Source organism: Olsenella massiliensis (assembly GCF_001457795.1).
Classification (GTDB): Bacteria; Actinomycetota; Coriobacteriia; order Coriobacteriales; family Atopobiaceae; genus Olsenella_F; species Olsenella_F massiliensis.
The window spans coordinates 57,672-113,802 of sequence record NZ_LN898208.1; the positions used below are offsets into that span (position 1 = coordinate 57,672).

A 56,131-nucleotide genomic window follows, 5' to 3' on the forward strand; every position below is an offset into this window, starting at 1 on the left:
CCCCGTCGGTCGGGACGGGTCGCCCGCCTGTGTCACCTCGCGCTCGCTCATCTCGTCGTCCATGCATCGCCCCCTTGGAAGGCGGCCGCCCGAGGCCGCGTCCACGCTCGTGGCTAGAGATTCTACGTCAATCGCCCGAAGGGGATTGTCCGTCACCCCCGCGACGCGCTAGGCTAGGGACGTCCCAACGACAGCACGTGACGACCGAGCACGAAGACAGCACGCGAAGGAACACGCCATGCCCTCCAGGGTCGCACTCATCGCCATCATCGTCGAGAACCCCGCGTCCGTCCCGACGCTCAACGAGCTTCTGCACGAGCATGCCGACTACGTCATCGGACGCATGGGACTTCCCTACCACGCGCGCGGCGTCAATGTCATCAGCGTCGCCGTGGACGCGCCCCAGGACGTTATCGCGGGGCTCGCAGGCGCCATCGGCGCCCTCGACGGCGTCAGCGCCAAGACCGCCTACTCCAACGTCTATGGAGCATAGTCGTGCCGTTTTCGAGGTCGTCGGCGGCGGGCGGGGCATGCGTCCGAAAAGCGGGCGGAACATCTGTCCGAAAACGTCGCGCGTGGGGCACAAGCCTTATGGGGCCCTTGGCGCCGCTGGCCCAGGGCGCCCGCAGGCAGACGCCGCCATACGAAGGAGAGATGCGTGAAGGTCACTCGCAAGCGTAAGCACGGCAGGCTCAACCTGCACGTCGAGGGGCGCCGCGCCCACAGGAAGACCAACAACAGGTATCCCTTCCTCGACCTTGACTTCGTGGACGAGGAGCCGCTCGACGTAAAGACTCGCGTCCTCTATGGCGTCGGGGCCGTCGGCTGCGTCATCCTCGCCGTCATCGGGGCGATCTTCCCCGTCCTTCCCGCCATTCCCTTCTGGGTCCTCGCCGTCATCTGCCTCTCCCACGCCTTTCCCGGCTTTGGGCGGCTCGTGCGCGAATCGAGGCTGTACCGATGGCTCATCGCCAAGCTCAACGAGCCCGAGAAGAAGACCCGCCGCCCCATCATGCGCCGCCAGGACAAGAACAGGATCATGTGGCGCGTGAGTCTGGGGGTGCTCGCCCTCGTCGCCTTCGTGGTCCTCACCTGGAGGGTCGTGCGCTATCCTGGCGTCGTCGCCGCCGTCGTGAGCGTGGTGACCTCTCTCATCTGGGTCATCAGCTGGTTCTACCTCTTCATCTACGTGCGCGAGCCGGAGGCGACCATCAAGCCGGACGCGCGCAAGACGCCCCGGGACGCCGTGACGACGACCCCGTCCGGCCGCCGCCTGCCGCCCGACGCCCACGCACGCTCCGAGGCCAGCTAGCACCGCGGGTGGACGGCCCGTCAGGACTGGACGAGACCTGTCAAAGCGTGCCGGCAAAGCCGGGCAGCCTGCGACAGAGGCGCGTGACGGCGATCGATCCGCCGACGCCCGCGGCGACGATGACCAGCTGAAGCAGGATGACGCCCCCGACGCCCGCCGTGGCCACAAGTTCCACGACGGCGCGCGAGAGCAGCAGGAGATGCGAGAAGAGCGGATGGATCACATAGATGCCAAAGCTGTGATCCGCGACGATGCGCACCCAGGATGGGACGCTCGTCGGCGCTCCCACGACGCGACGCGCGCCGACGAAGACGAGCGCGCCGAAGGGCAGGATGGCAAGATGCTCGGGAAGGCAGAGCGCTCCCAGCCCGAGCGTGGCAGCGAGCCACTCGACGAGGACGAGGGCGCCCAGGCCCAGGCAGAGCAGGGCCGCCCACGCCCCGCCCGCAGGGGCGCCGCGCGCCTCGTCCCCGAAGGCGCCCTCGTCGCCCAGACGATGGAGGACGTGTCCCGCCAGGTAGTACGGAAGCGGAAACGCCCAGCCCACGAGCCGTGCGAGCGAGGCTGCCACGGGGACGTCGACGCCCATGAGCCCCAGGGTCGCGGGCCCGCAGCACGCAAGCCACAGCACGCCCGTCAGCAGGGACAGCCCCACGGTCGTCTGGTGACGAGCGATTGCGCGCAGGGCCGGCGTGACGAGGTAGAGCCCCAGCGTCGCGTACAGGTACCACAGGTGGTCCCAGGAACGGCCGCTCAGCAGGTTGACGAGGGCCGCGCGAACGACGTCCGCGTCAAGGCCGCCCGCCTCCCACGTTGCCTCCATCAGGCAGAAGAGCAGGCCAAACGTCATGAGCACGAAGACGACGCGCCAGACGTGCGACAAAAGCTTGCCAGGTGGCATGGGCCGGTCCGCGTCGAGCATGAGCGCCCCGCTCATCATGAGGAAGCAGGGGACGGCCCAGCGCGTCAGGGGTATGCTCGCCAGCTCCTCGCAGCGCAGCAGCGAGGGGGCCAGTCCCGACAGCGTCGGCTCGAGGCTCAGCGCGACGTAGGCATGGAGCAGCACGATGGCGAGCGCGCCCAAGGCGCGCAGCCACTGGAGGTACCAGATGGTCCCCGACGCGCGCGCGGCCCGCTCCCGCCGTCCGCCGAAAGGCGGGTCGCCTGTTCTTTGTGTCGCGAGCACCAGAGCGGCTACGCCTTCGCCTCGTGCGCCTTGACGAAGTCCTGCACCTCATACCAGCTGGGGATGGAGGACTGCGCCCCCAGGCGCGTGATGGCGATGGCCGCCGCCGCGCTCGCCAGCTTCATGCTCGAGACGATCGTCCCGCCGTCCGCGATGTGGGCGGCGATCTCGCCCACGTAGCTGTCACCTGCGCACGACGCGTCCACGATCTGGACGTCATACCCCTCGACCTTGAAGAACTTGCCGTCGGCAAGGGTCACGGAGCCGCGGTCCTTGAGCGTGATGATGCAGTTGCGCACGCCCTTGCCGTAGAAGAACTGCAAGGCCTTCTCGGCGGCCTCATCGTCCACGGGCCAGATCCCTGACAGGGCGCGGCAGTCCGTGCGGTTGACCACCAGCAGGTCAAGGTCCTTGTAGGCCTCGTCAGGCAGCGTCTCGCCGGCGCTCACCGAGGCGCGCAGAATGGTGTAGAGACCGTTGCGCTTGGCGCAGGCGAGCGACTCGAGCGCCACGGGCAGGCCGGGTCCCAGCGACATGAGAAAGACGTTGCGATGCTGGCCCAGGCCGTGGATGGCGGCACGCACCTCGCTGTAGGAGATCTTCTCGTTGGCGCCGGGGTCGGTGACCACCGCGCGGTCCTTGCCGCTGCGCAGCACGAGCGAGACGCCCGTGGCGGCACGCGCCGTCACGCTCACGTTGCTCACGGACACGCCATGGATGGTGAGGTCGCTCGTGAGCTTGCGGCCGTTATGGTCGTTGCCCACCTTGCCCACCATGTAGGTCTCGGCACCCATGCGCGCCGCGGCGACGGCCTCGTTGCCGCCCTTGCCTCCCGAGGTCGAGAGGAACCCCGTCCCGCGCAGCGAGTCTCCCAGCGTGGGGATGCCCTCGCACTCCATGGACAGGTCCATGTTCAGACTACCGAATACGATGACCTTCAGCATGAGACGATCTCTCCCTTCGATTCGTGCCGACCGCCCTACCGCACGGGGACGGCGCCCGCCATCATTCTGTCATACATGACCTTGTTCGCGGCAAGCTCCTCGCCATCGTCGAGGGGCTCGAGACTCCCCTGACCATACTTGCGCTCGAGCGCGCGCGACAGCAGATAATCGGCGACGCCCGGGTTCTTAGGCAGGAGCGGGCCGTGAACATAGGTGCCCAGCACGTTGTTGGACAGGCAGCCCTCCTGGCCCGAGCTGCCGTCGTTGCCAAAGCCGTAGGCCACCGTGCCGAGGGGCTCCACGCCGGGCCCCAGGTGCGTGCGGCCCCCATGGTTCTCGTAGCCCACGATGGGCTGGGGACTGACGCGGCTGCGCACGGCGACGTTGCCGATGAGGCGCGGCTCGGCGCGGTCGGTGTACAAGTCCACCAGGCCCAGGCCCCGGACCTTCTCGCCGCCGAGCTGGTAGTAATGGCCCAGCAGCTGATAGCCTCCGCAGACGGCGACAAGCACGCCGCCGTCGGCCACGTACGAGGCGATCTCGTCGCGCCAGCTCAGGAGCCTCTCGCAGACGATTCGCTGCTCGCGGTCGGTCCCTCCCCCCATGAACACGATGTCCACGTCGGAAAAGCCCAGGGACTCCCCCAGGGACACCTCGACGACCTCGCAGCCGAGCCCGCGCCAGGCGAGGCGCCTCTTGAGCACGAGCATGTTGCCCGAGTCGCCGTAGAGGTTGAGCAGCTCGGGAAAGAGATGCGCTATCCTGAGCCCGCGACGGGCTCCCGCCGTGATGCCCGCGCTCATCGATCGCCTCCCAGCCTGGTCAGCTCCGCCTTCGCGCCGGCGAGCGCCGAATAGTTGGTGAGGACGTAGAGGGGCACCGAGACGGGAAGGTCTCCCAGGCGCCCCACCACCTCGGTGACGCCGCGCGCGACCTCGGCCTTGATGCCAGCGTACTTGAGGCGCACCTGCACGTCGTTGGCTCGTGTCCCGCCAACGTGGACGCGAGAAACCCGCTGGTCGAGCAGGCGCTCAAAGTCCACGTCCCAGACCCACGAGACGTCCGTCCCGTCGTTGGGGTTGTCGTTGACGACCACGAAGACCGCCTTCTCGCGGTCGTCGGCGGCAAGCAGGCTCAGGTTCTGGTTGAGGCCGGTGGGATTCTTGGCCAGGTTGAGGATGACCTCGCGACCCCCCACGTCAAAGTGCTGAAGGCGGCCGTTCTGCGGGCGGTAGCGCTCCAGGGCCCGCTGCACGTCGTCCACGCCTCCTCCGACGAGCGTCACCGCCGCGCAGACGGCCAGCAGGTTGTAGACCATGTAGGTCCCGCCAAAGCCGGCGTGAAGGCGCCGGGTCGGTCGCGAGGGCATGACGAGGTCAAACGCGACGCCCTCCCGACCCACCGTCACCGCCCGGGCGGCGACGTCAAGCGCGGGGCGACGAAAGTCGCAGCGAGGGCAACGATAGCTCCCCAGCTGGGCGTAGCTCCTGAAGGCATACTCCAGCTCGGCGCCGCACGCGGGGCAGAAGCGCGCTTCGGGAACGCGGTCGGCGCTCAGGTGGAGGTCCTCGTCGATGCCAAAGGCCAGGACGCGGGTGCCGGCCTCGGCGGCGCGACGGGCCACGGCCGCGCAGAGGGGGTCGTCGCCGTTGATGACGAGCGCTGTCTGGGGCGAGAGGGACAGGGCCCGCACGATCACGTCCTGGACGTGGTCAATCTCGCCGGCGCGGTCGAGCTGGTCGCGGAAGAGGTTGAGCAGCACGAGATAGCGCGGCCTCAGGCTGGGAAGGATCCGCACGGTTGACAGCTCGTCCGCCTCGATGACGGCCACGTCGGCCGAGCGCGCGGTGAGCAGCGCCGACACGACGCCCGGTGCCATGTTGGCCCCGACGCGGTTGCACAGCACCGACCTGCCGCCCGCCTCGAGGGCGTCGGCGATGAGGTTGTTCGTGGTGGTCTTGCCGTTTGTGCCGCAGACGACCACGGAGCCCCAGGTTGCCCGCTCGGCGAGACGGCCCATGAGCGTGGGGTCGAGGGCGAGCGCGACGCGGCCGGGAAGCTGCGAGGCGTTGCGGCGCAGGACCTTTGAGAGCCCCCAGCGCGTGAGGCGCCCTGCCGTTATCGCGAGGCTGGACCTCAGGCCCATAGGCTATGCCTCCGTCTTGCCCGTCAGCCGGGGCGCCGTCGCGCCGCCGATCGCCTCGGGCTCGGCGGGCTCGAGCGCCGCCTGCTCGCTCGTGCCATGCTCGTACTCCTCCGGCGTGAGCACGTCCTCGATGCGCAGGTTGACGCCCGCCACGGACAGGCCGGTCATGCCGGAGACCTCGCGCACGACGGCCTTCTTGACGTCCTCGAAGACCTGGGGGGCGTAGGCGCCGTACTTGATGAGGACGCTGATGTTGACGCGGACCGAGGCGTCGGGGGTGACCTCCACCGACACGCCCTTGCGCGCGTCCGAGGCGCCCAGGACGTCCTGGACGCGGTTGAGCCAGCTGCCCTTCATGCCGATGACGCCCGGCACGTCATGCATGGCGATGGCGACGATCTTCTCGATGACGCCGTTGGAGAAGGTCAGGGAGTCCTCCGAATCGAGGTCCTCGTCATCGACGGACACCTCGTCCGACGAGGCGGGCTCCGCGACGCCTGACGGGACGTCGGCGGGCTCGGCCTGCTCGGCAAGCTCGGCAGAATCCGCCGAAGGCTCCCTCGTGTGCCCCTCTGCGGGGATGGTCTCGTCCCTTTGGGGGTCGTTCGTCGCAAGGCGCGAGGTTGAGCTGCTCAGAGACACGGTGCGCTCCTTTCGGGAGTGGATGGGTTAGGCAGGGGCGCCGCCTCAGCGGTTGTCCGAGAAGAGCTTGCGAATGGCCCTGACCACACGCGCGTCGCCGTCAAGGAACTGCCCCACGACGACGCCGACGCCGACGCAGAGCGCCACGAAGAGCGCGCGCCAGAACCCGATGGCAAAGATCAGAAGGGCGACGGCGAGGCCGACGGCGCCGCCCAGGGCAGCGTTCTCGTGGCCGACGACGACGTCGTGCGTCCAGGCGGCGACCCGTCTGCACAGGCGGGCGGGCGGCTCCTGCTCCTCGACCTCGGGCGCCTTGGTGACGGGGCTCGGCTCTTTCCGTCCGCTCGGGGCGTCCTGGGGAGGCTCGCTGACGTCAGGAGCCTTCTCCACGGTCAGACGGGGCTTCTGGTCCGTCATCGTCACTCCTCTCCGGCATAGGGCAGGTCGGCACGGGCGGACCTGCTCATGGGAACGGTTATCTCGACGGGCTCCTCGGGCAGCTGCGGCGCGGCCTCCGTCGCGTCAGGCCCCGCGGCGTCGGCGGCGCCCACCATGACGACCTTCCGGGCGTCGGCGCTGCGAGACGGGGCCTCCCCTGGCGTCGCGTCCGTCGCGGCGTCCAGCGGGCGCCCGTCCGAACGCGCCGCCGCGACGGGGTCAAACTCCCCCGCGTCGATGAACTCGACCGTGACCTTGTCCACGTTGTCGCCGCACACGCTCCTGAGGCCGCTGACGATGCGGTCATGCAGGGCCTCGCCCTCGGACACCACGTCGACCGCCCGGTAGGGCTGCACCCGGCAGCTCACGCGCACGTGCCCGTGCTTTCTGGCCCGTACGCGCACCCGATGCGCGCGAAAGCCGCCCCCGGCCTCGATGACGTTGACGGCCTGGCTGGCTATGGCGTCACGCGTGATGGTGATGGCGTCGTCGCCCACCTTGGACACAATCACGACCTTGCGGTTGCGCGTCAGAAGCGCGCGGGCGAGGCACACGAGCAGCCCCAGCGCGGTGATGCCCATGAGGACCTCAAGGGCCAGGCAGTACCAGACGTTGCCCAGAAGGTCCGTGGCGGCCCTGGTCCACGACCCCCACCACGGCAGCGCGAGGGCGGCAAGGGACAGAAGGCCGGACAGACCAAACAGCAGCAGGCAAACGCGCTTGAATGCACCCATGACACACGCCCCTTCGCATGGCTATCCACGGTGGCTCACGGTCCAGTCAAGGATAGCGCAGTCGGCAGACAACTGCCACGAGGCACGCAAAAGGCCTTCGGAGGCGGCGTGCGCCCAACCCCTCGGACGCGCCGCCTAGCGAGTCTCGGGACGCCCCGAGACCGCGCTCCCCCACTGGCCGCAGCGCTTGAGCAGGGCCATCCGAAGCGTCACGTAGCGACGCTCGATGAGCGCGGCGAGCCAGCGCGAGAGCCCCATGACGACGCCCGACCCAAAGAAGCCGATGAGCAGGTCGACCGTCACGAGCGCGCCCGGGACGAGATAGGCGAGCTGCGCCTGGCCCTCGATCGTCGGCATGCCCCGCACGAGCAGCCAGACGGCGAGCGGTAGCTCGAGCAGAGGGTAGACCTGGCCTTCCACCAGGCTCGAGGCGTCGGAGCGATAGGCGCCCCCGCCGTGCACCTCCACGTGCTCGCGCGTCACCAGCGAGACGAGCCCGTTGGCGGCTTCGCGCAGGGTCCCGGAGACGTGTCCCGTCACGAGCTCGTACAGGACGAAGTAGCTGGGATACACCACGGCCGCCAGGGCGTCGGCCAGCTCGGTCAGGGGCGCCTGGGCGCTCAGGTCATAGCGGGCGGCGTTGGAGCCGACGAAGGGAAAGAGGCGCCACCAGACGACGGCGAGGGCGAGCACGACCAGCGCACGGAGCAGGACGGGACCCAGCAGCAGGCGACGCAGGGCATGGCCCGGGGCGTCGGCGGCGGCGTTGGCGGCGTTGGTTGCCTGGGCGCTGCGAGGGTTGCCCTGCTCGTCCCAGAAGAGCGCGTCGTCCACCTGGGTCGTCACGCGCGTCGTGCCCGTGGGCGCATAATGGACGCCCACGCCTCGTCGCCCCGACGCGGCGCCCACAAGGTAGCGATGGAGCAGCGTGACGTCCGTCTCGGCAAACAGGGACCTCAAGTGGGCGTAGGCCTTGTTGACCTCCGTCATCCGCCGCTGGGCGAACTTCTTGGAGATGCCGTTTCTCTCGGCGTTGTCGGGATGGTACTCAAGGGCAAGGCGCTTGAAGGCGGCGCGAACGTCGGCCATGCCGTAGCGCTCGGGAAGGTCGAGGACCTCCTCGGCCCTGGAGCGGGTCATGTCCTGTCTCATCGGCGACGTCCCCTCATGGCTGCGGCGACCACGAGGGCCGCCGCACGTGCAGGTCATGTATGGACCGGCCCGTGGGCCTAGTCCTCGTTGGCGAGCGCCTCGGCGACCTCGTCGGAGACGCTCATGGTGCTATAGACGCTCTGGACGTCGTCGAGCTCCTCAAGACGGTCGACGAGGCGCTGGACCTTCCTGGCGTCCGCGAGGTCGAGCTCGGTCGGGGTCGTGGGCACCATCGTGAGCTCGGATCCCTTGACCTCGATGCCCTGGTCCTCAAGGGACTTCTGGACGTCCTGCATCCGGTCGTAGGCGGTGTAGACGATCCACTCCTCGCCCGCGTCCTCGTAGTCGTCGCCCTCGGCCTCGGCAACGGCCATCATGAACTCGTCCTCGTCCACGGCGTTGTCACGGTCGGCGACCTTCTTGTCGTCGCTGTGGATGACCTTCTCGACGGCGATGGAGCCCTTGCGTTCGAACTGGAAGGCCACGGATCCCGTGGTGCCCAGGTTGCCGCCGGCATGACTGAAGGCGGAGCGCACGTCAGCGGCCGTGCGGTTGATGTTGTCGGTCAGGCACTCCACGTACAGGGCCGCACCCGCGGGACCATAGCCCTCGTAGGTGACCTCCTTGTACACGACGGCCTCGGCGCCAGTGCCGAAGGCCTTGTCGATGGCCGCCTGGATCTTGGCGTTGGGCATGGAGACCATGCGGGCGCGGGCGACGGCCGCGGCGAGGGAGGCGTTGTTCTCGGGGTTGGGATCACCGCCGTTGCGGGCGGCAACGGTGATGTTGCGCGAGTGCTTCGAGAAGAGCGCGGAGCGCTTGGCGTCGATCGCGGCCTTCTTATGCTTGGTGGTGGCCCACTTAGAGTGTCCGGACATGCACGTCTCCTTCTGACAATGACAAAACACTTGGATGATACACAACTGCATGCCGGCAGCACAAGGCAGAGCGCAGGTCTCCAGATGAGCGTCACCCGCCAGGCCCGCGCCGGGCGGCGAGGGGCGACGGGCGCTAGGCGCCCAGGGCGGCGCAGAACCACCTGGTGATGCTCGTCGGGTGCGTGATGCCCGTGCCGGCGACGACCGCCCAGGCGCCCGCCGTTAGGGCCGCGGCGGCGTCGGCCGGGGTGTGGACGTGTCCCTCGCAGATGACGGGCACGTCGGGAAACTCGGCGGTGGCCTGGCGGAGCAGGGCGAGGTCGGGACCGTCGCCCATGGTGGTGTCGATGGCGGCCTTGTTGTGGCTCAGGGTGGTCGAGACGAGGTCGACGCCCGCGCGGACGGCGCCTCGGATGTCCTCGATGGTCATGCAGTCCGCCATGACCAGCGTGTCGCACCGGGCACGCAGCTCCCGGACCGTCTGCTCGAAGGTGCGCCCGTCCGGGCGCGGGCGGCTCGTGGCGTCAAGGGCGACCACGTCGGACCCGGCGTTGACGCAGGCTATGGCATGACGGAGCGTGGGCGTTATGTAGACGCCCTCGTGCCCCTCCTTCCACAGGCCTATGACCGGCACCTCCACGCGTCCCTTGATGGCGGCGATGTCGGCGAGGCCCTGGCAGCGGATGGCGACGGCGCCTCCCTGCTCGCACGCCTCGGCCATGAGCGCCATGGTCTCGGGGTGGCGCAGAGGCTCCCCGGGATAGGCCTGCACCGAGACGATGAGGCCCCCCTTGATCGACCGCACCAGCGGTGAAAGCTCGGACATGCTCATTCCTTTCCGCTCTCTGTCATGCGAGCTGCGCGTAGCCTGACGTGATGACGTTCTCTGCGGCGCCGATGAGGGGCGCGTCATCGCCCAGCTGCCCCGAGACCACCGGCGTGCCCGCGACCGGGGGCATGACCGCCTCGGCCCAGCCGGCGTCAAGCGCGTCCCGCCAGGCGGGGCCGCACTTGGCGACGGAGCCCGAGAGGATCACGCAATCCGGGTCGAACATGTTGACCATGCTGCCCAGGACCTCGCCCAGGGCGTGACCGGCACGCGCCTCGGCCTTGATCGCGGCCTCGTCGCCGGCGGCGGCGCGCCGGTCGATGACGGCCCCGTCGAGCGCGGAGCCGTCCTCGCAGGAGGGCTTGCCGCCCAGCTCGAGGTAGCGCGAAAGGATGCCCGGACCGGCGCCGATGGGCTCGAGATGTCCCACCGCCCCGCAGGGACAGGCGATCCCCGCCGCGTCGGTGCAGCTCACATGGCCTATGTGACCAGCCTCGTTATGGGCCCCGAGCAGGATGGAGCCCTGGTTCACGAAGGCTCCGCCGATGCCCGTCCCCACGGCCACGACCAGACAGCTGCCCTTGCCCAGGCCCCCGCCCCACCGGGCCTCGCCCAGGGCGTGGGCATGGACGTCGTTGAGGACGCGCGTGGGCAGCCCAAAGGCGTCAGCGAGGCGCGCGCCCAGGGGGGTGCCCCCCCACCCGGGCATAAGCTCGTTGGCATAGGTCACCTCGCCCGTCGCGGGGTCGATGACGCCGGCGCTCGACACGCCGATGCCAGCGAGCGCGGTCGCGCCCGACTCGTCGATGACCCTCCTCACAGACGCGATGACGTTCTCGAGGACGCGAGACCCGCCCAGGGCGGCCTCGGTGGGCACCTTGCCCGCATGAGAGATGCGAGGGCGTCGACCGTCGCCGAGGCTCACCAGGGCGGAGGCGATCTTGGTGCCGCCGACGTCAACGGCGACCACCTGCCGCGTCGTGTCAGACATGGCTCACTCCTTCCCGCGCGTGACGGCTATGCCGTCAGGACGCCCGTGTCAAGCAGGACCTTGCGGATGGCCTCGACGTTGTACCCCGAGAGGGGCTTGACCGGTCGGGGCATCTGACTCGAGGAGAACACGCCCATAAGGTGGAGGGCGCACTTGAAGGCGCCCACGCCGCCGGCGTAGCCCTGGACGCCCGACGTGACGTCAAAGATGTGACTGACCTCGTTGATGCGGTCCTGAAGCTCCTTGACCCGCTGCCATGCGCCGGCCTGGGCCGCCCTCCACTGCTCCACGTAGAGCCCGGGAATGACGTTGGCGAGCCCGGGGACGGCACCGTCGGCGCCGGCGAGGTAGGCGCCGTCCACGACGATCTCGTGGCCGGTGAGGATGGACAGGGGATGAGCGAGCGCATCGTTCTCCTGGATGAGGTAGCGAAACGACACGTCGTCGCCGGAGGAGTCCTTGACGCCGGCGAGCACGCCCTCGGCGCCCAGCCTCGCAAGGAGCTTCCAGGGCAGCTTGGTGTGGACGCAGACGGGGATGTCATAGGCGAAGAGGGGCGCGGCGAGCTCGCGGTGCAAGATCCGAAAGTGCTCCTCGACCTCGGCCATGCCGCCGAGGGCGTAGAAGGGGGCCGTCGCGACGAGCGCGTCGGCGCCCAGCGCCAGGGCGCTGCGGCCGTGCTCGATGACGCGGTCGGTCTCGGTCTCGATGATGCCCACGAGGACGGGCACGCGATGGTCCACGATGCGCACCGCCTCGCGGACGATCTCGCGACGCCGCTCGTCGGTCGAGAAGACGACCTCCCCGGACGAGCCGAGGAAGAACAGGCCGTTCACGCCCGCGGCCAGCATGCGCTCGATGAGCCGCTCGAACGAAGGGACGTCCAACCGGTGGTCGTCGGTGTCGGGAACGACCACGGGCGGCACGACGCCGCCGATCTTGAAGTCTGCCATGCGTCTTCTCCTTTGTGACGGGGGCTCGACGTCCCGTGCGGCCGGCGGCGGGCCGGCGGCGCACTATCGTAGCTCAAAACGGACGCGCCCTGCCTGACGGGCGCGTCGTGACGCGCCGCGCCTAGCCTCCCAACGTGGGATGGAGCAGCGAGGGGGCGGCGCCCAGCAGGCTCTTGGTGTAGGCGTCCGTCGGGCGCTCAAAGACGTCCTTCGCACTGCCCTCCTCAACGACCTGGCCGTGGTTCATGACGATGATGCGGTCCGAGATGTAGCGCACCGTCTGAATGTCGTGGCTGATGAAGATCATGGACAGGCCGAGGTCGCGCTTGAGGTCGGTGAGCAGGTTGAGAATCTGGGCGCGCACCGAGACGTCCAGGGCGGAGGTGGGCTCGTCGGCGATGATGGCCGCCGGCTCAAGCGCCATCGCCCGCGCGATGGCCACGCGCTGGCGCTGGCCGCCCGAGAGCTGTCCCGGCAGGGCGCGCAGGGCGCTCTTGGGAAGTCCCACGAGGTCGACGAGCTGCGCGATGCGCATCTCCTGCTCCTGCGAGGTGCCGATCTGGTGGACGAGCATGGGGTCGAGCAGCTGGTCGTGCACGACCATGCGCGGGTTGAGCGCGGTTGCGGGGTCCTGGAACACGACCGAGACCACGCGCCCCATCTTCCTGCGCAGGTCCGCCGTGCGCCTGGTGACGTCGGTGCCCTCGAAGTAGACCCTGCCCGACGTGGGCGCCTGCAGGCCGCACATGACGTTGGCCGTCGTGGACTTGCCGCAGCCCGACTCCCCCACGATGCCGATCGTCTCTCCAGGCATCAGCTTGATGGTCACCCCCCGGACCGCATGGACCAGATTGGGGTGGAAGAGCGACCCCGTGCGGGTCCTGAAGGTGACGGAGATGTCATCGAGGAGGATGATGGGCATGTCGGGGTTGACGTTGCGTGCCGGCGCCGCCATCTACCTCACCTCCTTGAGGGTTTCAAGGTGCGGCGTGAGGCCATGCGCCCTGAGATAGTCGTCGGGAAGCTCCGCGAAGCTGTGATGGGCGTCACCGGGCAGCCGCTTGAGCACGGGATGGACGTCCAGGCCGATGGTGGGATGGCTCGAGCGCGGGGCGAAGCGATCGCCTGCGGGAAAGTCCTCGGGCGAGGGCACCGAGCCAGGCACCTGATGGAGCCTCGTGCCGTCCTTGGCGCCCTCCTCGATGGAGAGCACCGAACCCAAGAGGCCGCGGGTGTACTCGTGGATGGGGTTGGTGAGCAGCTCCGTGGTGGGGGCCTGCTCGATGACCTGACCGGCGTACATGACCGTGATCTCGCTGGCGACCTCGGCGACGAGCGCCAGGTCGTGGCTCACGAAGATCATGGCGAAGCCCAGCTTTGCCTGCAGGTCGTTGAGGAGCCTGATGACCTGCTTCTGGACGGTCACGTCAAGGGCCGTGGTGGGCTCGTCGCAGATGACCAGGGAGGGGTCGCGCGTCAGGGCCATGGCTATGAGCACGCGCTGGCGCTGACCGCCCGAGAGCTCGTGCGGATAGGACTCGAGCGTGCGCCTTGGGTCGAGGCCGACGAGCTCCAGCAGCTCCTGCGCGCAGCGCGTTCCCCCGCGGTCCGTGAGCTGCTTCATCTGTGCCGCTATGAGCATGGAGGGGTTCAGGGACGAGAGAGCGTCCTGATACACCATCGCCAGCTCGCGACCCAGGAGCCTGCGATGCTCCTCGGGCGTCAGCTTGAGCAGGTCCTGCCCCTTAAAGATCAGCTGCCCGCCGACGGTCTGCTTGGGGTCGATCAGGTTCATGATCGTCTTGGTGGTGACGGACTTGCCGCAGCCGGACTCGCCCACCAGCGCCATGCACTGACCGGGCCGCACGTCAAACGAGACGCCGTCGACGACCTTGACGTCACCGTGGCTCTCGAAGCTGATGGTCAGGTCCCTCACCTGCAAGAGGGGCGGGACCGAGAGGTCGGGCGCGTGGCGGTCGGTGCGGGCGAGCTCCACCTTGCGCAGGGCGGCGAGCCTGCGGTCCAGGGACGCGGCCTGCTCCGCGTAGGCGCGGACCGGGTCGGCGGCGAGGATGTCGTCGGCGCGGCGGCTCTCGGAGGCGTCGGCGTCGACCGGGGCCGCGGGGGCGGCGGCCATGGTGTCGGTGAGCCCCTCGGAGAGGATGTTGAGGGCGAGACAGGTGACCATGATGGCGATGCCCGGGAAGAGCGCCTGCCACCAGCGGCCCGCCAGAACGCCGGCGCGCGCGTCGGCGAGGATGTTGCCCCAGGTGGGAGTGGGCTCGGTGATGCCCGCCCCAATGAAGGTGAGCGACGCCTCGAAGATGATGGCGTCCGCCACGAGCGTCACGGTGAAGACCATGATGGGCGCGATGCAGTTGCGCAGGACGTGCCGCCAGAGGATCCAGGGGGCGCGGGCGCCGGAGACCATGACGGCGCGGACGTAGTCCTCGCCGTACTCGCTCACGACGTTGGCCCTCACGATGCGCGCGATCTGCGGCGTGTACATGAAGCCGATGGAGAAGATGATGGCGGGGATGGAGTTGCCCAGGATGGAGACGAACACGGCGGCGAGCGCGATGCCGGGGAAGGACATGATGATGTCCAGGATGCGCATGATGACCTCTGAGACGGACTTGCGCGCGACGGCGGCGACGGCGCCGATGACGGACCCGCACACCAGGGCCATGAGCGTGGCCCCGAAGCCGATGATCAGCGAGTAGCGACCGCCGTAGAGCATGCGCGAGAGGATGTCGCGGCCCTTGTCGTCCGTGCCGAAGAAGAAGCCGCCTCCCGGCGCCTGGCGGGCCAGGTAGGTATCGATGGGGTTGTAGGGCGCGACCACGGACGCGAGGATGGCCGAAATCGCCACGAGCACCAGGATGACCAGGGCGACCTTGGAGCCCCGGGGCATCTTCTTCCAGCCTCCCAGCCGAGAGGGCGCCGCGGCGGCCCGCTCGAGGTCCCGCGACTGCTCAGTGCGTCTGCTCAGCATGCTACACCGTCCTTATCCTGGGGTTGATGAGGAGATAGAGCATGTCAACGATGATGTTGATCACGATGAACGCGAGGGCGACGACGATGACGACGCCCTGCACCAGGTTGGTCTCGTTGCCCTGGATGCCCTCGAGGATGGCCATGCCCATGCCGGGGAGGTTGAAGATCGTCTCGATGACGACGGCGCCGCCCATGAGGTAGCCGATCTTGAGCCCGAGCGTGGTGACCGGGGTGATGAGGGCGTTGCGCAGGACGTTGCGACCCACCACCACGGCCTTGGGGAGGCCGGCGCCCTTGGCGGTCTTGACGTAGTCCTTGTCGAGCTCCTCCACCATGGCGGTGCGGACGATGCGCGTCATCTGCCCCGTGAGGGGCAGCGCCAGGGCAATGGAGGGCATGAGCATGCGGGCCATGTAGCCGCCGGGATTTTGGGCGATGTCGGGGAGCGCGCCCGAGGACGGCAGCGCCTTCAGGTAGAACGAGAAGACGAGAATCATCAGGACCGCGATCCAGAAGGAGGGCGTGGCGAGGCTGGCGATGGAGAGGACGCGTATGAGCTGGTCGGGCCAGCCGTCACGATAGAGCGCCGCCAGGACGCCCAGCAAGAACGAGACGACGGCGGCGATGGCCAGCCCGATGAAGGTGAGCTGCATGGTCACGGGCAGGGCCTTGGCGATGCGCTCGCCCACGGAATAGTTCGCGGCGCCGTAGGAGCCGAGGTCGCCCCGGAGCAGACCTCCCATGTAGCGGACGTAGCGAACCGGCAGCGGGTCGTCCAGGCCGTGGTCCTGATGGTACTGGGCGACGGCCTCGGGCGTGGCAGACTCCCCCAGGGCGTTGTACGCGGGATCGACCTTTGAGAACGACATGAGGAAGAACACGAGGACCGTGACGCCGAGCGCCATGACGGGCAGGGCGATCAGGCGACGGCCGATGAGCCTCAGCAAGTTGTTCACGAACTCTCCCCTCCTTTTGACGGGGCGGACCGATGCCGCCTGCGGGCTGCGGACGCGCAGCAGAGCCCGCCTCGTGCTCGGCGACAAGGAAGGAGGCCCGAGCGCCTGGGACGAGTACTCGGACCTCCTTGCGTACGGTTGCGGGCGGCGCCGGCGTGGGGACGCTACTTGATCGTGGTGACGCCGATCAGCTCGATGCCCGTGGTGCCGATGCCCTTGAAGTCCGAGGAGATCTTGACACCGTCGCCGTTGGCGTTCTCGCGCCAGGAGGAGGTGGAGGTCTTCACCTGCAGGACCGGGTACAGGGGCACGTTCTCGGAGAGGAGGTCGAAGCACTTGTTCCAGTGCTGCTGCTGCTCGTCGCCGCTGGCCTTGAGCGCCTCGGTCATCTCGGAGCTGAGCGTCTTCCACTCCTCGGAGCCGACCCACTGGCAGCGCTTCTGCATCCAGGTGTTGTTGCCATACCACCAGTTGAGGAGCAGGTCGGGGTCAGCGCCGAAGCAGGAGGGGTCGCCGGGGGCCAGCAGCAGGTCATAGGCCTCGCCGCCGTCGATGGCCGCGTAGGTCGCCGCGGAGGTGTCGGTCTGGATGGTGACCTTGAAGCCGAGGGCGTCGAGGTTGTTCTTCACCTCGGTGGACATCGCGATCACCTGGTCGTTGTCCGTGGTGCGCAGCGTGATGGCGCCCGGGGTGATGCCCGCCTCGTCGATGAGGGCCGTGGCCTTCTCGAAGTCATAGGTGTAGACCATGGAGGCCTTGTGGTAGTTGGGGAACGCCGGATCGTCGGGCAGGTAGCAGGTGGGTGCGGTGGCCTGGCCGGACAGGGCGTTCTGAATCATCTTCTCGTAGTCGAGGGCGTACATGACGGCCTGCCGGACCTTGACGTTGTCCCAGGGGGCCTTGGTGACGTTGAACATCATGAAGCGAGTGCCAAAGCCCTGGACGGTGTCAACGCTCAGGCCGGCACCCTTGAGCTGCTCGATGGAGTCGGCGGGCGTGGACTCGGAGATGAGCGTGGTCCCCTGCTGGGCGGCGGTCACGCGGGCGGTGGCGTCCTTGAGGACGTCATAGCGAATCTTCTTGTCCTTGGCAGGCTTGTCGCCGTTGTAGCTCTCGTTGGGGACGAGCGTGACGGAGGCGTCGGTGATCTCGTCGTACATCCAGGGGCCGGTGCCCACGGGCATCTTGGTGAGGTCGTCGTCAGAGGCCGACTCGGGCACGACCTTGACGATGGCGAGGCGCTCCTTGAGCAGGGAGAACTTGGGGATGGACGTCTTGATGGTGACGGTCTTGTCATCCTTGGCCTCGATGGAGGCGATGGGCGTCAGCATGGGGACGTAGATGTTGCCCTCCTTGGAGGAGCGGGCAAACGAGCTGGCGACGTCGGAGGCCTTGACGTCGGTGCCGTCGGAGAACTTTGCGCCGTCGCGCAGCTTGACCTCGTAGGTGGTGTCGTCGACCATCGTGGGGTCGCCGGCGGCCAGGGCGGGACGGGTGCTGTAGTCGCGGAAGTCGATCTCGTACAGGCCCTCGACCACGTTGAGGTTGCACCCGAGGGCGAGCGCCGAGGAGGTGGTGGAGGGGTGATAGTTCTGCGTGGAGTATGCGGTGCCGACGCTGATCTCGCCGCCGCCGGCGGCTCCGGCGTCAGAGCTCGCGCTGGAGGAGCCGCTCCCGCTGCCCCCGCAGCCGGCAAGCCCGAGCCCAGCGAGCGCCGCCGCGCCTCCCGTCAGGCCGACGAACGAACGACGAGTGAAGTTCTGCCTCATGGTTCCTCCCTAGTGGTGGGAAACGTTGATAGGGCGTGCGCCGCGGCGCACCATCTCGCCTATAGGCTATGTCATCGGCCGAGGGGCGGCCTGCGCGCACCTGACAAAAGGCCGGCGATCGCAGGCGAACGGCCTGTCCGGCGAGACAAGCGGAAGCTGCCTTTGAACTGGTCTTTTTCTGGCCTGAGCGTCAGAAATTCCTTATTGGGCGGGCTCTTTTATCCATGTGGGAGCATTATCGTGCCATGGCATGACACGACGGCGGGCGGTCGCGGGCGATCCATGGCGGCAGGGCCGCGGCCCTAGTCGTCGGCGTCCGGCGCTTCCGCCGACGTCGCGACCGCAGCGGAGAGGGGCTCCCTCTCGCGCTCCCAGGCGCGCAGCGTCTCATAGACCGCTCGGGCCACCGTGGCGGGCACGCCCCTCACGGAGGCGATGTCCTCCTCGCTTGCCGCGCGCAGGCGTCGCATCGACCCAAAGTGGCTCAGGAGGGCGCGCTTGCGCCGCGCGCCCACGCCGGGGACCTCGTCCAGGATCGAGACGCCCTGAGCCTTGGTCCGAAGCTCGCGATGAAAGCTGATCGCAAAGCGATGCGACTCGTCACGCACCTGCTTGATCAGATAGAGGGAGGCCGAGCCCGAGGGAAGGACGACCGGCGTCTCGTCCCAGGGCACGAAGACCTCCTCGTCGGACTTGGCCAGGCCGCACACCGGTATGTCAAGGCCCAGCGCCTCGAGCTGCCTGATGGCGGCCGTGAGCTGTGGCTTGCCGCCGTCGACCACCAAAAGGTCCGGCGGCGCGGCGGCGAAGCGCCCGTCGGCCATGTTCCGGGGGGCGTAGCGCCGTCCCAGCACCTCGCCCATCGACACGAAGTCGTTTGCCTCGTCGAGCGCGGCCTTGATTCTGAAGCGTCGGTACTGCCCCTTGTCGGGGCGGCCGTTGGAGAAGACCACCATGGACGCCACCGTGAACGTGCCGTGCAGCGTGGAGATGTCAAAGCACTCTATGCGCAGGGGCGGGCGGTCAAGCGCCAGCGCGCTCTCAAGCTGCAGCAGGGCCTCGTTCGTGCGCTTGTCCGCGTAGCCCGTCCGCACCAGGTAGCGGTTGAGGGCATGGTGGGCGTTGCGGGAGGCCATGTCAAGGAGGTGGGCCTTCTCGCCGCGCCGGGGCCTGCGGACGTGACAGGCGCGACCCCGCCTTCTCGTGAGCCACTGGCCCAGAAGCTGGGCGTCAGGCAGCTCGATGGCGACGTCCACCTCGGCGGGGATGTCGGACGTCTCGTCGTAGTAGCGCTTGATGAAGCCCTCCGTGAGCTCCACCTCGTCCACGTCGGCGCCCTTGTTGAGGATGAACTCGCTCGATCGGACCGTGCGCCCCTCCCTCACCACGAAGACGCAGGCGCAGCTGATGGTCTCCTCGCGGAAGATGCCAATGAGGTCAAGGTTGACCTCGGCGGAGAAGGTCACCTCCTGCCGGTCGTCGAGCCCCTCGATGACCTCGAGGCGCCGCTTGATGCGCCCCGCCCTCTCGAACTCGAGGGCGCGGGCCGCCTCGTCCATCTGGAGGCGCAGCTCGTCCATGATCTTCGAGCGCCTCCCGGCGAGGAACTCCCCCACCTGCCGGACGTTCTCGGCGTAGTCGGCGGGCGTGATGGCTCCCACGCAGGCGCCGGGGCCGCGCCCCACGTGGTAGTCAAAGCAGGGTCTCCCCCGCCTTGCGAGGGCAAGGCCGGCCACGGCGGCGTCATCGGGATGCGACTTGAGGTAGCGGCGGCAGCGCTTCCACTCCGCGCAGGTGAATATGCAGACCGGCACCACCTTGCGCAGGGTGTCTATGGTCTCGCGGGCCGCCTGGGCGTCGGTATAGGGCCCAAAGTAGCGCGTCCCCTTTCGATGACGCTCGCGCGTGTACTTGATGGCGGGAAACACGTCGTCCATGGTGAGGGCGATGTACGGATAGCTCTTGTCGTCCTTGAAGTCCACGTTGAAGTACGGGTGAAACTGGGCGATGAGGTTGCGCTCCAGGACGAGCGCCTCGTGCTCGGAGCCCACCACGATGTAGTCGAAGCTGCGAACGACCTGCATCATGAGGGGAATCTTGGCGCGATCGTCCGTGAGGTTCACGTACTGGAGCATGCGCGCCCTGAGGTTCTTGGCCTTCCCCACGTAGATGACCTGGTCGCAGGCGTCCTTCCACAGGTAGCAGCCGGGGTCGGTGGGCACGAGCGCCACCTGATCGGCGATGGACGGCAGGCCCGCGGCCTCGGGCCGAGGGGCCGAGAGGTCAAAGTTGGGCACGTGGGTTGCGGGATTCTTGACGCTCATGGACGTGACTGCGGCAACGCGGGCTAGCCGCGCCTCAGGAGCTTCTTCGCCGCGACGAGCGAGCCGTACAGAACCGGGCGCACCGGAAGGTCGCGGGCGGGGGCCACGTCGGTGACGCCCTCGGCGAACTTCGTCTTGAACGTGTTGAGTCCCTTCAGCGTCGGCGAGAAGTCGTTGCCGATGCCCATCTGGTCGTACCTCGTGCAGCCCCTTCTCGCCAGCTCGCAGCATTCGAAGTAGATGAGCCCGTCCGTCGCGAGCGTGCGCGCCAGGCCCGTGCGCGAGGCGCCGTAGTAGCGCACGGCATGAGTGCCCTGGATGGTGGCTATGGTCCAGGTGACCACCTGACCGTCAAGCCTCCCGGCAAAGACGCGGCAGTGGTCCTCGCCCAGGATGCGGATGAAGTTCTCGTAGTCCTCGAGCGGCGCGGGCGTGAAGCCGTCGCGCGCCCCGGTCTCGACCATGACGTCGTAGTGCTCGGCGAACGACGAGCGGGCGAGCGCCGTCTCGTCGGCGAAGGCCACCTTGCACTCGCGGAGGGACTTACGGACGTCACGGCGGCCCCGCTTCTTAAAGCGCTGGAGGATCTCCTCAGGCGTGCCCGTCGTGTCGATGACGACGGTCTGGTTGTACGGGCGCGTCGAGAGGACCGGCCTCGTGACGTCAAGCTCATGGGCAACCGCCAGGCGCACGAAGGCCACGCGGCCGTCCTCCCCGCGGACGTAGTCGCGCAGCGCCTCGAGCGCCGTGCGCTCGAGCTCCTCGCCCGGCTCCGACCCCCAGACGGGGCCATGCCAAGAGCGCAGATAATGATACCCATGAGTCTCGAAGTCGGTAAGGGACAGGACGGCGACGGCGCGCCCGTCCCGGACGAGCTCGAGGCAGCGCCAGGGCGTCCTGTCCTCGATGGTCGTCTGATAGCGCGCCCAGGCCTGGGTCTGCTCGATGGGAAGGTCCACCTCCCACTCCCGGGAGAGCTCCTCCATCCTGGCGAAGTCGATCTGACGAATGTCCATGGGAATCCTCCCTCTGTCGTTCGCCGGCGCGGCCAGGGCGAACGGGCCGCCTCCTAGAACGAGGTGTCGGTTGGCTCGGGATAGTGACGGGCGAACTTGCGCCACTGGTTGAGCTCGGTGAGCTCGACGTCGAGCATGCGACGCACGCCGCGGTCGGCGGCGTAGCGCTGGGGGTCAAAGACCTTGCCGGCCCCCACGAGCTCCTCCATCTCCGCCTTGAGCGCCGGGTCGCGCACGTAACGGCGAAGCAGGGGCACGGGGACGAGGGTGTAGAGGATCCTCCGGCCGGCCACCTGGGGCTCGGGCGCCTCGTGGCCCACGAGGTCGCGGACGAGCGCCTCCATGGGGTTTGCCCCCGCCGCGAGGTTGTAGTACGAGTTGCGCCCTATGCGCGGGTTCACCTCAAGGAAGACCGCCCTGCCCGGGCGCTTGGGGTCGCGCTTCACGTCAAAGTTCGCAAAGCCTCGGTATCCCACCGAGGTGAGCATGCGCACGCAGCGCTCCCACAGCCCCGGCATCTGCCGCGTGATCATGGCGACGGGGTTGCCCAGCATGGAGGGGGCATGGTCCTCCAGAAGGACGCCGGCGGCCCCAAAGTGCGTGCATCTTCCGCCCTGGTCGATGTAGAGCGTGATCGAGTCCATGTACGTGTCGTCCCCGCCGATGAGCTCCTGGACGAGCATGTCGCCCGCAAAGCCCGCCTCCGTGAGAGAGGAGAGGATCGACTCGAGCCGCTCCTGGCTCTCGACGAAGTAGACCTTCTTGAAGCCGCGAGCGAGGAAGGGCGCGTACTCGGGCGAGCGCGCCGGCTTGAGCACCAGGGGAAAGTCGCCGTCCCACTCAGGCGCGGCATGTCCGGCGGCGCAGGGGGCCGTCATGGAGCGCGGGGTCTCAAGTCCATGGTCGGCGCAGAGCCGCGCGAACTCCACCTTGTCGGACACGAGGTCAACCACGTCGGCGGGCGGCATCGCCATGACGACGTTCGCGGGAAGCGACGAGGCCATGCGGCCCAGGGTGGCGATGAGGTGGTCGACGTTGGACACGACCACCACCGTGCGGGGGGCATGGTCGCGGGCGAGGGTAGTGAGGGCACGGGCGACCTCGTCGCGTCCCAGCCGGCTCACCTGATGACAGTCGAAGATGGCAGAGTGCGCGATGGCGCCAATCGGCTCGGGCGCCACGCAGACGCTCGTGACGCCAAACGCCTCGTGCATCTCGCGGCCGAGGGCGTAGGCGCCGATGTCCCCGCCGATGACGACGGGAACGATCTCTGCGTAGCTCGTGGTCATAGTGTCCAAGTCTGCTTCCTTTGCGCGTTGGGGGGCGGACGCCCCGTACGTCTTCCCTACCTTAGCGCACGGCCCGACCGTCCGCGTCGCCGGGGCGAACCGCCACGCATTTGACAGGGACGGGGCTCCCTAGCGACGAAGGCGGCTCAGCATCATGCGCACGGCCCTGCCCTCCGGGACGTTCAGCGACAGCGCGAGACCATACGTCACGAGCACGGCGGGGAGGCCGGCGAGCACGCAGTAGAGCACGCTTCTGACGATGGAGGCGCCCCAGGGCCCCATGAGGCGACCGAGCAGGGCAAAGATGCCTGCGGCGGCGGCGAGTCCCAGAGCTCCCAAGAGCAGCGAGCGGGCGAACGACAGGACGAGGGACCTGATGCCGAGCGGCCCGACCTGACGGCGCACGTGCAGGAGCGTGACGACGTCAACCGCGCCGAAGAACAGCGTGGACGAGAACGCGACTCCCGCCAGCCCCAGGGCGTCCGTGAAAAGCAGGCAGAACCCAACCTGCACGGCGGCGGCGACGACCGTGGCGACGGCAAAGAAGCCCATGTGCCTGAGCGAGGAGCATATCTTCTGAAGATAGGTGCTCATGCCGTAGAACGGCAGGGCGACGGCAAGCCAGCGCAGGTAGAGCGTCGTGTCGGCAAGCCCCTGAGCGTCAAACTTGCCCGCAGCGAGGATCGTGACGAGGCAGGGCGCGAAGAAGGCGAGGTACAGGGCGAAGGGGACGAGCATGAAGATGATGCGCTCGCTGCCAAAGCGCACCCCCCTCGTAAAGGAGGCCATGTCATCCGAAGCCACGCAGTCCGAGAGCTCGGTGAACATGGCGACCGTCGTGGGGATGGCAAAGACCGAGTACGGCAGCATGTACCATAGCCGGGCATAGTACGCCACCGAGGCGCCCGCCGCCGTGACCTGGAGGGCCGAGGAGGTCTGGACCGCCACGGTGGGAAATGACGCCACGGTCACCACGAGCGTCGGGATGCCGATGGAAAGCGTCTCCCTGAGGGCGGGGTCATGCCAGTCAATGAACGGCGTGATGGCTATCCCGTGGCGCCTGAGGCTTGGGAGCTGCACCACCACCTGGACGAGCACGCCGAGCGGGTTTCCCACGGCGAGCGACAGAAGGGCGAGGGAGGGATTGCTGTGCGCGAGGGCCGCGTAGACGAAGAACGACGCCGTGCAGACGACGTTGTTGAAGATGGGGGCGGCGTTGCTCCACAGATAGTCCCGCTCGGCGTTGAGTATGCCCGAGATTATGGACGAGAGCGCATAGAGCACGACCTCGATGACGAAGAACCTGAACAGGTAGACGGACAGGCCCGCGTCAAAGTCGGCGCGCGCCGAGAACGACTGCGTCCAGATGATGGGCGCGGCCAGCACGAACGAGACGACGGTGACGAGCGCCATGAGCAGGGTCGTTATGGAGAGCAGGTTGGAGGCGTAGCGCGTGGAGGCCCCCGCCCCGAGCCGCCGCTTGGTCGAGAGGTAGACCGGCAGGAAGGCCGTCATGATCATGCCGCCGGCCACGAGCTCGTAGAGCTGGTTGGGCATGTTGTTGGCCACGGTGTAGGCGCTGGCGAGCGCCGTGACGCCCAGGGCGTAGGCCTGGCCCCAGGTGCGCAGAAAGCCCGTGACGCGACTGATGACGACGAGAACGCCCATCAGGGCCGCCGACCTGCCCACCTGCGCCTCGGTCTCCTGCTGCGCCCTGACGGGGCGCCGGCTGACGACGGGCTGCTCGACGGGCTCTCCCGTCCTTCTGAGATGTTTGGGCATGGCAATCCAATCTAGAGGGGCGCGGGCGCCAATCGCAGGCTGGGCAAACGCGAGGGAAGCCGCCCCGAAGGGCGGCTTCCCTCGTCGCATCGCCTCAAGGCGCGACCGCGCGTGCGCGGCAGAGCCCCATGAGCGCTAGGCCGGGGAGCCGGCCAGCACGAAGTCGCCCGTCGAACCAAAGGTGATGCCCTGGCTGGGCGACATGGCCTCGATGGTCCTGCCGCCGCCGATGCAGATGCCGACGTGCCCGGCGCGCCACACGATGTCGCCCGCGACGGCCTGGGAGGCAGGCTTGCCGCAGAAGGCGCGCAGGTAGGCGGAGGAGTGCGGCACGCTGTAGCCGGCCACCGCATAGCAGTAGCTGACCAGACCGGAGCAGTCGAAGGTCCTCGACCCGGGGTCGTAGGAGCCGTAGTCATAGTGTCCGCCGACCATGGAGTAGGCGGCCGAGACGACGGTGTTGCGCCAGGCGGCGTTGGAGGGCGAGGAGTTTCCGCCGCCGTTGGAGCCGCCGGGAGTGGTCGTTCCCGAGTTCGGGGAGGTTCCCCCGGTGCTGCCGGAGTGGCTGTCGGAGCCGTTGTTGGGCTGGTTGTTGGAGCCGTTGCCCGTCGTGGGCCGCTGCGTCTCCTCGGCGCTCACGTAGCTGCCCTCATTGCTCGCCGCCGCGGCCGCGGCCTCCTGGGCCGCCTTCTCAGCCTCGGCCTTGCGGGCGGCCTCCTGCTCGGCGAGGGCCTGCTGGAGCTCGCCGCTCAGGGAGTTCACGTAGGACTGGGCGCTCGCCGCCTTGCTCGCGAGCTCCGCCTGCTGGGCCTCCTGGCTCCGCAGCAGCTGCTCCTGCTCGCTCTTCTGCTGCTCGAGCTGGCTCTTCTCGTCGGCGAGCTGCTGCTGCAGGTCGCGGACCGTCTGAATGGACCTCGTCTCCGCGTCGTTCATCTTGTTGGCATAGTAGATGCTGCTCGTGAGGTCCTCGATGCTGGACGAGCTGAAGAGTATGTCAAGGATGGACTTGCTGCCTGCCGTGTAGTCGTCCGAGACGCGGCTCTTGAGGTCCGCCTGCGCGTCGGCGAGCTGCTGGCGCTTCTGCTCGATCTGCTCCTGCGTCTCGCTGATCTTGCTGTTGGTGTCGTCCAGCTGGACCTTGGTCTCGTTGAGCGCCTCGGACGCCCGCTCGGCCTGCCCGTAGAGGCTGTCGAGCTGGGATCGGGCGTCGTTCAGCTGCGATTGCAGGTGCTGGGGCGTGTCCGCCAACGAGGGAGTGGGGGTCGCAGAGATGATTATGCCTGCCGAGACGATCACTGCAAGTGGTGCGTACCAGTGCCTCTTCATGTGACCTCGCTTCCATCCTCTCGCATCCATGTGCATATTCGGGCCGTATCAGGCACAGATGCTACCACCTTACGCTGAAGACGGGCTGATACGCTCTGCCAACGAACGGGCGACGCACGGGAGCGACAAAGCGCATACGGCCCTGCATCTGGTGATTTGCGGCAATGTGGGCAGTCTTTGAAATATTGCGCCGTTTGTGTGATTTGAGCAGGCCAACCCTCAAGCGGAACTTCATACGCGTTTTTGCGGGCCACAAAGGGCGCCGCCAAGGCAGCCGGGCGTTGCCGCGCGAGCCCTTCGCGCCGCCCGACCGACACGTGCGTGCCTCGCGGACGCGCATCCTAGCGCATGCGCGCGTCAAGCTCCCCCGCAAGCTCCTCGGGCGTCACGCCATAGCGCTCCGCCGTCACCATCAGGTGGTAGAGAAGGTCGCCCATCTCGTAGCGGATGTGGTCGTGGTCGTCGTCCTTGCAGGCCATGATGACCTCGCTCGCCTCCTCCGCGAGCTTCTTGAGCAGCGCGTCCGCCTCGCCCGTGAGGAGCCTCGCCGTGTAGGAGCCCTGGGGGTCATGACCCCAGCGACCGTGAATCGTTCCCGCAAGCGACGAGAGCGTCCTGCCCAGGTCGCCCTCGACGACGCCTTCCGTGCGAACGCCCATGACCATCCCCCTCACTCGTGGTCTCCGGCCGTCTTGGCCGGAAAAAGAAGCTCTCGATAGAAGCACGTTCGGTGACCGGTGTGACAGGCGGGGCCGGCGGCGTCCACCACGTACAGGAGCGTGTCGCCGTCGCAGTCGACGAGCACGCGCCTCACCGTCTGCACGTTGCCGCTCGTGGCGCCCTTGTTCCAGAGCTCCTGGCGCGACCTGCTCCAGAACCAGCTCGTTTTAGTCTCGAGCGTGAGGTCCAACGCCTCCTGGTTGGCCCAGGCGACCATGAGCACCTCGCCCGAGCCCTCCTGCTGGACGACGACGGGGACCAGGCCCCGCCCGTCGAAGGCGACCTGCGGGCCCGCGGGCGCGACCTCGCTCATGCTCGCTCCTTCCCGGGCGTCGCGTCGACGGCGCCCGCATCCGTCTTTCCGCTCAGAAGTCAAGGCGCACGGGGATGCCCTGGCTCGCAAGGTACTCCTTCACCTGGCGGACCGTGAACGTCCCAAAGTGGAAGACGCTCGCGGCGAGCACGGCGTCCGCCTCGCCCTCGAGGATGCCCTCGGCAAAGTGCTCGAGCGTCCCCACGCCGCCGGAGGCGATGACCGGGATGGGCACCGCCCTAGACACCGCGCGCGTGAGGGCAAGGTCGAAGCCGTCCTTCGTGCCGTCCTTGTCCATGCTCGTGAGGAGAATCTCGCCCGCACCCCGCCGGCAGGCCTCCTCGGCCCACGTGACGGCGTCGACGCCCGTCGCCGTCCGACCGCCCGCGACGTACACCTCCCAGCGGTCCCGGTCGCGGACCGTCCGCCGCGCGTCGATGGCGCAGATGACCGCCTGGCTGCCGAACGCGGCGGCGGCCGAGGTGATGATGGAGGGGTCCCGGACGGCGGCGGAGTTGACGGAGACCTTGTCGGCGCCGGCGCAGATCATGCGCGCCATGCCGGCGACGTCCCTGAAGCCTCCCCCGACGGCATAGGGCACGTGCAGCTCGCGACTGGCCCGGCTCGCAAGGTCCACCGTCGTCGTGCGGTCGTCCGACGTCGCCGTGATGTCGAGGAAGACGACCTCGTCCGCGCCGGCCCGGTCGTAGGCGCTCGCGAGCTCGACGGGGTCGCCCGCGTCACGCAGGCCCACGAAGTTGACGCCCTTCACCACGCGACCGTCGCGCACGTCCAGGCAGGGTATGACTCTCTTCGCCAGCATATGTCCTCCTTAGCGGCGGGCGGCCCTGAGGGCGTCCTCGAGCGAGAAGGCCCCCTCGTACAGCGCGCGCCCGCAGATGGCCCCCTCCACGACCGCGTCGCCGAGACCCGCAAGCGCCCGGATGTCGTCCAAAGTCGCGATGCCTCCCGATGCCACGACCGGAAAGCCCGCCACCCGCGCGATCCGCTCGTAGGTCGCGACGTCAACGCCCGTGCGCATGCCGTCACGCGAGACGTCCGTAAAGACCAGGTGGCCAAAGCCGAGTTCGGCAAGGCGGCCCACGAGCTCGTCGACGCCCAGCCCCGCGCCGTCGCGCCAGCCGTTGACCCGAACCGCGCCGTCTGTCGCGGCGACGTCGGCCACGAGAAGGTCGCCGTAGCGCTCGACGGCCCTGCGCGCGAGGTCAGGGTCACGCACGAGCACGGTCCCCAGCGCGATGCGGCGGGCGCCGCAACCCGCGAGGCGGTCGATCGCCCCAAGGCTCCGCACGCCGCCGCCCACGTCCACCGAGATGCCCTCCACGCCGCAGATGCCCTCGATGGCCCTGCGATTGGCGCGCAGGGCCTCGTCGTCCTCGCCGAAGGTGGCGGAGAGGTCCACCACGTGCACCCAGGTGGCGCCGCGGGCGGCAAAGTCTCGCGCGACCGCCACGGGGTCGTCCGCATAGACGTCCATGTGCGCCCGGTCGCCCCGCCTGAGGCGCACGACCTTGCCCGCAACGAGGTCGATCGCAGGAAAGAGAAGCATGCGTCCCCCTAGCCGCGCACGATGCGCACGAAGTTGGAGAGGATGCGAAGCCCCGCAGCGGAGGACTTCTCGGGATGGAACTGGACCCCAAAGACGTTGTCGCGCCAGACGCAGGAGGCGAAGCTGCGCGCGTAGTGCGTCCTGGCGGCGACGAGGGTGCCGTCGACTCCCTCGTCCACGGCGAAGGAGTGCGTGAAGTAGACGTTGCCGCCCTCGGGAACGTCCACGAGCAGGGGGCAGCGCTGGCCCACGTCGGTCAGGTGAATCTGGTCCCATCCCACGTGGGGCACCTTGAGACGTCCCGAGGGCAGGCGCGTGACCGAGCCCGAGAGCACCCCGAGCCCCGGCACCCAGGTCCCGCCCCACGGACTGGGGCCGCCCTCTGACGAGCGCTCGGAACCACGGTCAAAGAGCAGGTGAAGCCCCAGGCAGATGCCCAGGAAGGGCGTCCCTTCCCCCAGGGCCGCCATGATGGCGTCGGCCTGGCCGCCCTGACGGATGAAGCCCATGGCGTCCTCGAACGCGCCCACCCCCGGAAGCACGACGCCTGCGGCCCCGGCGATGAGCGTGGGGTCGTCCGTGACGGTGACGAGGCCGCCTGCGGCCTCCAGGCCCCTGACGACGCTCTGCAGGTTGCCGCGATGATAGTCGACGACGACGATCCGCCCCGCCGCCATCAGAGGCTCCCCTTGGTCGAGGGCACGTCGCTCACGCGCGGGTCACCCTCGACCGCCGCGCGCAGCGCGCGCGCCACGGCCTTGAAGGCGCACTCGATGAGATGGTGGGAGTTCTCGCCCGCGAGGCGGCGCACATGCAGGGTGATGCCCCCGTCCCGGGCGAGGCCGCTAAAGAACTCGCGGGCGAGCTCCGTGTCAAAGCCGCCCACCTTCTGGGCGGGGATGGGAAGCTCCCAATACAGCTCGCCGCGCCCCGAGACGTCGATGGCGGCGAGCACGAGCGTCTCGTCCATGGCGACGCAGACGTCCGAGAAGCGCCGGATGCCGGCCTTGTCACCCAGCGCCTGGCGCAGCGCGCGACCCATCACGATGCCCACGTCCTCGACCGTGTGATGGTCGTCCACCCAGCTGTCGCCCGTGGCCTTGACCTCAAGGTCGATCAGGGCATGACGGCCGAGCGCGTCGAGCATGTGGTCAAAGAATCCCACGCCCGTGCCGACGTCGCAGCGCCCCGTCCCGTCGAGGTCGAGGCTGACCGTCACGTCCGTCTCGCCCGTCGTGCGGGTGAGCGTGACCTTGCGCGATGACTGTCTGGTGCTCATAAGTGCCTCCCGTTCAGGGTCGCTCGTCCAATAGGGTGCCGAGGGCCGTGATGACGGCGTCATTCTCGGCGGGCGTGCCGACGGTGATGCGCAGGCAGTCGGCGAGGGCCGGCGCGGCGGAGAAGTCGCGCACGAGGATCGAGTGCTCGTCGCGCAGGCGACCCCAGACCTCGTGCGCCCGGGGCAGCCGCACGAGCAGGAAGTTGGCCGAGCTGGGCCAGGTCCTCACGCCTTTGGACGCAAGGCCCTCCAGTCGCGTGCGCATATGCTCGCGTTGCTCGCGAATCTCCCGGATGCTGGGCTCGAACTCCTCACGCAGGCGGACGGCGACGGAGGCGGCCGCCTGCGACAGCACGTTCACCGAATAGGGTTGGCGCACCGCGGCCAGGGCGGCGACGACGGCCGGGTTGGCGAGCACGTACCCCAGGCGCACGCCGGCGAGCTGGTAGGCCTTGGAGAGCGTGCGCAGCACTGCGAGGTTCGCATGCTCCTCGAGAAGCGCCGCGCAGTCCGCGCCGTCGCCTGCGAATTCGACGTACGCCTCGTCGGCGAGGACGACGCCGGGACAGGCGTCGCAGAGGGCGGCGACGAAGTCGGGCGACACGACGTCCCCCGTGGGATTGTTGGGAGTCGTGACGATGACCAGGTTGGCGGATGGCGCAGCCTCAAGCGCGGCCGCCTCGTTGACGCGCAACGTCTCCGGGTCGCGGCCCACCCTGAGGACGGGCGTCTCGACCAGACCCGCATAGAGCCCGTAGACGCTGAAGTCGGGAGGAAAGGTGAGGAGGGGCCGGCCGGCGCCCCCAAAGGCGAGCAGCAGGTTAAAGAGGAGCTCGTCTCCCCCGTTGCCGACGACGACCTGATCGGGCCCGACGCCGTGCCAGTCGGCGACGAGGGCGCGCAGGTCGTCCGCAAGCGCCGAGGGATAGCGGTTGGTGGGCAGCTGGCGCAGGGCCCCGTCCAGGGACTCGCGCACCGCCCGAGGCAGCTCGTGGGTGTTCTCGTTGGCCGAGAGGTTGATGCGCACCTCTGAGAAGGCGGGGTCATACGGCTCGAGCGCCGCCGCGGAGGGACGCAGGAGAGGGCGCATGTCAGAAGGAATCGTCAGGGCCATCGCTACGCCCGCCCCTCGCTGCCTAAGAGCCGCGGGACGCCGGGAGCCCTGAGAATCTGCGGCCAGGCCGTGGCGGAGGCCCCCTCGCAGGCGGCGACGGCGGCGGCGGTGACGTCCTCGATCTCGCGGGGGTTGCAGTAGACGGTGGTGCAGTCCACGCTGATGGCGAGGACGTTGCCGTTGCGATCATAGATGGTGCCGCGCCTGGCCTCGATGGCCACCTCGTTGGAGCTGAGGCTCGCGGCGGCGGCCTTCAGCGCGGGGGCGTCAACGACCTGGAGCCAGATCAGCTTGGCACAGACGATCCCGACCACGGCGGCGAGGGCGAAGGCGAGCACGGTGCGACCTGCCTCGAAGCGGGCGTCATCGATGCGGGGGGCCTCATCGTCACCATGGAGCCGAAGAGGGGCCTCGTCAAAGGAAGCCCCCCCTCCACGCGTCCCCGAGGGACCGGAATATGTGCGTCTGCGTCTCACGTGTTGAGAGTGTACGACAACGACCGTGAAAACTAGCCCTGGGAAGGGGTCTGCGCATTTCCTGCAGAGCCCCGGACCTGCGCCGCGCTCGTCGAGGCCACCATCCCGTAGTTCTCCGTGGCGATGCTCTCGATCCGCGAGGAGGCGCGCAGCTGGGACTGGGCCATGAGAAGACCCGTGTTGAGCGCCTGCGCGTCGGCGATGGAGCTCTGCGTCTGAGCGTTTGCCTGCATGCTCGAAACCGTCATGATCGAGACGGCCACGCGCCCGCTGCCCACGACGACCACGAAGGCCATGCAGGCGAGAAAGACCTTGATGCGCGCGAGGAACGCCCGCGACACGCCGCGTCGCGCCTCGGCGTCCAGGCCGCCGCCGCGAAGCACCTCGAACGTGGCGCGCTCGTCATGTCGTGGCTGCGCCTCCAGGACGTCGAGGCGATATGCGGCCGATCCGAGGTAGGCCATCGTAAGCTCTCCTTGCGTCGCGTCCTTGAGGGGCGCGTGGTGGTGTGTGGGTAGTTCGTCTGAGCTGCGGTGTGATGCGGTGGTGCTGCGGTGGTGCCTTGCGTCGGGCCAAAACCCGAGGTCGTCCGATGCCCTACGTGCTCGTGACGTCCAACTTGACCGCCACGCGCAGCAGGGCGCTGCGCGACCGTGGGTTGGCCGCGACCTCTTCGTCGCTCGCGACGAGAGGCCTCTTCGTCCTCACCTTGACTATCGGCACGTGACCGCAGGCGCACACGGGCAGGTCGGGAGGGCAGACGCAGCCCTGCGACAGCTCATGGAACACGTGCTTGACGATGCGGTCCTCCAGCGAGTGATACGAGATGACGGCGATCCTGCCGCCCGCGTTCGCCCACCTGACGGCGGCCCTGAGGCCCTGGTCCAGCGCGTCGAGCTCATGGTTGACCTCGATGCGCAGGGCCTGGAAGGTCTTGCGCGCCGGGTGCCCGCCATGGCGCCGCCCGGCCGCGGGGATCGCGGACTTCACGATCTGGGCCAAGCGTAGCGTCGTCTCGATGGGCTGCCTCTCTCGCTCCCGCACGATGAGGCGGGCGATGCGGGGGGCGAACCTCTCGTCGCCGTACATGCGCAGAATCCGGACGAGGTCTGCTTCGTTGTAGGTGTTCGTGACCTCTGCTGCGGTAAGGGTTCCATTGTCCGGATCCATGCGCATGTCCAACGGGGCGTCCTCGTTATATGAGAAGCCCCTCTCCGGGATGTCGAGTTGCGGGGACGAGACGCCGAGGTCAAACAGGAAGCAATCAACCCCTATGACCTCAGCTCCGACGAGGAGCTGGTCAAGCGAGGCGAAGTTTCCCTTGAGGAGGCGCGTGCGCGCCTGGGGAAGCTCCGTCTCAAAGCGTGCCGACGCCGCTGTGAGGGCCATGTCATCCTGGTCGATGCCAATGGACAGGCCATCCGGCTGCACGCGCCGCGCGAGCTCGATGGAATGTCCCGCCCCGCCCAGGGTGCAGTCACAGACGACCTCTCCCGGTCGGGGTCCCAGCTCGCGCACGACCTCGTCGATCATCACCGGTTCGTGCCGATATTCCCTTGTCAAGGCACTCCCCCCTAGTCGGTGAACATCAGGTCTTCAAGATCCTCGTCCAGCTCGTCAAGCTGCGCGTCCAAGCTCGGCGCGTCCCAGATCTCGAAGTGGTCGATGTTGCCGACGATGGCCACCTCGCGCTCGATGCCGCACTTCTCGATCGCGGCGGCGTCCACCTTGCCCAGGGCAAGCCTGCCGGCCGAGTCGACGTCGACCGTGACGGTCTTCGAGGCGAGCGCACGGCGCAGCTTGTCGTCCTTCCGGTTGCGCGGGTTGAACCCGCCGGGAAAGAAGCTGTCAATCCACGCCTGATGGCTCTCGGGGGTAAAGCCAAAGAGCGCGCCTCCCACGGGGACCAGGCAGACCTGGTCGCCGACCTGCTTGCGAAAGCTTGCGGGAAGGGTGACCCGAGACTTGGCATCCAGGTTGTGCTTGTAGGTGCCGGTCAGGTACATCCCTCTCCCCCTTCGCTCCTGTCGGGGACTCCCGTTTGAAGGCGTGACTCAACTATACGGTCAAGAGAAACACCTTGCAACACTTTCCGACACTTTACCCCTCAGACGGTCTATATTTTGCAGACGACGGGCGATGATGACGAATCTTCCTACCATATCTAGCGAGAACAGGTGTTTGTTGGCACAAACGCCAGGAAGCCTCGGAACGGACAAGGCACCTCATATGTGAAGAATATATGTTTTAGCAGGTAGGCGTCATAAAAAAATGCCGCCAGGCGTCAGCGGCTCGTCATCTGGATGGTGGGAGGCCGTCCCATCGACCCACACGCCCCGCCAGGGCGCGGACGCGCCCGGCACGGCGGGCCTCAGACGGTCAGCTCCGCGCCCGGGGATGCGCCTCCAGGTACACCATCCTCACGTGCGTTCGGTCCACATGCGTGTACAGCTGCGTGGTCGCGACGCTGGCATGGCCCAGCAGCTCCTGCACCACGCGCAGGTCGGCCCCTCCCTCAAGGAGGTGCGTCGCGAAGCTGTGCCTCAAGGCGTGGGGATGCAGGCCCTCCACGCCCACCATGCGGCCGTAGCGCTCGACGATGCGATGGGTCGCCTGACGCGTGATGCGAGTGCCCCTCTGGCTCAGGAACACCGCCTGGGTCGTCCTGCCGTGCGCCTGGAGCACGTCGCGCCAATCCCCCAGATAGCGGGCGAGGGCCGCCTGTGCCGTGCCCAGCAGGGGAACCAGGCGCTCCTTGGATCCCTTGCCCAGCACGCGGACGAGCTCGTCGTCCAGCGACAGGTCCCTCAGGTCGAGCCCGCACAGCTCGGACACCCGCAGGCCGCAGCCGTACAGCACCTCGAGCATGGCCTTGTCCCGATGGAAGCGGGCCACGTTGTCATAGCCGAGCGTGCCCCCCGCGCGCGGCGTGGGCGCAGGCTCCTGAGAGAATGGCTGGTCAAGCAGGGCAAAGACGCGCTCGCGCGAGAGGGTCTCGGGCAGGCGCTCGGGCTTCTTGGGCAGCGGGACGTCAGCTGCGGGCTGGGCGTCGGAGACCTGCTCGCTCACCATGAAGCGATGGAAGCCCTTGATGGCCGAGATCGCCCGCTGCACCGACGAGGCGGCGAGCCCGCGCTCGCCCAGTCGGGCGACGTACGCCTCGATCAGCCCCCTCGTGACGTCGTCGGGCAGGCTGACGCCCCTCTCGCCCAAAAACGCCAGGTATCGGTCGAGGTCGCGCGCGTAGGCCTCCACCGTGCGCGGCGAGCTCCCCCGCTCGACGCTCAGGTAGTCAAGATACTCCAGACGCGCGGCAGCCAGGTCCAAGCCCTCACCCGGCCAAGGTCGCAGGCACGACCTCGCGGCGAGCGACGCCCTCGTGGCGGGCGATGGCGGCACGCACGAACTCCCTGAACAGGGGCGCCGGCTTCGTCGGACGGCTCTTGAACTCGGGATGGGCCTGGCTGGCGACGAACCAGGGGTGGACGTCCTCGGGAAGCTCGACCATCTCGACGAGCCGGTCGTCGGGTGACAGGCCGCCAATGACGAGACCCGCCTCGACGAGCTGCTTGCGGTAGGCGTTGTTGACCTCAAAGCGATGCCGATGGCGCTCGTAGACGAGCTCCTTGCCGTAGGCCTCCAGCGCCAGGGGCCCCAGGACCTTGCAGGGATAGGCGCCCAGGCGCATGGTGCCGCCCTTGTCGGTGACGTCCTGCTGGTCGGGCATGAGCCCGATGACCGGATGGGGGCACGCGGGCTCGAACTCGGCGGAGTTGGCATGCGCAAGGCCGCAGACGTTGCGGGCAAACTCGGACACGGCGACCTGCAGCCCCAGGCACACGCCCAGGTACGGGATGCCCCGCGTGCGGGCGAGGCCGGCCGAGAGGATCTTGCCCTCGACGCCGCGTTTGCCAAAGCCGCCCGGCACCAGGATGCCGTCGGCGTCCGCCAGGACCTCGGCGACGTTGGTCGCGTCGAACTCCTCGCCGTCGACGAGCTCGATGTCAACGTTGCGCCCGTAATACACGCCCGAGTGATGCAGCGCCTCGATGACGGAGAGGTAGGCGTCGGGGAGCTGGACGTACTTGCCCACGACCTTGATGCTCACCCGGTCCACGACGGCGCTGGCGCCGTGCATGCGGTCCGTGAAGCTCGTCCAGTCCGCGAGGTCGCCGGGGCGCGCCTCAAGGCCGAGCTTCTCGAGCACCTTCGCGTCAAAGCCCTGGCAGGCGAGGTGGGCGGGCACGTCGTAGATGGACGGGCAGTCGGAGTTCTCAAAGACGCAGTCCTCGTCGACGTCGCAGAAGTGGGCGATCTTGGCGCGGATGGCGGCGTCCACCTCGTGGTCCGAGCGACAGACGATGAGGTCGGGCTGGATGCCCATGGAGCGCAGCTCCTTGACGGAGTGCTGCGTGGGCTTGGTCTTGACCTCGTGGGCGGCGGCGATGTAGGGGACGAGGCTCACGTGGATCACGAGCGTGTTGCGCGAGCCCTTCTCCTTGCGAAACTGCCTGATGGCCTCCACGAAGGACTGCCCCTCTATGTCGCCGATCGTGCCGCCCAGCTCGGTGATCACGACGTCGGCCTGGGTCTGCTCCTCGATGCGCAGGAAGCGGTGCTTAATCTCGTCGGTGACGTGAGGGATGACCTGCACCGTGCCGCCCAGGAAGTCGCCGGCGCGCTCGCGACTGATGAGCGACTGGTAGATGAGGCCCGTGGTGAAGTTGGACTCGCGCGTGAGGTTCTCGTCGATGAAGCGCTCGTAGTGGCCCAGGTCGAGGTCGGTCTCCTTGCCGTCCTCGGTGACGAAGACCTCGCCGTGCTGGAACGGGCTCATGGTGCCCGGATCGACGTTGAGGTAGGGGTCCGCCTTCTGCATCATGACCTTGTAGCCCCGCGCCTTGAGAAGGCGGCCCAGCGAGGCCGCCGTGATGCCCTTGCCCAGGGACGAGACCACGCCGCCCGTGACGAAGATGTGCTTGGTCATAGCCGAAGCCTCCCGTAAGAGATGTCCTGACGCTTTTACGGGAGACAATGATAACCCTACGTCAGCCCGAGCAGCTGCCGGGCATGGGCAATCGACACATCGCTCTCATCTCCGGCGAGCATGCGGGCGACCTCGCGGACGCGCTGCTCGCCCTCGACGAGGCGCAGCGTGGTCTGAGGGTGCGCCCCCGCGCTCTTCTCGACCACGTAGTGACGCATCCCCACGACGGCGACCTGCGGCAGGTGCGTGACGACGATGACCTGGTGGGTCCGGGCGAGACGGGCGAGGACCTGTGCCAGGGCGACGGCCGCGGAGCCGCCGACGCCGGCGTCGATCTCGTCGAAGACGAGCGTCTCGACGCCGTCGGCGTCGCCGAGGACCGCCTTGCAGGCCAGCATCACACGGCTGACCTCGCCTCCCGAGGCGATCTTGCGCAGCGGCCTGGCCAAGAGTCCGGCTGCGGGGCGATAGAGCAGCTCGACCTCGCTGGGACCGTCCTCGGCCCAGAGGCGGCGGGGCCGGCGGCTCATGTCCATCTCGACCTGCGCCGTGCCCATCTCGAGGAAGCGCAGCTGCTCGTTGATGGCCGCCATCAGTCGGGGCGCGGCGAGGCCCCGCACGCGGTCGAGCTCGTCGGCCGCCGCGTCAAGCCGCGCCTCCGCCGCGTCGAGCGCCGAGCGCGCCCTCTTCAGGCGACGGCCTCCGTCGCGGGCCGACTCCACGATCTCAAGGGCGGCGCGCCGACGCGCAAGGACGTCGTCCATGCCGGGACCAAAGCGACGCATGAGGCCCTGGAGCTGGGCCATGCGCTCCTGCATGCGCGCCAGGGCCTCCTCGTCCACGTCCACCCCGTCGCCGTAGCGCCTGAGCTCGCTCGCGACGTCCCCCATGTCGATGAGGGCGCTCTCAAGGGAGGAGGCGAACCCCTCGAGGCGCGCGTCGAAGCCGGCCGCGTCGCGCAGGCCCTGAATGACGTCCGAGAGGGCGTCCTCCATGCCGCCGTCGCCCACGATCGCGTCGTGGGCCCCCGTCGCGGCCCGCAACAGCGCGTCGGCATGCTCAAAGCGCGGCAGCCCCTCCTCGATTCGCTCGAGCTCCCCCTCAAGCGGGGCGACCTCGTCGATGCGCTCGAGCGTGAAGCTGGCGTCCTCGAGGCGGGCGTCGGCAGCCTGAGTCAGCTCGACGAGGCGCCTCAGCTCGGCGCGGGCGGCACGGGCGTCCTCAAGGGCCTGGCCGTAGGCGACGCGAGCGGGGCCGACCTCGTCTGCGGCCCAGGCGTCGAGAAGCCCGACGTGCGTCTCGCGCCGCATGAGCCGCTGATGCTCGTGCTGGCCGCAGAGGTCGATGGAGGCCCCGACGCCCTCGGCGAGCTCGCGCACCGAGGCCACGCGCCCGTCGATCCGCACGCGCCCGCGGCCGTCCGCCCCCACGCCCCTGCTCACCACCACGCCGTCAGGGTCCCCGTCGCGCAAGAAGAGGCGGCCCTCGACCAGCAGCCCCTGCGCGCCCTCGCGCACCGAGCCGACGTCGGCGCGCTCGCCCATGATCAGCTTGACGGCCGTGAGCAGCGCGGTCTTGCCCGTGCCGGTCTCGCCGGTCAGAACCGTGAGGCCGGCTGCGGGCTCGATCGTCGCCTCGCGGATGAGGGCGACGTCTCGTACGGCAAGCTCGTCAATCATGACCGGCTGTCCCCATAGAACACGCGCGAGACGCTCCGATAGAAGCTCTGGACGCTGCGGTCGAGCAGGATGACGTCACCGGGACCGCGCCTGACGGAGACGCGCTCGCCCCAAAGCCCCTCGCCGATGGGCTGGCCGTCCGCAAAGAAGAGGCGCTCCGACGCGCGCTCTCGCGTGATCTGAATCTCGACGACGTCGTCGGGCGCGGTGATGAACGCGCGCGCCCTGATGGAGTGCGGGGCCACCGGCACGCAGATCATCCCCGTGCATTCCGGCGTCACGATGGGGCCGCCCGCGGCGAGGGCATAGCCCGTCGATCCGGTGGCGGTGGACACCACGAAGCCGTCGCCGCGAAGGCGGTCGATGTGGTGGCCCGAGACGGACACGTCAAACGCGATCATGTCGCCCTTGACGCCGTGGGTGAGCGCCAGGTCGTTGAGGGCGAAGCGCCGTTCCACGAACTCGGAGCCGTCAGGCTTGGTGAAGGTCGCCCGTATGTCGAGCGTGGCGCGATGCGACGCGTGCATCGTGCCGTCGAGCGCCGACTGCACGACCTCGACGAGCTCGTCCGGCCCGCCGCAGGTCAAGAAGCCCAGATGACCGTACGAGAGCCCCACGATGGGAATCTCGGCGTACTCCACGATGCGCGCCGCGCGCAGCAGGGTGCCGTCCCCGCCCAAGGACACCACGAGGCCGACGCCCTCTAGGTCGACGACGCGATCGGGAAACAGCTTCTTGTCATGGGCCCAGCGCACCTCGACGCCCTCGCCCTCGAGCCAGGCGGCGAGGCGGCTGGCGCCCCCGACGGCCTCGGGGCGCGAGTAGTTGGGAACGAGAAGAACCCTCATGTCGCCGCCTTTCCCCAAACTGATGGACCTGGCCATGGGCCACCTGCAGTGTAGCATCCCCATGGCATGGCTGCGACGCATGCGTCCCGTCCGTGCGCGCTAGGCGACGACGCAGGCGCCCCGCAGCACGACCGCCTCGAGGTCAAGGTCGCCCTCGGCGCCCCGCCCCGCCGCCCGGGCCAGCAGCAGGAACTCCCGGTTTCCCTTGTGCCCGCGCAGGGGGCTCGGACAGGCCGCGCGGGGCGAGAGCCCCCGCTCGACGCAGGCGGCCGCCACGCTCCTGAGGGCCCCGACCTGCACGTCCGCGTCACGCACGACCCCGCCCTCGCCCACGTCGGCGCGAGCTGCCTCGAACTGGGGCTTCACCAGCGTCAGGAACGACCCGTCCGAAGCCAAAAGATGCGCCACGGCAGGCAGCACCGTCCTGACCGAGGTGAAGGAGACGTCGCAGACCGCCAGGTCGATGCTCCCCGCCCGCTCGGGCGTGGGCAGGTCAACCACGTTGGTGCGCTCGAGCAGCTCCACCCGCGCGTCGCATCGAAGCGACCAGGCAAACTGTGCGTAGCCGACGTCGACGGCAAGGACGCTGCGCGCCCCATGCCTGAGCAGGCAGTCGGTGAAGCCGCCCGTCGAGCAGCCCACGTCAAGGCAGGCGAGCCCCGTGGGGTCCACCCCGAACGCCTCGAGGCCCCGCTCGAGCTTGAGGCCGCCGCGTCCCACGTAGGCGCTGCCGCCGCGCACGTGGACGTCGAGGTCCTCGCGGACGCGCTCCCCCGCAAAGCTCAGGCGCCTGCCCGCGGCCGAGACGTCGCCGGCCATGATGGCCCGCAGCGCCTCGTCCGTCGTGGAAAACAACGAGCGCCTGACGAGCAGCTCGTCCAGGCGCAGCTTGGAAACCTTGTCCCGTCCGGCGGCCACGGGCGCCTCACCCCTCGGCGACGTCCGTGACGTGGCCGGGGCGTCCCTCGGCGGGACGAGCGGCCTCGCCCGCCGCGAGCTGCGCGGCCTCGCGGGACGAGAGCTCGGTCATGTCAACCAGGTCGACGGCCTTGGATCCCAGGGCGACCGCCTCCTCGAACAGGTCGAGGGAGCGCTCGAGCGAGGCGTCCTTGTCCCGCACGGCGGCGATGATCTCGTCAAGGCGGCCCTGAATCGTCTCGATGTCATGATAGCCGGCGGCATCCGGGCGCGTCATGCCAGGGCCTCCCCGTCGTGCGGGGCCGCAACGGCCGTCCGGGCGCCCTCGGCCGGCGTGGCTGCTCCCGACCCCTCGCCCGCCCCGTCGCCCTCCGCCTGTCTCTTATACACATCTAGATGTGGATAAGAGGCAGGCCCCGCCGGGGGTGCAGGTCGTACTCGCGCACGTCGCGCCGCCCCCCGAGCGAGGCGCCGCCGGCCCCGCGGCGCCGTCGCCGTCAGACGTGCCCCCCTCGCACGTCGCCTGCTCGGTCATGGCGCGCTCCACGGCGAGGCGGGCCTGGCCGATGACGTCGTCACCCTGCTCGATGCGGTCGGCGACCCTGCCGAGGACCCCGTTCACGAAGCGCGAGGAGTCATCGGTGCCGTATGCCTTTGCCAGCTCGACCCCCTCGTCGATGGCCACGGAGACGTCAACCGCGTCGACGGCGAGCATCTCGAAGAGGGCGAGCCTGAGCAGGTTGCGGTCAAGCGAGGGCATGCGCGAGACGCCCCAGTTGGGAGAGGTCTCGTCCAGGATGTGGTCGAGCGGGACCCTGAGCGCGTCGCAGCCGCAGGCGAGCTCCCGGGCATAGTCATCGACGATGCCCGACGCCTCGACGACCTCATAGGAACCGCCGTGCCCGTCCGCGACGAAGCAGCCGGCCGGGCCCATGTCAAAGGCGAGAGGCTCCTCCCTGCGGGAGAGGGCGCACACGTAGCCCTCGCGGGCGTCATCCCAGACCAGCAGCTTGAAGCCGTGTGCGCGCACGGCGAGCAGACCCTGGTCGCCCACGGCGCGCAGGCGCACGCGGACGAAGTCGCCGGCGGCCTCGCCGTCGGTCCGGCTTCCCGCGAACTCGCTCCACACCCAGACCTTGCCGTCGTCGGGGTCCTCGAGCGCGTTGGGCCTGCCGGGGCGGACACGGGCGATGACGTAGTCGCCGGGCACGGCGCCCGAGACCACGTACGAGCACGACAGGACGTCCCTGACGCTCCTGCGTGAGAACTCGGCCTGGTACAGCAGCTGGACGGCCTGGCTGCGGGCGAGGGTGCGCCCGCGGAAGCAAGTCTCTGACACGTCCCTACTCCTTGGGAAAGACAAGGCTGTCGATGCAGACGTCAACGGCCTTGGGCTCGACGCCCACCTGCTCGCGGATGGCCGCGGCGACGGCCTGGCGCACGTTTGAGGCGAGCGCGACGAACGGGTAGCCGTAGAAGACCGCCAGATGCACGGTCACGCGCAAATCACCGCCCTCGACGACGGATTCCACGGCCGCCTCGGGAGAGGTGCTCTTGCTGGTGAACACCGAGATGAGGCTGGAGGCGATGTCGTTTCCCCCCACGCGCACCACTCCCTCGACCCTCTCGGCGGCGAGGGTCACGATGGTGGTGAGGACGTCCCTCGACACGCCTATGCCGGCAACGAGGAGTTCGGATTCGCTCATCTTGTTCCTTTCGACGTGGGGCGCACGCGGGCGCCGTCTCGACCTTGTAGTATACCCGCACACGGGTCGATAGGGCCCCTAGGGCAGGGGACCCGCATGCCGCCGCGGCACGCAGGTCCCGTCGTGAGTCATGGGCGCAGGACGCTAGACACGCGAGACGAACTTGCCGTCTCGGGTGTCCACCTTGATGCGCTCGCCCTGGTTGAGGTACATGGGAACCTGGATGGTGGCGCCGGTCTCGATGACGGCGGGCTTGGTGCCGCCCTGGACGGTGTCGCCCTTGAAGCCCGGGTCGGTCTGCGTGATCTCCACCTCCACGAAGGTGGGGGGCTGGACGGCGTAGAGCACGTCGTTGGCGTATTGCAGCAGGCAGACGTCGTTCTCCTTGAGGAACTTCACGTTGTCGCCCACCAGGTCCCTCTCGACGGGAATCTGCTCAAAGGACTCCATGTCCATGAACCAGAAGGTGTCGCCGTCGCTGTAGAGGTACTGCATCTCGCGCGTCTGCATGTTGACGCTGTCAAACTTGGCGGACTGCTGGAAGTTCTCCTCGTTCACGCGGCCCGTGCGGATGTCACGATACTTGGTGCGCACGTAGGTGTTGCCCTTGCCCGGCTTGACGTGCTGGGCCTCGAGGATGACGCAGTCCTTGCCCTTGATGTTGACGCCGAGGCCCACCTTGAGGTCATTGATGCTGAGAGTTGCCACAAAAAGCTCGCTTTCTCGATGCGTCCAGCCCCGCGAAGGTCCAGACATCACTCAACGTTCGTCGCAAGTATACCGCCCCGCCCCGCCGCTCGCGCAAACGGGCGGGCGGCTCCACAGACAACGCAGGCCCCCCAGAGAGGCCTGCCCGTCATGCGGCCTGAGCGCGGGCCTGGCGACGGAAGGAGTGGAGCTCGGCCAGGGCGAACTGCGCCCCCAGGGCGACGCCGATCATACCTCCCGTGGAGGCGTTGAAGGCGACGCTCGCCCCGATGCCCACCAGAACGGCCAGCACGGCCACCAGGGGCGCGATCACCATCATGCGCCACAGGCTGTCCGTGATGAGACGCGCCGTGGCACCCGGGGTCACGAGCAGGGCGACAGACAGGATGATGCCCACGGCCTGGAGCGAGATGACCACGGTCACGGCGAGGGCGACGAGCAGCAACCTGCCGAGCCGGCGGGGCCGCAGACCCAGGGCCTGGGCGTGGTCAGGGTCAAATGCGAGGAGCGCCAGGTCCCTCCTGCGGACCGCCACCCAGAGCAGGACGATCGCTCCCAGGACGAGCAGCTGCGTCTGGTCCTGGGGCGTGACGCCCAAAAGGTTCCCAAAGAGGATGTGGGTGAGGTTCACCTGGCTGGGCACCTTGGACACGAGCACGGTCCCCAGGGAGAAGAGCGTCGTGAAGACGATGCCCATGGAGGTGTCCGAGGAAAGGGCGCCCCCCTCCCCCACGCGCTCCATGAGGGCCACGGCCACCAGGGCAGCCGCCAGGGCGCCAAAAAGGTACGGCACCCCCAGCACATAGGAGAGGACCACGCCGGGGAGAACGGCGTGCGAGACGGCGTCACCCATGAGCGACCAGCCCAGATGTATCACGAAGCAGCTGATGGTGCCACAGACGAGCGCGATGGCGATGCCCGCGACGAGGGCGCGCTGGATGAAGCCGAGGCTGAGGAGCTCCGCGATTCCCAGGGCCCCCATCTTAGGCCACCATCCCCGTGGCAAAGCGAGCGTCCACGCCGAAGGCGCGCTCGATGGCGGCGGGGCTGAGCGCCTGGCGCGCGGGCCCCTGGCAGATGACCGTCCTGTCCAGGAGCGCCGCCTCGTCGAAGGACGTTGCCGCCATCCGTAGGTCATGCACGGCGGCAAGCACGCACACGCCATCCTGCGCGAGCTCGCGCAGGAGCCCGGCGATCGTCGCCTCCGAGCGCTTGTCAACGCCGGCAAAGGGCTCGTCAAGAAGGAGGTGGTGCGCGCCCTGGGCGATGCCGCGCGCGACGAACATGCGCTTCGCCTGTCCTCCCGAGAGCTCGCCCACCTGACGCCGCCGCAGCTCCCAGAGGTCGCACCGCCTCAGGGCCTCCTCCACGGCACGACGATCGGCGTCTCGGGGGGTCCTCGTGAGGCCCATGAGGGCGTAGCGACCCATCATGGCCACGTCCTCGACGCAGAGGGGAAAGCTCGCGCTCGTGGCGTCCCTCTGGGGGACGTACCCCACGAGCCCCCTCCCCAGGACGGCGTCCACGTCTCGCCCGTCGTAGCTGACGCGGCCCCTCTGGGGCGTCAGCTGGCCGACGAGCAGCTTGAAGAGGGTTGACTTCCCGGCTCCGTTTGCCCCGACGAGGGCGCAGAGGCTCCCCGGGGCAAGCTGGAGGCTCACGCCCCTGAGCGCCCACTCACTCGATCCCGCATAGCGGTAGCTGACATCGTCCACCCCTATGGCAGGGGTGCCACTCAGGACGTCGCTCATCTCGCGCCCCCTTTCGCGAGCCCCTCGACGATGACGTGGGCATCGTGTCTCAAGAGCTCGAGATACGTGGGTACGGGGCCGTCCGCGTCGGAAAGTGAGTCCACGTAGAGCATGTGGTCGGCATCGGTCCAGAGCGTGGCGCCCGTCTCGTCCGCAACCTGTCGCATGGGCTTGGGGCTCACCGTTGACTCGCAGAAGACCGCTGGCACGCCGGCGGCTCGCACGCCGGCGACGACGGCCGCCACCTGCTGCGGCGTGCCCTCGTTCTCGGCGTTGACCGGCCAGAGGTACAGCTCCCTCAGGCCCGTGTCGCGGCAGAGATACGAGAACGCCCCCTCGCAGGTCACAAGGGTGCGCTGGCCCTCGGGAAGCTGGGAGAGGCCCTCCCTGAGCTCGTCCGACACGCCATCCAGCTCGCGCTTGTACGCCTCGCCGTTCCTTCGGTACTCGTCGGCATGGGCACGATCGAGCTCGCAGAAGGCCGTGACGATGTTGTCGACGTATGTCTTCCCGTTGGCGGGAGACATCCACGCGTGGGGGTTGGCGTTGCCGGCGTACTCCCCCTCCGCGATCCTCATCGGCTCGACTCCGTCAGAGAGCGTGACGCGCCGCGCGTGCGAGTCGGTCATGAACCGCTCGAACCACCGCTCGAGACCCAGGCCGTTGTCAAGCACGAGGTCGGCGTCCGCGGCGCGGGCGATGTCCTCGGGAGTGGGTTCGTAGTCGTGGATCTCGGCCCCCGGCCTGGTGATGGACTGGACGTTCAGGTGGTCGCCGGCTATGGTCTGCGCCATGTCCTGGATGACGGTGAACGTGGTCAGGACCTTGGGCTTGCGGCCGGCGCCCGCCGTGGGCCCCGAGGGGCAGGCGCTCAGGAGGCTGAGGGAAAGGACGACCCCCAGAAGCGCGAGAAGCGCGCCCGCGCAACGTCTTTTCAGGCGTTCGTAGGAAGGGAGGGCTTGGGTGACTGGCAGTCGCATGACCGCTCCAATCTTGCTTGACTAAAGTTAGCCTTATTTAACTTTTAGGCGATTCTAATCCCTTTGCCTGAACGTTTCAAGCCCTCTCGTCGCGCGAATCGCACCGTTCTGACCCACCGGGCCAGCACCGCAGACGACAGGCGCGGGCGCCCCGAGGGACGCCCGCGCCGCACTCATGCCAGGCCCGCCGCCCCGGACGCGGGGCGACGCCGGTCGTCTAGTGCTGCTTCTTCTCGAAACGCTTGGCGGGGTCGCAGGTGACCTCCTCCATGGAGTCGATGATGGCCTGCGCCATGTCATCGACGTCGCGCTTCTTGTCGCCGGAGAGCGAGGAGGCGATGGAGATGCGCTCGTTCATGACGGTCATGTCCTTCATCTCGTCCTCGAGGAACTCCTGCATGAGGTCGCCCGAGGTGATCGCCCACGAGCCGTTCTCGATGATGGCGACGTGACGGTTCTGCATGTTGAGCATGCGCATCTCGTTGAGGAAGTTCTCCATGACGGGATAGATGTTGAGGTTGTAGGTCGGCGAGGCGAGCACCAGGTGCGAGTACTTGAAGACGTCGGCGATGAGGTAGGACACGTGCGTCTCGGAGATGTCGCAGACCTTGACGTTCGTGAAGCCCTTCTCGCAGATCGCGCTCGCGAGCGCCTGGGCGGCGGACTCGGTGTTGCCGTACATGGAGGCGTAGGCGATGAGGACGCCCTTCTCCTCCGGGGTGTAGCTCGACCAGTGGTTAAGCTTGTCGATGTAGGTCATGAGGTCGTCGTCGGCATGGTAGATGAGGCCGTGAAGCGGGCAGACGATCTTGATCTTGTCGAGGATCGTGGCGGCCTTGCCCAGAAGGAGCTGCACGTGAGGGCCGTACTTGCCGACGATGTTGCAGTGGTAGCGACGAATCTCGTCGAGGTTGTTGGCCTTCCAGTCCACGTCCGTGCTCCAGAGCTTGCCGTCGTTGGCGATGAAGCCGCCAAAGGCGTCCGCCGAGAACAGCACGCCCTCGGTGAGGTCGAAGGTGACCATGACCTCGGGCCAGTGGACCATGGGAGCCTCGACGAAGGTGACCGTGTGCTTGCCGAAGGAGAAGGTGTCACCCTCCTTGACCTGGATCTGCTCGTGCGCATCGACGTCAAAGCCAAACTGGTGCATGAGCATGAAGCACTTCTCGGAGGAGATGACCTTGACGTTGGGATACCGGCTGAGGATGAGGCCGGTCGAGGCGGCGTGGTCGGGCTCGAGGTGGTTGACGACCAGGTAGTCAAGGTCCCTGCCGTCGAGCACGTGCTCGAGGTTGGACATCATCTGACGGCCCTGGCCCCACTCGATGGTGTCGAACATGGCCGTCTTCTCGTCGAGAAGGACGTAGCAGTTGTAGGAGACGCCCTGCGGGATGGGATGGATGTTCTCGAACAGGTGCGTCCTGTGGTCATTTGCGCCGATCCAATAAATGTCATCGGTGACGTTGCGTACGCAGTACATGTCTCTCCTTTCGTCGCGGGCCCAAGCCGGTCGCCCGGGCCCGCCAGGCATTGTCGGATACGAGCGCTACAGTCCGAGATGCGTCCTATCGACGAAGTTGTCCTTGGGCTCCGCGCACTCGGGGCAGACCCAGTCGGAGGGCAGCTCGCTGAACAGCGTGCCCGGGACGATCTCGGCCTCGGCGTCGCCAAGCTCGGGCACGTACTCGTAGCCGCAGCCGGAGCAGACCATGGTGGGTCCAATGGGATCGGGCTTGGGCATGTGCGGCCGCTTGATCTTGACCATCTCGCCGGCCGGCTGCTTCTCCTCGGTGCCGAACGCCTTGGTGAGCAGCGGCAGGACCTCGTTCACGTCGCCCACGATGCCGTAGTCGCAGTTCTTGAAGATGGGCGCGCCGGCGTTGGTGTTGATGGCGACGATCGTGGAGGCGTCCTTGATGCCCTTGAGGTGCTGCTTTGCGCCGGAGATGCCGCAGGCCACGTAGAGGTTGCCCTTGAACTTCTGGCCCGACATGCCCACATAGCGGTTGAGGGGGACGTACTTGAGGGTCTCGGCCACGGGACGGGAGGAGCCGATGGCGGCGCCGGCGGCCTGGGCGAGGTCCTCGATGAGCTTCATGTTCTCTTTGTCGCCGATGCCCTTGCCGGCCGAGACGACGCGCTCGGCGTCGACGATCGGGGTGTCGGCGGGGATGCCGACGCTGAAGTCATAGCCGTCGGCCTTCAGCGCCGCGACAACGGCGTCGACGTTGGCCTGCTGGTCGGCGTCGTTGAAGATCTTGAGCTTGCGCGGGCCGGTGGCGGGCATGACAGGGCCGAAGAGCGCCTTGGCGGCCTTCTTGCCGGTCTCCTTCTTCTTGCCGAGACGGCCCAGCTCGTAGGAGGCGATGACGATGCGCTGGACCTCGTTGGTGCCCTCGTAGATCGTCGTGATCTTGGCGTCACGGTAGGCGCGCTCGACCTCCATGCCCTTGATGAAGCCGCTGCCGCCATGAATCTGGAGGGCGTCGTTGACGACCTCGAGGGCGATGTCAGAGGCGTAGAGCTTGGCCATGGCGGCCTCGCGCCCGTAGCGGGGCACGTGGTTCTGCTTGCACTCGGCCGCGGAATAGACGAGGAAGCGCGCGGCGCGAATCTTGGTGGCCATGTCGGCGAGCTTGAACGAGATGCCCTGGTTCGTGCCGATGGGGCTGTTGAACTGGATGCGCTCGCGGGCGTAGGCGAGAGCCTTCTCATAGGCGCCCTGGGCGATGCCGAGCGCCTGCGCGGCGATGCCGATGCGGCCGCCGTCGAGGGTCGCCATGGCGATCTTGAAGCCCTTGCCCTCCTCGCCCAGGAGGTTCTCCTTGGGGACCTTCACGTTGTTGAAGATGAGCTCGGCGGTCGAGGAGGAGCGAATGCCCATCTTGTCATAGTGCTCGCCGAAGGTGAAGCCGTCCCAGCCCTTCTCGACGATGAACGCGGAGATGCCATGGTTGCCCAGCTCGGGCGCCGTGGAGGCGAAGACGACGTAGGTGTCGGCCTTGGGGGCGTTGGTGATGAAGATCTTGGATCCGTTCAGCAGCCAGTGGTCACCCTTGTCAACGGCGGTCGTCTGGGTGCCCGAGGCGTCGGAGCCGGCGTTCTCCTCGGTGAGGCCGAAGGCGCCGATGTGCTCGCCGGTGCAGAGGGGCACGAGATACTTCCTCTTCTGCTCCTCGTTGCCGAACTCGGCGATCGGGAAGGTGCCCAGCGACGTGTGGGCGGAGAGGATGACGCCGGCGCCGCCGTCGACGCGGGAGAGCTCCTCGACGGCGATGGCATAGCTCAGCACGTCAAGGCCGGCGCCGCTGTACTCCTTGGGATACGGGATGCCCATCCAGCCATGGGTCCCATAGCCCTTGACCGCCTCGGTCGGGAACTCGTTCTGCTGGTCGAGCTGGAACGCGATGGGCGCAATCTCGCTCTCGGCAAATGCCCTGACCTCTGCACGAAGCTTCTCGTGGGCCTCCGTGGTCTGATACAACATGCCAAACTCCTCCTTCGTCTCTTTCTGACTTGCGTTCTGCACGGGCGTCGGCGCGGGCGCGGCAGGCTCCTCGACGCGCTGAGGTGCGTCCTCAGCGGCGGGCGCGGCCGCCTCTGCCTTGAGGTGCGCGGGCTCCTTTGCGACGTCCTCACCCTCGTCGGCCGCAGGCGCGGGCTCACGGTCGGGCTCGACGGGCTTCACGGGACGCGCTGCGCCCTTGTCTGAGGGAGGTGCGCTCTTCTTCTGCTTCTTGCTGGACCAAAACCCGGTCATAGGCCTCACCATCACTCTCTCTCCTGGCTGCTGGCAACGGGGCTCCCCCGCTCTCCACACACATATGTTATATTTCATATCGCATTTAAAAGATTCAAGCTTGCGGTAAGTGAGGGCTATTGAGACGTGAGCGGCACCCGCCAGACGCCATGTCTGACGGGTGCCGCACTACCGGCGTCGGGCCCTGCCCGACGCCTCGGGACGAATGACGCCTACAGGCCCTGGGCCCGCATGACGCCGATCTGCTTGATGAGCTCGGGAACGATCTTGAACAGGTCGCCCGCGATGCCCAGGTCGGCGATCTCGAAGATGGGGGCGTCGGGGTTCGAGTTGATCGACACGATGTAGCCGGAGTCCTGCATGCCGGCGACGTGCTGGATGGCGCCGGAGATGCCGAGCGTCACGTACAGCTGCGGGCGGACGGTGCGACCCGTCTGCCCCACCTGATGCGCCGCGTCGATCCAGCCCGCGTCAACGACGGCGCGCGAGGCGCCCACGACGCCGCCGAGCGTGTCGGCGAGTTCCTTGGCGAGCTTGAGGCCGCCCTCGACGTCCCTGGAGATGCCGCGGCCCACCGAGACGACCACGTCGGCGCCCGTGAGGTCGACGAGCTCCTTGGCCGCCTTCTCCACGCTGACGACCTTCGTGTGCAGGTCGGCCTCGGAGAGCTCGAAGTCCTCGAGCTCCACCTTGACGTCGTCTGCCTTGGACTGGTCAAAGGCCGCCTTCTTCATGACGCCCGGGCGGACCGTCGCCATCTGGGGGCGGAAGCGCGGGCAGACGATGGTCGCCATGAGGTGTCCGCCAAAGGCGGGGCGCGTCATCTTGAGGTTCTTGTCCTCGTAGTCGAACTTCTGCCTCGAGAGGTCGATCGTGGACGACGTGCGCAGGAACTCGACGTACTTCTCGGTGTCGATGTCCAGGTGGGTCGTGTCTGCGGTGAGGCCGGTGTGCAGGCGAGCCGCGCAGCGCGGCGCGAGGTCGCGACCGATGGTCGTGGCCCCGATGAGCACCACGCTGGGCTTGTGCTCATTGACCTTGTCACACAGGACCTTCGTGTAGGCGTCCGTCGTGTAGGTGGCGAGCAGCGGCCCCTCGCAGACCTTCACGACGTCGGCGCCGTAGCCGCCAAGCTCCTTGGCGACCTTGCTGACGCCCGTGCCGCCCAGGAGCAGGGCGACCACGTCCTGCCCGAGATCATCGGCGAGCTTGCGGGCCTCGCTCACGAGCTCGAAGTTGGTGGGCATGAGCTTGCCCCCGCGCTGCTCGCAGAACACCCAGACGCCCTTGTACTCAGCATAGTCAGTCATGTACCCCTCCTCCCTTAGATGAGGTGCTTGGCGGCAAGGCGAGCCGCAAGCTGTTCGGCGACGTCCACGCCCTCGAGCATCGTGCCTGCGCCCTTCTGGGGAGGCGTGAAGCTCTTCCAGACGTTGGTCGGGCTGCCCTTGAGGCCGATGGTGTCCAGCTCGATGAGCGGGTCGTCCTTGAGGGTCTCGAAGTTGAAGACCTCGAGCGGCTTGTCGTAGGCGCACCAGATGTCGGGAATGTTCATGTAACGAGGCTCGTTGAGCTCCTTGATGCAGGTCAGCAGGCAGGGGGTCTCAACCTCGATGACCATGAAGCCGTCCTCGAGCTGGCGCTTGAGCGTGAGCTTGTCGCCGTCCTTCTGGATGTCGGTGACATAGGAGACCTGCGGGATGCCCAGCTTCTCGGCGATCTGGGGCCCAACCTGGGCCGTGTCGCCGTCGATGGCCTGGCGACCGCAGAAGACCACGTCACCCTTCTCGACGCCGATCTTGTTGACGCCGGCGGCGATGATCTGGCTCGTCGCAAAGGTGTCCGAGCCGCCGAACTCGCGGGCAGAGATCAGCACGGCACGGTCGGCGCCGCGGGCCAGAAGCTCGCGCAGCATGCCCTCGGCCGGTGGGGGCCCCATGGAGACGACGACGACCTCGCAGCCGGTCTCGTCCTTAAGCTTGAGGGCCGCCTCGAGGGCGTTGAGGTCGTCGGGGTTGGTGATGGCCGCCATGGAGGCGCGGTCGAGCTGACCGTTCTCCTTGACGGCGACGTTGCCGGAGGTGTCCGGCACCTGCTTGACGCAAACAATCGCTTTCATCGTGTGTGTGCCCTCCTATCGAAGCAGCGCGCCGGCGATGACCATCATCTGGACCTCACTGGTGCCCTCGTAGATCTCGGTGATCTTGGCGTCGCGCATCATGCGCTCGATCGGGTAGTCGCGGGTGTAGCCATAGCCGCCGTAGAGCTGCAGGCAGCGACGGGTGACGTCGGAGGCCGTTCGGGCGGCGATGAGCTTTGCCTCCGCCGCCTCGACGCTGTAGCGGCCCTTGCCGCCGTCGAGGACCTCCTGCTTCTTGAGGGCGGCGTTGTACACCAGGAGCTTGGCGGCGTCCGTGCGCGCCTTCATCTCGGCGAGCTCAAACTGGGTGTTCTGGAAGGCGGCGATGGAGCGACCGAACTGCTTGCGCTCCTTGACGTAGGCGACGGTCTCGTCGATGGCGCCCTCGGCGATGCCCAGGGCCTGGGCGGCGATGCCGATGCGGCCACCGTCCAGGGTAGCCATGGCCAGCTGGAAGCCGCGGCCCTTGGCGCCCAGGAGGTTCTCCTTGGGGACGATGCAGTCCTGCATGATGAGCTCGCAGGTGGAGGAGCCGCGAATGCCCATCTTCTCCTCGGGCTTGCCGACGGAGAATCCCGGGAAGTCGCGCTCCACGATGAAGGCGGAGATCTCCTTCTGCTTGCGACCCCGCTTGTTGGTGTACTCGCCCGTCACGGCGATGATGATGAACAGGTCAGCGTAGCCCGCGTTGGTGATGAAGATCTTGGTGCCGTTGAGGACCCAGTGGTCGCCGTCGAGGACGGCATGGGTCTGCTGGCCCTGCGCGTCGGTGCCGGCGCCGGGCTCGGTTAGGCCGAAGGCGCCGAGCCACTCGCCGCTGCAGAGCTTGGGCAGGTACTTCCGCTTCTGCTCCTCGGTACCGCTCTCAAAGATCGGCGCGGCGCACAGGCTCGTGTGCGCGGACAGGATGACGCCCGTGGTGGCGCACTTCTTGGAGAGCTCCTCGATGGCCATGACGTAGGTGAGGACGTCAGCGCCCGCGCCGCCGTACTCCTTGGGAAAGTAGATGCCCATCATGCCGAGCTTGGCCATGAGCCTGACGTTGTCCTGCGGGAAGATCTCCTCGGCGTCGACGTCCTTGGCGAGGGGCTTGACCTTCTCCTCAGCAAGCTGCTCGAACATGCTTCGAGCCATCGCCTGCTCTTTGCTCAGAGTGAAGTCCATGGAATGTTCCTCCCCTTGTACTTAGAGCTGGTCGATGGGGGTCTTGGTGCGGTCGGCGTTGTAGGCGTAGAAGCCATGGCCGCTCTTGACGCCCAGGTTGCCGCCGCGGACCATCTTGCGCAGCAGGGGGCAGGCGCGGTACTTGGAGTCACCGGTCTCGTCGTACAGCACGTCCATGATGGCGAGGCAGATGTCCAGGCCGATGAAGTCGCCCAGCTCGAGCGGGCCCATGGGATGGTTGGCGCCGAGCTTCATGGCGGTGTCGATGCCCTCGATGTCCGAGACGCCCTCCATCTTGATGAAGGCGGCCTCGTTGATCAGCGGGATGAGGATGCGGTTGACGACGAAGCCGGCGGCCTCGTTGACCTGCACCGGCGTCTTGCCGATGGCCTTGGAGAACTCGACGATCCTGTCGACGGTCTTCTGCGGGGTGTTGACGCCGGCGATGACCTCGATGAGCTTCATGCGGTCGGCGGGGTTGAAGAAGTGCATGCCGATGAGGGGGCGGCTGAGGCCGTTGCCGATCTCGGTGATGGAGAGGCTGGAGGTGTTGGAGGCGAAGACGGCCTCGGGCTTGCAGATGTCGTCCAGCTGGGCGAAGGTGTCCTTCTTAACCTTCATGTCCTCGAAGGCGGCCTCGACGATGAGGTCGCAGTCGGCGCAGAGGTCCTCCTTGAGGCCGGCCGTGATGGACGCCAGGCGCTTGTCGACCTCGGCCTGGTCAAGCTTGCCCTTCTGGACGAGACGGTCATAGCCCTTGGCGATCTTGTCCTTGCCCCCGTCGGCCCACTCCTGCTTGATGTCGCAGAGCGCGACCTCCCACCCGGACTGCGCGAATGCCTTCGCTATGCCCTGACCCATGGTGCCGGCGCCGATGATGCCAACCTTCATACGTTCCCCTTTCCTAAGGTGCCCGGTCGGCATCGGTGCCGACCGGGCCACACGAATGGCTGTCGCTAGCTGTTGGTGAAGACGGCCTTTGGCTTGGGCTTGTCGCGGCTCAAAAAGCACGCCATGCCCTCCCTCTGGTCGTGCGTCTCGAAGCAGTCGCCAAAGAGGCGCTCCTCGACCGCGACCGCCTCCGCGATGGGAAGGCTGATGCCGCGGTTCATGGCCTCCTTGCAGTGGCGCACCGCGATGGGGGCGTTGCGGGCGATCTTGCCCGCCAGCTTGAGGGCGGCGCCCATGAGCTCCTCCTGCGGATAGACCGCGTTCACGAGCCCGATGCGCAGCGCCTCGTCCGCCGGTATGTTGAGGGCGGAGTAGACGAGCTGCTTGGCCATGCCCATGCCCACGAGGCGCGCGAGGCGCTGCGTGCCGCCGAAGCCGGGCGTGATGCCCAGCCCCACCTCGGGCTGTCCGAAGAGGGCGTTCTCGGAGGCCAGGCGGATGTCGCAGCTCATGGCCAGCTCGTTGCCGCCGCCCAACGCGAATCCGTTGACGGCCGCGATGGTGGGCACCGGGAAGTCCTCGATCATGAGGAAGACGTCGTTGCCCAGCTTGCCGAAGGCCTCGCCCTCGGCCTTGGTCATCGTCGACATGGCGGCGATGTCGGCGCCGGCGACGAAGCTCCTCTCGCCCGCGCCCGTCAGGACGACGCAGCGCACGACGTCCTGATCGATGGCGTCGAAGGCGGCCTTGAGGTCGGCGAGGACGTCGGGGTTGAGGGCGTTGAGGGCCTTGGGGCGGTCGATCGTGAGGACCGCCACGGCATCTTGCAGCTCGCAGGTGACGAAGCTCACGCGATCACCTACATCTCGACGACGGTGGCGCAGCCCATGCCGCCGCCGATGCACAGCGTTGCCAGACCCTTGTGGGCGCCGCGATGCTTCATGGCATAGAGCAGCGTGACGAGGATGCGCGCGCCGGAGGCCCCCACGGGGTGGCCGATGGCGATGGCGCCGCCGTTGACGTTGGTCTTCTCGATGTCGAGGCCGAGGTCATGGACGACGGCGAGCGACTGGGCGGCGAACGCCTCGTTGGCCTCGACGAGGTCGATGTCCTTGACCTCCAGGCCGGCCTTGGCGAGGGCCTTGCGGCTCGCGGGGATGGGGCCCGTGCCCATGATCTTGGGGTCAACGCCGGCGAGCGCGCCGGAGACGAAGGTCGCGAGCGGGGTGACGCCCAGCTCCTTGGCCTTGTCCTCGCTCATGATGACGAGCGCGGCGGCGCCGTCGTTGATGGCGGAGGAGTTGCCGGCCGTCACGATGCCGTCGGGCTTGAAGGCGGGACGCAGCTTGCCCAGAAGCTCCATGGAGGTCTCGCGCGGACCCTCGTCCGTGTCAAAGACGACCTCCTTCTTGCGCATCTTGACGGTGACGGGGACGATCTCGTCCTTGAAGGCGCCGTCGGCGACGGCGGCGAGGGCGCGCTGCTGGCTCCTGAGGGCAAACTCGTCGAGCTGCTCGCGGGTGATGCCCCACTGCTCGGCCACGTTCTCGGCCGTGATGCCCATGTGGTAGTCGTTGAACGCGTCCCACAGGGCGTCATTGACCATGGTGTCCACGAGCTCGGACTTGCCCATGGGGTAGCCCATGCGGTAGCCGTAGCGCCCCTTCATCATCGCGAAGGGGGCCATGTCCATGTTCTCTGTGCCGCCCGCGATGACGACGTCGGCCTCGCCGGCCATGATCTTCTCGGCGGCGGCGTTGACGGCGTAGAGACCGGAGCCGCAGACGACGTTGAGGGTCACGGCAGGGGTCTCGATGGGCAGGCCGGCGTCAAGGGAGGCCTGGCGGGCGACGTTCTGGCCCTGGCCGGCCTGGATGACGCAACCGAGGTACACATGCTCGACGTCCGTCGGCTTGATGCCCGCGCGGCTGATGGCCTCCTTGATGACCGTGGCACCGAGCGTGCGCGGGGGCACGGACGAGAGCGTGCCGCCGAACTTGCCCACGGCGGTGCGGCATGCACTTGCGATTACGACCTTCTTGCTCATGTGACTGACCTCCCTGACGTATACCTGCCTATGCTGCAAAGCGGTGGTGCACCTGCCTAGAACACTGGTCTTAGACCCGGTTGGACCTGCGCCAGATATTCATCTTCTGGGCCTCGGCGATGAGGCCGTCGCGGAAGTCGGGATGGGCGATGGAGATGAGCGCCTCGGCACGCTGCCAGCCGGAGAGCCCCTTGAGGTTGACACAGCCGAACTCCGTCACGATGTACATGGCGTTGGCGCGCGTGTCGGTGACGATCGAGCCGGCTGCGAGCGTCGGACGGATGCGGCTCGCCACCTCGCCGGTCTTCTTGTTCACGAAGGTCGAGCTGAGGCAGATGAAGCTCTTGCCGCCCTTGGCGTGATAGGCGCCCATGACGAAGTCGAGCTGGCCGCCGGCGCCCGAGATGGCCTTGGTGCCCGCGCTCTCGGCGTTGATCTGGCCAAAGAGGTCGATGTCAACCGCGTTGTTGATGGAGACGAAGTTGTCGAGCTGCGCCACGGTGCGGATGTCGTTGACGTAGTCGACCGGCGCCGCCACGCACTCGGGATTGTCGTCGATGAAGTCATAGAGCTTCTGCGTGCCCGCCGCGAAGGAGTAGACCTGCCTGCCACGGTCGATTGCCTTGCGGTTGCCCGTGATCTTGCCGGCGAGCGAGAGGTCCACGAAGGCGTCCACGTACATCTCGGTGTGAACGCCCAGGTTGGTGAGGTCGCTCTGGGCGATGCCCGCGCCGATGGTGGTGGGCATGGTGCCGATGCCCAGCTGCAGGCAGGCACCGTCGGGAATCATGGGAACGACGATGTCCGTCACGGCGCGGTCAACGTCCGTGGACGCGCCGCCGGCGCCCAGAAGATCGATGCCGGGGTTGTCGCCCTCGATGATCATGTCCACGCGCGTGACGTTGATGAAGGTCTCGGGCCCCCCGAAGGCGCGGGGCATGTTCTTGTTGACCTCCACGATGATGACGTCCGCCTTGTCGAACACGGCGTTGATGTGGCTGGCGCAGAGCCCGTAGCCAAAGTTGCCGTAGGCGTCCATCGGCGAGACCTGGACGCAGGCCACGTTGACGCGCTCGGTCATGTCGCGATAGTAGCGCGGGAGCTCGGAGTAGCGGATGGGCGCGTAGAAGCCGAAGCCCTTGGTGCAGGCGCGGCGCTCGAACCCGCCCATGTGCCAGCTGTTCCAGGTGAAGTGCTCCTCGGGGGCGTCGATCTTGAAGATGGCGGGCTCGTGGGCCAGCACGCCGCCGCGCACGTTGACGTCCGTGAGCTCGCCCATGCGCGCGGCGAGGGCCTCGTCGAACGCGACGGGCGTGATGGAGCTCCACCCATAGTCAACCCAGTCGCCGCTCTTGACGACGGCTGCCGCGTCTGCGGCCGAAACGAGCTTGGAGTTGTACATGTCTGAAAAGTCCA

The 56,131-nt window shown here is 67.9% G+C and carries 56 protein-coding genes (2 of these 56 only partly in view); 2 read left to right on the forward strand and 54 right to left on the reverse strand.

Annotated features, from left to right (window positions below):
- A protein-coding gene (locus tag BN3001_RS00795; RefSeq protein ID WP_058269936.1) for a class I SAM-dependent methyltransferase crosses the window boundary here: on the reverse strand, nt 1-63 show its start. It extends 609 nt beyond the left edge of the window; 63 of the gene's 672 nt are visible here — the first part of the coding sequence; it begins with the start codon at nt 61-63; its stop codon lies off the left edge, out of view.
- A gap of 175 nt (nt 64-238) precedes the next feature.
- On the opposite strand from BN3001_RS00795, the gene BN3001_RS00800 reads away from it, so the two are divergent.
- Both BN3001_RS00800 and BN3001_RS00805 read left to right on the forward strand, forming a co-directional pair.
- Nucleotides 239-493, forward strand: coding sequence for a TM1266 family iron-only hydrogenase system putative regulator (locus BN3001_RS00800; protein WP_058269937.1), 255 nt, complete (start codon nt 239-241; stop codon nt 491-493).
- Between the two features lie 165 nt (nt 494-658).
- The gene (locus BN3001_RS00805; protein WP_058269938.1) at nt 659-1,312 is read left to right on the forward strand and encodes a DUF454 family protein; all 654 of its coding nucleotides are present in this window, start codon (nt 659-661) and stop codon (nt 1,310-1,312) included.
- A gap of 40 nt (nt 1,313-1,352) precedes the next feature.
- Here BN3001_RS00805 and BN3001_RS00810 read toward each other — a convergent pair whose 3' ends face one another.
- From BN3001_RS00810 to BN3001_RS01070, 53 genes are all read right to left on the reverse strand, one after another.
- The gene (locus BN3001_RS00810) at nt 1,353-2,498 is read right to left on the reverse strand and encodes an acyltransferase (protein ID WP_058269939.1); all 1,146 of its coding nucleotides are present in this window, start codon (nt 2,496-2,498) and stop codon (nt 1,353-1,355) included.
- 8 nt (nt 2,499-2,506) lie between these two features.
- A complete protein-coding gene (locus BN3001_RS00815) occupies nt 2,507-3,442 on the reverse strand; it encodes a PfkB family carbohydrate kinase (protein WP_058269940.1) in 936 nt (311 codons plus the stop codon).
- Between the two features lie 35 nt (nt 3,443-3,477).
- Nucleotides 3,478-4,245, reverse strand: coding sequence for a type 1 glutamine amidotransferase (locus BN3001_RS00820; RefSeq protein WP_058269941.1), 768 nt, complete (start codon nt 4,243-4,245; stop codon nt 3,478-3,480).
- On the reverse strand, nt 4,242-5,588 hold the full coding sequence (locus BN3001_RS00825) for a MurT ligase domain-containing protein (RefSeq protein WP_058269942.1): 1,347 nt from the start codon (nt 5,586-5,588) through the stop codon (nt 4,242-4,244). Before BN3001_RS00825 ends, BN3001_RS00820 begins: the two co-directional genes overlap by 4 nt.
- A gap of 3 nt (nt 5,589-5,591) precedes the next feature.
- A complete protein-coding gene (locus BN3001_RS00830) occupies nt 5,592-6,230 on the reverse strand; it encodes an Asp23/Gls24 family envelope stress response protein (RefSeq protein ID WP_328585278.1) in 639 nt (212 codons plus the stop codon).
- Nucleotides 6,231-6,275: 45 nt separating this feature from the next.
- Complete coding sequence (locus BN3001_RS08080) at nt 6,276-6,647, reverse strand: DUF2273 domain-containing protein (protein WP_082629867.1); 372 nt, start codon at nt 6,645-6,647, stop codon at nt 6,276-6,278.
- Nucleotides 6,648-6,649: 2 nt separating this feature from the next.
- Nucleotides 6,650-7,402 (reverse strand): alkaline shock response membrane anchor protein AmaP, encoded by a 753-nt coding sequence (amaP, locus tag BN3001_RS00840; RefSeq protein WP_058269943.1) that lies wholly within the window; start codon nt 7,400-7,402, stop codon nt 6,650-6,652.
- Nucleotides 7,403-7,537: 135 nt separating this feature from the next.
- Nucleotides 7,538-8,554 carry a J domain-containing protein gene (locus BN3001_RS00845; RefSeq protein WP_058269944.1) on the reverse strand — a complete coding sequence of 339 codons (1,017 nt, stop codon included), beginning with the start codon at nt 8,552-8,554 and terminating at the stop codon, nt 7,538-7,540.
- A gap of 77 nt (nt 8,555-8,631) precedes the next feature.
- Complete coding sequence (locus BN3001_RS00850; RefSeq protein WP_058269945.1) at nt 8,632-9,432, reverse strand: YebC/PmpR family DNA-binding transcriptional regulator; 801 nt, start codon at nt 9,430-9,432, stop codon at nt 8,632-8,634.
- 133 nt (nt 9,433-9,565) lie between these two features.
- Nucleotides 9,566-10,258: an N-acetylmannosamine-6-phosphate 2-epimerase gene (locus tag BN3001_RS00855; RefSeq protein ID WP_407938262.1), complete on the reverse strand. Its 693-nt coding sequence runs from the start codon at nt 10,256-10,258 to the stop codon at nt 9,566-9,568.
- 22 nt (nt 10,259-10,280) lie between these two features.
- Nucleotides 10,281-11,252 carry an ROK family protein gene (locus BN3001_RS00860; RefSeq protein WP_058269947.1) on the reverse strand — a complete coding sequence of 324 codons (972 nt, stop codon included), beginning with the start codon at nt 11,250-11,252 and terminating at the stop codon, nt 10,281-10,283.
- Between the two features lie 26 nt (nt 11,253-11,278).
- Entirely contained in the window at nt 11,279-12,205 is a 927-nt protein-coding gene (locus tag BN3001_RS00865; RefSeq protein WP_058269948.1) for a dihydrodipicolinate synthase family protein, read from the reverse strand.
- A gap of 121 nt (nt 12,206-12,326) precedes the next feature.
- A complete protein-coding gene (locus tag BN3001_RS00870) occupies nt 12,327-13,160 on the reverse strand; it encodes an ABC transporter ATP-binding protein (protein ID WP_058269949.1) in 834 nt (277 codons plus the stop codon).
- On the reverse strand, nt 13,161-15,200 hold the full coding sequence (locus BN3001_RS00875) for a dipeptide/oligopeptide/nickel ABC transporter permease/ATP-binding protein (RefSeq protein ID WP_082629869.1): 2,040 nt from the start codon (nt 15,198-15,200) through the stop codon (nt 13,161-13,163). It abuts the gene before it with no gap.
- 1 nt (nt 15,201) lies between these two features.
- Nucleotides 15,202-16,158 carry an ABC transporter permease gene (locus BN3001_RS00880; RefSeq protein WP_058269950.1) on the reverse strand — a complete coding sequence of 319 codons (957 nt, stop codon included), beginning with the start codon at nt 16,156-16,158 and terminating at the stop codon, nt 15,202-15,204.
- Nucleotides 16,159-16,322: 164 nt separating this feature from the next.
- Complete coding sequence (locus BN3001_RS00885; RefSeq protein ID WP_058269951.1) at nt 16,323-17,927, reverse strand: ABC transporter substrate-binding protein; 1,605 nt, start codon at nt 17,925-17,927, stop codon at nt 16,323-16,325.
- Nucleotides 17,928-18,229: 302 nt separating this feature from the next.
- Nucleotides 18,230-20,251 carry an excinuclease ABC subunit UvrC gene (gene uvrC / locus BN3001_RS00890; RefSeq protein ID WP_058269952.1) on the reverse strand — a complete coding sequence of 674 codons (2,022 nt, stop codon included), beginning with the start codon at nt 20,249-20,251 and terminating at the stop codon, nt 18,230-18,232.
- 23 nt (nt 20,252-20,274) lie between these two features.
- On the reverse strand, nt 20,275-21,267 hold the full coding sequence (locus tag BN3001_RS00895; RefSeq protein ID WP_058269953.1) for a lipid II:glycine glycyltransferase FemX: 993 nt from the start codon (nt 21,265-21,267) through the stop codon (nt 20,275-20,277).
- Between the two features lie 53 nt (nt 21,268-21,320).
- Nucleotides 21,321-22,556 carry a carboxylate--amine ligase gene (locus tag BN3001_RS00900; RefSeq protein WP_058269954.1) on the reverse strand — a complete coding sequence of 412 codons (1,236 nt, stop codon included), beginning with the start codon at nt 22,554-22,556 and terminating at the stop codon, nt 21,321-21,323.
- A gap of 129 nt (nt 22,557-22,685) precedes the next feature.
- On the reverse strand, nt 22,686-24,338 hold the full coding sequence (murJ, locus tag BN3001_RS00905) for a murein biosynthesis integral membrane protein MurJ (protein WP_082629870.1): 1,653 nt from the start codon (nt 24,336-24,338) through the stop codon (nt 22,686-22,688).
- A 135-nt stretch (nt 24,339-24,473) separates the two neighbouring features.
- Nucleotides 24,474-25,664, reverse strand: coding sequence for a coiled-coil domain-containing protein (locus BN3001_RS00910; protein WP_148362909.1), 1,191 nt, complete (start codon nt 25,662-25,664; stop codon nt 24,474-24,476).
- A gap of 341 nt (nt 25,665-26,005) precedes the next feature.
- On the reverse strand, nt 26,006-26,323 hold the full coding sequence (gene hisE, locus BN3001_RS00915) for a phosphoribosyl-ATP diphosphatase (protein WP_058270008.1): 318 nt from the start codon (nt 26,321-26,323) through the stop codon (nt 26,006-26,008).
- 11 nt (nt 26,324-26,334) lie between these two features.
- Nucleotides 26,335-26,697 carry a phosphoribosyl-AMP cyclohydrolase gene (gene hisI, locus BN3001_RS00920; RefSeq protein ID WP_058269956.1) on the reverse strand — a complete coding sequence of 121 codons (363 nt, stop codon included), beginning with the start codon at nt 26,695-26,697 and terminating at the stop codon, nt 26,335-26,337.
- Nucleotides 26,698-26,749: 52 nt separating this feature from the next.
- Nucleotides 26,750-27,520 carry an imidazole glycerol phosphate synthase subunit HisF gene (hisF, locus tag BN3001_RS00925; protein WP_058269957.1) on the reverse strand — a complete coding sequence of 257 codons (771 nt, stop codon included), beginning with the start codon at nt 27,518-27,520 and terminating at the stop codon, nt 26,750-26,752.
- 9 nt (nt 27,521-27,529) lie between these two features.
- Nucleotides 27,530-28,267 carry a 1-(5-phosphoribosyl)-5-[(5-phosphoribosylamino)methylideneamino]imidazole-4-carboxamide isomerase gene (locus tag BN3001_RS00930; RefSeq protein ID WP_058269958.1) on the reverse strand — a complete coding sequence of 246 codons (738 nt, stop codon included), beginning with the start codon at nt 28,265-28,267 and terminating at the stop codon, nt 27,530-27,532.
- A gap of 8 nt (nt 28,268-28,275) precedes the next feature.
- Entirely contained in the window at nt 28,276-28,944 is a 669-nt protein-coding gene (gene hisH / locus BN3001_RS00935; protein WP_058269959.1) for an imidazole glycerol phosphate synthase subunit HisH, read from the reverse strand.
- Nucleotides 28,944-29,546: an imidazoleglycerol-phosphate dehydratase HisB gene (hisB, locus tag BN3001_RS00940; protein ID WP_058269960.1), complete on the reverse strand. Its 603-nt coding sequence runs from the start codon at nt 29,544-29,546 to the stop codon at nt 28,944-28,946. Before hisB ends, hisH begins: the two co-directional genes overlap by 1 nt.
- 13 nt (nt 29,547-29,559) lie before the next feature.
- The gene (gene hisC, locus BN3001_RS00945) at nt 29,560-30,660 is read right to left on the reverse strand and encodes a histidinol-phosphate transaminase (RefSeq protein ID WP_058269961.1); all 1,101 of its coding nucleotides are present in this window, start codon (nt 30,658-30,660) and stop codon (nt 29,560-29,562) included.
- Nucleotides 30,661-30,662: 2 nt separating this feature from the next.
- On the reverse strand, nt 30,663-30,998 hold the full coding sequence (locus BN3001_RS00950; protein WP_058269962.1) for a hypothetical protein: 336 nt from the start codon (nt 30,996-30,998) through the stop codon (nt 30,663-30,665).
- A gap of 170 nt (nt 30,999-31,168) precedes the next feature.
- Nucleotides 31,169-31,600, reverse strand: coding sequence for an FtsB/FtsL family cell division protein (locus BN3001_RS00955; protein WP_058269963.1), 432 nt, complete (start codon nt 31,598-31,600; stop codon nt 31,169-31,171).
- A gap of 133 nt (nt 31,601-31,733) precedes the next feature.
- Complete coding sequence (gene rsmH / locus BN3001_RS00960) at nt 31,734-32,699, reverse strand: 16S rRNA (cytosine(1402)-N(4))-methyltransferase RsmH (protein ID WP_058269964.1); 966 nt, start codon at nt 32,697-32,699, stop codon at nt 31,734-31,736.
- Nucleotides 32,700-32,710: 11 nt separating this feature from the next.
- A complete protein-coding gene (locus tag BN3001_RS00965; RefSeq protein WP_058269965.1) occupies nt 32,711-33,142 on the reverse strand; it encodes a division/cell wall cluster transcriptional repressor MraZ in 432 nt (143 codons plus the stop codon).
- A gap of 373 nt (nt 33,143-33,515) precedes the next feature.
- Nucleotides 33,516-34,463, reverse strand: coding sequence for a tyrosine recombinase (locus tag BN3001_RS00970; protein ID WP_058270009.1), 948 nt, complete (start codon nt 34,461-34,463; stop codon nt 33,516-33,518).
- 4 nt (nt 34,464-34,467) lie between these two features.
- Nucleotides 34,468-36,123: a CTP synthase gene (locus tag BN3001_RS00975; protein WP_058269966.1), complete on the reverse strand. Its 1,656-nt coding sequence runs from the start codon at nt 36,121-36,123 to the stop codon at nt 34,468-34,470.
- Nucleotides 36,124-36,179: 56 nt separating this feature from the next.
- Nucleotides 36,180-37,802, reverse strand: coding sequence for a DNA repair protein RecN (locus BN3001_RS00980; protein WP_058269967.1), 1,623 nt, complete (start codon nt 37,800-37,802; stop codon nt 36,180-36,182).
- Nucleotides 37,799-38,650 (reverse strand): NAD(+)/NADH kinase, encoded by an 852-nt coding sequence (locus tag BN3001_RS00985; RefSeq protein ID WP_058269968.1) that lies wholly within the window; start codon nt 38,648-38,650, stop codon nt 37,799-37,801. Before BN3001_RS00985 ends, BN3001_RS00980 begins: the two co-directional genes overlap by 4 nt.
- A 99-nt stretch (nt 38,651-38,749) precedes the next feature.
- Nucleotides 38,750-39,568: a TlyA family RNA methyltransferase gene (locus BN3001_RS00990; RefSeq protein ID WP_148362910.1), complete on the reverse strand. Its 819-nt coding sequence runs from the start codon at nt 39,566-39,568 to the stop codon at nt 38,750-38,752.
- Between the two features lie 7 nt (nt 39,569-39,575).
- Entirely contained in the window at nt 39,576-39,845 is a 270-nt protein-coding gene (locus BN3001_RS00995; protein ID WP_058269969.1) for an exodeoxyribonuclease VII small subunit, read from the reverse strand.
- Nucleotides 39,846-39,950: 105 nt separating this feature from the next.
- Nucleotides 39,951-40,907: a transcription antitermination factor NusB gene (gene nusB, locus BN3001_RS08665; protein ID WP_058269970.1), complete on the reverse strand. Its 957-nt coding sequence runs from the start codon at nt 40,905-40,907 to the stop codon at nt 39,951-39,953.
- Between the two features lie 4 nt (nt 40,908-40,911).
- Nucleotides 40,912-41,274, reverse strand: a complete 363-nt coding sequence (locus BN3001_RS01005; protein ID WP_058269971.1) for an Asp23/Gls24 family envelope stress response protein — start codon at nt 41,272-41,274, stop codon at nt 40,912-40,914.
- A 144-nt stretch (nt 41,275-41,418) separates the two neighbouring features.
- Nucleotides 41,419-41,982 (reverse strand): elongation factor P, encoded by a 564-nt coding sequence (gene efp, locus BN3001_RS01010; protein ID WP_058269972.1) that lies wholly within the window; start codon nt 41,980-41,982, stop codon nt 41,419-41,421.
- 148 nt (nt 41,983-42,130) lie between these two features.
- Nucleotides 42,131-42,964, reverse strand: coding sequence for a metal ABC transporter permease (locus tag BN3001_RS01015; protein ID WP_058269973.1), 834 nt, complete (start codon nt 42,962-42,964; stop codon nt 42,131-42,133).
- 1 nt (nt 42,965) lies between these two features.
- Entirely contained in the window at nt 42,966-43,733 is a 768-nt protein-coding gene (locus BN3001_RS01020; RefSeq protein ID WP_058269974.1) for a metal ABC transporter ATP-binding protein, read from the reverse strand.
- Entirely contained in the window at nt 43,730-44,713 is a 984-nt protein-coding gene (locus tag BN3001_RS01025; RefSeq protein ID WP_082629873.1) for a metal ABC transporter substrate-binding protein, read from the reverse strand. Before BN3001_RS01025 ends, BN3001_RS01020 begins: the two co-directional genes overlap by 4 nt.
- Nucleotides 44,714-44,930: 217 nt before the next feature.
- Complete coding sequence (locus BN3001_RS01030) at nt 44,931-46,193, reverse strand: FprA family A-type flavoprotein (RefSeq protein WP_058269975.1); 1,263 nt, start codon at nt 46,191-46,193, stop codon at nt 44,931-44,933.
- 66 nt (nt 46,194-46,259) lie between these two features.
- Nucleotides 46,260-48,473, reverse strand: coding sequence for an acyl-CoA dehydrogenase family protein (locus BN3001_RS08745; protein WP_197407429.1), 2,214 nt, complete (start codon nt 48,471-48,473; stop codon nt 46,260-46,262).
- 212 nt (nt 48,474-48,685) lie between these two features.
- On the reverse strand, nt 48,686-49,783 hold the full coding sequence (gene acrA / locus BN3001_RS01040) for an acryloyl-CoA reductase electron transfer subunit beta (RefSeq protein WP_058269976.1): 1,098 nt from the start codon (nt 49,781-49,783) through the stop codon (nt 48,686-48,688).
- 14 nt (nt 49,784-49,797) lie between these two features.
- Nucleotides 49,798-50,592, reverse strand: a complete 795-nt coding sequence (locus BN3001_RS01045; RefSeq protein ID WP_058269977.1) for an electron transfer flavoprotein subunit beta/FixA family protein — start codon at nt 50,590-50,592, stop codon at nt 49,798-49,800.
- Nucleotides 50,593-50,607: 15 nt separating this feature from the next.
- Entirely contained in the window at nt 50,608-51,777 is a 1,170-nt protein-coding gene (locus BN3001_RS01050; RefSeq protein WP_058269978.1) for an acyl-CoA dehydrogenase family protein, read from the reverse strand.
- A 21-nt stretch (nt 51,778-51,798) separates the two neighbouring features.
- A complete protein-coding gene (locus tag BN3001_RS01055; protein ID WP_058269979.1) occupies nt 51,799-52,668 on the reverse strand; it encodes a 3-hydroxyacyl-CoA dehydrogenase family protein in 870 nt (289 codons plus the stop codon).
- Nucleotides 52,669-52,733: 65 nt separating this feature from the next.
- Nucleotides 52,734-53,519, reverse strand: coding sequence for an enoyl-CoA hydratase-related protein (locus BN3001_RS01060; RefSeq protein ID WP_058269980.1), 786 nt, complete (start codon nt 53,517-53,519; stop codon nt 52,734-52,736).
- An 8-nt stretch (nt 53,520-53,527) separates the two neighbouring features.
- Nucleotides 53,528-54,715, reverse strand: coding sequence for an acetyl-CoA C-acetyltransferase (locus BN3001_RS01065; RefSeq protein ID WP_058269981.1), 1,188 nt, complete (start codon nt 54,713-54,715; stop codon nt 53,528-53,530).
- 70 nt (nt 54,716-54,785) lie between these two features.
- On the reverse strand, nt 54,786-56,131 hold the 3' portion of the coding sequence (locus BN3001_RS01070) for a butyryl-CoA:acetate CoA-transferase (RefSeq protein WP_058270012.1). 1 nt of this gene lie beyond the right edge of the window; the window shows 1,346 of its 1,347 coding nt (coding positions 2-1,347); its start codon straddles the right edge of the window (only 2 of its three bases are visible, at nt 56,130-56,131); its stop codon occupies nt 54,786-54,788.

Excerpts from the sequence above, each read along its gene's own strand:
- BN3001_RS00850 (WP_058269945.1), bottom strand. The coding sequence starts at position 9,432 with ATGTCCGGACACTCTAAGTGGGCCACCACCAAGCATAAGAAGGCCGCG.
- BN3001_RS01005 (WP_058269971.1), bottom strand. The coding sequence starts at position 41,274 with ATGAGCGAATCCGAACTCCTCGTTGCCGGCATAGGCGTGTCGAGGGAC.
- BN3001_RS00910 (WP_148362909.1), bottom strand. The coding sequence starts at position 25,664 with ATGAAGAGGCACTGGTACGCACCACTTGCAGTGATCGTCTCGGCAGGC.
- hisH (WP_058269959.1), bottom strand. The coding sequence starts at position 28,944 with ATGGCGGCGGGGCGGATCGTCGTCGTCGACTATCATCGCGGCAACCTG.
- BN3001_RS00815 (WP_058269940.1), bottom strand. The coding sequence starts at position 3,442 with ATGCTGAAGGTCATCGTATTCGGTAGTCTGAACATGGACCTGTCCATG.
- BN3001_RS00885 (WP_058269951.1), bottom strand. The coding sequence starts at position 17,927 with ATGAGGCAGAACTTCACTCGTCGTTCGTTCGTCGGCCTGACGGGAGGC.
- BN3001_RS00825 (WP_058269942.1), bottom strand. The coding sequence starts at position 5,588 with ATGGGCCTGAGGTCCAGCCTCGCGATAACGGCAGGGCGCCTCACGCGC.
- BN3001_RS00800 (WP_058269937.1), top strand. The coding sequence starts at position 239 with ATGCCCTCCAGGGTCGCACTCATCGCCATCATCGTCGAGAACCCCGCG.
- BN3001_RS00955 (WP_058269963.1), bottom strand. The coding sequence starts at position 31,600 with ATGGCCTACCTCGGATCGGCCGCATATCGCCTCGACGTCCTGGAGGCG.
- BN3001_RS01045 (WP_058269977.1), bottom strand. The coding sequence starts at position 50,592 with ATGAAAGCGATTGTTTGCGTCAAGCAGGTGCCGGACACCTCCGGCAAC.
- BN3001_RS01050 (WP_058269978.1), bottom strand. The coding sequence starts at position 51,777 with ATGGACTTCACTCTGAGCAAAGAGCAGGCGATGGCTCGAAGCATGTTC.
- BN3001_RS01025 (WP_082629873.1), bottom strand. The coding sequence starts at position 44,713 with ATGCGACTGCCAGTCACCCAAGCCCTCCCTTCCTACGAACGCCTGAAA.
- BN3001_RS00875 (WP_082629869.1), bottom strand. The coding sequence starts at position 15,200 with ATGCTGAGCAGACGCACTGAGCAGTCGCGGGACCTCGAGCGGGCCGCC.
- BN3001_RS01065 (WP_058269981.1), bottom strand. The coding sequence starts at position 54,715 with ATGAGCAAGAAGGTCGTAATCGCAAGTGCATGCCGCACCGCCGTGGGC.
- hisE (WP_058270008.1), bottom strand. The coding sequence starts at position 26,323 with ATGGGCGTTCGCACGGAAGGCGTCGTCGAGGGCGACCTGGGCAGGACG.
- BN3001_RS01055 (WP_058269979.1), bottom strand. The coding sequence starts at position 52,668 with ATGAAGGTTGGCATCATCGGCGCCGGCACCATGGGTCAGGGCATAGCG.
- hisF (WP_058269957.1), bottom strand. The coding sequence starts at position 27,520 with ATGCTGGCGAAGAGAGTCATACCCTGCCTGGACGTGCGCGACGGTCGC.
- hisB (WP_058269960.1), bottom strand. The coding sequence starts at position 29,546 with ATGAGCACCAGACAGTCATCGCGCAAGGTCACGCTCACCCGCACGACG.
- acrA (WP_058269976.1), bottom strand. The coding sequence starts at position 49,783 with ATGACTGACTATGCTGAGTACAAGGGCGTCTGGGTGTTCTGCGAGCAG.
- BN3001_RS08745 (WP_197407429.1), bottom strand. The coding sequence starts at position 48,473 with ATGACCGGGTTTTGGTCCAGCAAGAAGCAGAAGAAGAGCGCACCTCCC.
- BN3001_RS00980 (WP_058269967.1), bottom strand. The coding sequence starts at position 37,802 with ATGATTGACGAGCTTGCCGTACGAGACGTCGCCCTCATCCGCGAGGCG.
- BN3001_RS00995 (WP_058269969.1), bottom strand. The coding sequence starts at position 39,845 with ATGACGCGCCCGGATGCCGCCGGCTATCATGACATCGAGACGATTCAG.
- BN3001_RS01015 (WP_058269973.1), bottom strand. The coding sequence starts at position 42,964 with ATGGGGGCCCTGGGAATCGCGGAGCTCCTCAGCCTCGGCTTCATCCAG.
- BN3001_RS00860 (WP_058269947.1), bottom strand. The coding sequence starts at position 11,252 with ATGTCTGACACGACGCGGCAGGTGGTCGCCGTTGACGTCGGCGGCACC.
- hisI (WP_058269956.1), bottom strand. The coding sequence starts at position 26,697 with ATGAGCGAGGTCGCGCCCGCGGGCCCGCAGGTCGCCTTCGACGGGCGG.
- BN3001_RS08080 (WP_082629867.1), bottom strand. The coding sequence starts at position 6,647 with ATGACGGACCAGAAGCCCCGTCTGACCGTGGAGAAGGCTCCTGACGTC.
- BN3001_RS00865 (WP_058269948.1), bottom strand. The coding sequence starts at position 12,205 with ATGGCAGACTTCAAGATCGGCGGCGTCGTGCCGCCCGTGGTCGTTCCC.
- amaP (WP_058269943.1), bottom strand. The coding sequence starts at position 7,402 with ATGGGTGCATTCAAGCGCGTTTGCCTGCTGCTGTTTGGTCTGTCCGGC.
- BN3001_RS00870 (WP_058269949.1), bottom strand. The coding sequence starts at position 13,160 with ATGGCGGCGCCGGCACGCAACGTCAACCCCGACATGCCCATCATCCTC.
- hisC (WP_058269961.1), bottom strand. The coding sequence starts at position 30,660 with ATGGCCCTGACGATTCCTTCTGACATGCGCCCTCTCCTGCGTCCCTCC.
- BN3001_RS01030 (WP_058269975.1), bottom strand. The coding sequence starts at position 46,193 with ATGTACTGCGTACGCAACGTCACCGATGACATTTATTGGATCGGCGCA.
- murJ (WP_082629870.1), bottom strand. The coding sequence starts at position 24,338 with ATGCCCAAACATCTCAGAAGGACGGGAGAGCCCGTCGAGCAGCCCGTC.
- BN3001_RS00845 (WP_058269944.1), bottom strand. The coding sequence starts at position 8,554 with ATGAGACAGGACATGACCCGCTCCAGGGCCGAGGAGGTCCTCGACCTT.
- BN3001_RS00900 (WP_058269954.1), bottom strand. The coding sequence starts at position 22,556 with ATGACCACGAGCTACGCAGAGATCGTTCCCGTCGTCATCGGCGGGGAC.
- BN3001_RS00965 (WP_058269965.1), bottom strand. The coding sequence starts at position 33,142 with ATGTACCTGACCGGCACCTACAAGCACAACCTGGATGCCAAGTCTCGG.
- BN3001_RS01020 (WP_058269974.1), bottom strand. The coding sequence starts at position 43,733 with ATGAGCGACGTCCTGAGTGGCACCCCTGCCATAGGGGTGGACGATGTC.
- BN3001_RS00895 (WP_058269953.1), bottom strand. The coding sequence starts at position 21,267 with ATGGACATTCGTCAGATCGACTTCGCCAGGATGGAGGAGCTCTCCCGG.
- BN3001_RS00930 (WP_058269958.1), bottom strand. The coding sequence starts at position 28,267 with ATGCTTCTCTTTCCTGCGATCGACCTCGTTGCGGGCAAGGTCGTGCGC.
- BN3001_RS00820 (WP_058269941.1), bottom strand. The coding sequence starts at position 4,245 with ATGAGCGCGGGCATCACGGCGGGAGCCCGTCGCGGGCTCAGGATAGCG.
- BN3001_RS00985 (WP_058269968.1), bottom strand. The coding sequence starts at position 38,650 with ATGAGGGTTCTTCTCGTTCCCAACTACTCGCGCCCCGAGGCCGTCGGG.
- BN3001_RS00855 (WP_407938262.1), bottom strand. The coding sequence starts at position 10,258 with ATGTCCGAGCTTTCACCGCTGGTGCGGTCGATCAAGGGGGGCCTCATC.
- uvrC (WP_058269952.1), bottom strand. The coding sequence starts at position 20,251 with ATGAGCGTCAAGAATCCCGCAACCCACGTGCCCAACTTTGACCTCTCG.
- BN3001_RS00975 (WP_058269966.1), bottom strand. The coding sequence starts at position 36,123 with ATGACCAAGCACATCTTCGTCACGGGCGGCGTGGTCTCGTCCCTGGGC.